The 56,998-nt window shown below is 71.0% G+C and carries 50 protein-coding genes (2 of these 50 only partly in view); 19 read left to right on the forward strand and 31 right to left on the reverse strand.

Annotated elements, in window-relative coordinates:
• A protein-coding gene (locus tag AB0B94_RS09185; RefSeq protein WP_357270522.1) for a helix-turn-helix transcriptional regulator crosses the window boundary here: on the reverse strand, positions 1-658 show its 5' portion. 185 nt of this gene lie to the left of the window's left edge; the window shows 658 of its 843 coding nt (coding positions 1-658); it begins with the start codon at positions 656-658; its stop codon lies beyond the left edge, outside the window.
• A gap of 102 nt (positions 659-760) precedes the next feature.
• On the opposite strand from AB0B94_RS09185, the gene AB0B94_RS09190 reads away from it, so the two are divergent.
• Both AB0B94_RS09190 and AB0B94_RS09195 read left to right on the forward strand, forming a co-directional pair.
• A complete protein-coding gene (locus tag AB0B94_RS09190) occupies positions 761-1,513 on the forward strand; it encodes an SDR family oxidoreductase (RefSeq protein ID WP_357270525.1) in 753 nt (250 codons plus the stop codon).
• A gap of 81 nt (positions 1,514-1,594) precedes the next feature.
• Complete coding sequence (locus AB0B94_RS09195; RefSeq protein ID WP_357270528.1) at positions 1,595-2,581, forward strand: aldo/keto reductase; 987 nt, start codon at positions 1,595-1,597, stop codon at positions 2,579-2,581.
• 24 nt (positions 2,582-2,605) lie between these two features.
• Here the strand turns inward: AB0B94_RS09195 and AB0B94_RS09200 are convergent, their stop codons facing one another.
• Positions 2,606-3,121, reverse strand: coding sequence for a GNAT family N-acetyltransferase (locus tag AB0B94_RS09200; RefSeq protein WP_357270531.1), 516 nt, complete (start codon positions 3,119-3,121; stop codon positions 2,606-2,608).
• A 131-nt stretch (positions 3,122-3,252) separates the two neighbouring features.
• Here AB0B94_RS09200 and AB0B94_RS09205 point away from each other — a divergent pair, with 131 nt between their 5' ends.
• The 3 genes from AB0B94_RS09205 to AB0B94_RS09215 are packed head-to-tail and all read left to right on the forward strand — an operon-like array spanning position 3,253 to position 5,702.
• Positions 3,253-3,807: an NAD(P)H-dependent oxidoreductase gene (locus tag AB0B94_RS09205; protein ID WP_357270535.1), complete on the forward strand. Its 555-nt coding sequence runs from the start codon at positions 3,253-3,255 to the stop codon at positions 3,805-3,807.
• A 27-nt stretch (positions 3,808-3,834) separates the two neighbouring features.
• A complete protein-coding gene (locus AB0B94_RS09210; RefSeq protein ID WP_357270538.1) occupies positions 3,835-4,848 on the forward strand; it encodes an ATP-binding cassette domain-containing protein in 1,014 nt (337 codons plus the stop codon).
• The gene (locus AB0B94_RS09215) at positions 4,845-5,702 is read left to right on the forward strand and encodes an ABC transporter permease (protein WP_357270541.1); all 858 of its coding nucleotides are present in this window, start codon (positions 4,845-4,847) and stop codon (positions 5,700-5,702) included. Before AB0B94_RS09210 ends, AB0B94_RS09215 begins: the two co-directional genes overlap by 4 nt.
• A gap of 138 nt (positions 5,703-5,840) precedes the next feature.
• Here the strand turns inward: AB0B94_RS09215 and AB0B94_RS09220 are convergent, their stop codons facing one another.
• Positions 5,841-9,152 (reverse strand): AAA family ATPase, encoded by a 3,312-nt coding sequence (locus AB0B94_RS09220; protein WP_357270544.1) that lies wholly within the window; start codon positions 9,150-9,152, stop codon positions 5,841-5,843.
• A 171-nt stretch (positions 9,153-9,323) separates the two neighbouring features.
• Here AB0B94_RS09220 and AB0B94_RS09225 point away from each other — a divergent pair, with 171 nt between their 5' ends.
• Together AB0B94_RS09225 and AB0B94_RS09230 are read left to right on the forward strand one after the other, a co-directional pair.
• A complete protein-coding gene (locus tag AB0B94_RS09225) occupies positions 9,324-9,776 on the forward strand; it encodes a helix-turn-helix domain-containing protein (RefSeq protein ID WP_357270547.1) in 453 nt (150 codons plus the stop codon).
• Positions 9,769-10,137, forward strand: a complete 369-nt coding sequence (locus AB0B94_RS09230; RefSeq protein ID WP_357270550.1) for a DUF4180 domain-containing protein — start codon at positions 9,769-9,771, stop codon at positions 10,135-10,137. Before AB0B94_RS09225 ends, AB0B94_RS09230 begins: the two co-directional genes overlap by 8 nt.
• Before the next feature lie 39 nt (positions 10,138-10,176).
• Here the strand turns inward: AB0B94_RS09230 and AB0B94_RS09235 are convergent, their stop codons facing one another.
• Both AB0B94_RS09235 and AB0B94_RS09240 read right to left on the reverse strand, forming a co-directional pair.
• Positions 10,177-14,160 (reverse strand): SdrD B-like domain-containing protein, encoded by a 3,984-nt coding sequence (locus AB0B94_RS09235; protein ID WP_357270553.1) that lies wholly within the window; start codon positions 14,158-14,160, stop codon positions 10,177-10,179.
• 202 nt (positions 14,161-14,362) lie between these two features.
• The gene (locus AB0B94_RS09240; protein ID WP_357270556.1) at positions 14,363-15,268 is read right to left on the reverse strand and encodes a hypothetical protein; all 906 of its coding nucleotides are present in this window, start codon (positions 15,266-15,268) and stop codon (positions 14,363-14,365) included.
• A 206-nt stretch (positions 15,269-15,474) separates the two neighbouring features.
• Between AB0B94_RS09240 and AB0B94_RS09245 the strand changes: the two genes are divergently transcribed.
• Positions 15,475-16,380: a cellulose binding domain-containing protein gene (locus AB0B94_RS09245; RefSeq protein WP_357270559.1), complete on the forward strand. Its 906-nt coding sequence runs from the start codon at positions 15,475-15,477 to the stop codon at positions 16,378-16,380.
• 162 nt (positions 16,381-16,542) lie between these two features.
• Here the strand turns inward: AB0B94_RS09245 and AB0B94_RS09250 are convergent, their stop codons facing one another.
• The 3 genes from AB0B94_RS09250 to AB0B94_RS09260 all read right to left on the reverse strand — a co-directional run bounded on the left by AB0B94_RS09250 (position 16,543) and on the right by AB0B94_RS09260 (position 19,778).
• On the reverse strand, positions 16,543-17,586 hold the full coding sequence (locus AB0B94_RS09250) for an HNH endonuclease (RefSeq protein WP_357270562.1): 1,044 nt from the start codon (positions 17,584-17,586) through the stop codon (positions 16,543-16,545).
• Between the two features lie 369 nt (positions 17,587-17,955).
• Positions 17,956-18,630 carry a hypothetical protein gene (locus tag AB0B94_RS09255; RefSeq protein WP_357270565.1) on the reverse strand — a complete coding sequence of 225 codons (675 nt, stop codon included), beginning with the start codon at positions 18,628-18,630 and terminating at the stop codon, positions 17,956-17,958.
• Between the two features lie 38 nt (positions 18,631-18,668).
• Positions 18,669-19,778: an FAD-binding oxidoreductase gene (locus AB0B94_RS09260; protein ID WP_357270568.1), complete on the reverse strand. Its 1,110-nt coding sequence runs from the start codon at positions 19,776-19,778 to the stop codon at positions 18,669-18,671.
• A gap of 219 nt (positions 19,779-19,997) precedes the next feature.
• Here AB0B94_RS09260 and AB0B94_RS09265 point away from each other — a divergent pair, with 219 nt between their 5' ends.
• The 4 genes from AB0B94_RS09265 to AB0B94_RS09280 all read left to right on the forward strand — a co-directional run bounded on the left by AB0B94_RS09265 (position 19,998) and on the right by AB0B94_RS09280 (position 25,901).
• Positions 19,998-20,516, forward strand: a complete 519-nt coding sequence (locus AB0B94_RS09265) for a flavoprotein (RefSeq protein WP_357270571.1) — start codon at positions 19,998-20,000, stop codon at positions 20,514-20,516.
• 345 nt (positions 20,517-20,861) lie between these two features.
• Positions 20,862-22,154, forward strand: coding sequence for a hypothetical protein (locus AB0B94_RS09270; RefSeq protein WP_357270574.1), 1,293 nt, complete (start codon positions 20,862-20,864; stop codon positions 22,152-22,154).
• Positions 22,151-22,711 (forward strand): GNAT family N-acetyltransferase, encoded by a 561-nt coding sequence (locus AB0B94_RS09275; protein WP_357270578.1) that lies wholly within the window; start codon positions 22,151-22,153, stop codon positions 22,709-22,711. Before AB0B94_RS09270 ends, AB0B94_RS09275 begins: the two co-directional genes overlap by 4 nt.
• 106 nt (positions 22,712-22,817) lie before the next feature.
• A complete protein-coding gene (locus tag AB0B94_RS09280) occupies positions 22,818-25,901 on the forward strand; it encodes a DUF3427 domain-containing protein (RefSeq protein WP_357270581.1) in 3,084 nt (1,027 codons plus the stop codon).
• Positions 25,902-25,960: 59 nt separating this feature from the next.
• Here AB0B94_RS09280 and AB0B94_RS09285 read toward each other — a convergent pair whose 3' ends face one another.
• Entirely contained in the window at positions 25,961-26,725 is a 765-nt protein-coding gene (locus AB0B94_RS09285; RefSeq protein WP_357270584.1) for an alpha/beta hydrolase, read from the reverse strand.
• Between the two features lie 232 nt (positions 26,726-26,957).
• Between AB0B94_RS09285 and AB0B94_RS09290 the strand changes: the two genes are divergently transcribed.
• A complete protein-coding gene (locus AB0B94_RS09290; protein WP_357270587.1) occupies positions 26,958-27,395 on the forward strand; it encodes a VOC family protein in 438 nt (145 codons plus the stop codon).
• A gap of 32 nt (positions 27,396-27,427) precedes the next feature.
• Here AB0B94_RS09290 and AB0B94_RS09295 read toward each other — a convergent pair whose 3' ends face one another.
• From AB0B94_RS09295 to AB0B94_RS09310, 4 genes are all read right to left on the reverse strand, one after another.
• Positions 27,428-28,633 (reverse strand): hypothetical protein, encoded by a 1,206-nt coding sequence (locus AB0B94_RS09295; RefSeq protein ID WP_357270590.1) that lies wholly within the window; start codon positions 28,631-28,633, stop codon positions 27,428-27,430.
• 150 nt (positions 28,634-28,783) lie between these two features.
• On the reverse strand, positions 28,784-29,908 hold the full coding sequence (locus tag AB0B94_RS09300; protein ID WP_357270593.1) for an epoxide hydrolase family protein: 1,125 nt from the start codon (positions 29,906-29,908) through the stop codon (positions 28,784-28,786).
• A gap of 143 nt (positions 29,909-30,051) precedes the next feature.
• Positions 30,052-30,585, reverse strand: coding sequence for a hypothetical protein (locus AB0B94_RS09305; RefSeq protein ID WP_357270596.1), 534 nt, complete (start codon positions 30,583-30,585; stop codon positions 30,052-30,054).
• A gap of 45 nt (positions 30,586-30,630) precedes the next feature.
• On the reverse strand, positions 30,631-31,782 hold the full coding sequence (locus AB0B94_RS09310; RefSeq protein ID WP_357270599.1) for a hypothetical protein: 1,152 nt from the start codon (positions 31,780-31,782) through the stop codon (positions 30,631-30,633).
• Positions 31,783-31,950: 168 nt separating this feature from the next.
• Here AB0B94_RS09310 and AB0B94_RS09315 point away from each other — a divergent pair, with 168 nt between their 5' ends.
• Positions 31,951-33,492: a gluconokinase gene (locus AB0B94_RS09315; RefSeq protein ID WP_357270604.1), complete on the forward strand. Its 1,542-nt coding sequence runs from the start codon at positions 31,951-31,953 to the stop codon at positions 33,490-33,492.
• Positions 33,493-33,511: 19 nt separating this feature from the next.
• Here the strand turns inward: AB0B94_RS09315 and AB0B94_RS09320 are convergent, their stop codons facing one another.
• Positions 33,512-33,796, reverse strand: a complete 285-nt coding sequence (locus AB0B94_RS09320; protein ID WP_357271026.1) for an antibiotic biosynthesis monooxygenase — start codon at positions 33,794-33,796, stop codon at positions 33,512-33,514.
• A 155-nt stretch (positions 33,797-33,951) separates the two neighbouring features.
• Here AB0B94_RS09320 and AB0B94_RS09325 point away from each other — a divergent pair, with 155 nt between their 5' ends.
• Positions 33,952-35,319 (forward strand): serine hydrolase, encoded by a 1,368-nt coding sequence (locus AB0B94_RS09325; RefSeq protein WP_357270608.1) that lies wholly within the window; start codon positions 33,952-33,954, stop codon positions 35,317-35,319.
• Positions 35,320-35,326: 7 nt separating this feature from the next.
• On the opposite strand, the gene AB0B94_RS09330 is transcribed toward AB0B94_RS09325, so the two are convergent.
• From AB0B94_RS09330 to AB0B94_RS09365, 8 genes are all read right to left on the reverse strand, one after another.
• The gene (locus AB0B94_RS09330) at positions 35,327-36,100 is read right to left on the reverse strand and encodes a hypothetical protein (protein ID WP_357270611.1); all 774 of its coding nucleotides are present in this window, start codon (positions 36,098-36,100) and stop codon (positions 35,327-35,329) included.
• A gap of 53 nt (positions 36,101-36,153) precedes the next feature.
• Positions 36,154-36,912: a MerR family transcriptional regulator gene (locus AB0B94_RS09335; RefSeq protein ID WP_357270614.1), complete on the reverse strand. Its 759-nt coding sequence runs from the start codon at positions 36,910-36,912 to the stop codon at positions 36,154-36,156.
• Between the two features lie 50 nt (positions 36,913-36,962).
• The gene (locus tag AB0B94_RS09340; protein ID WP_357270617.1) at positions 36,963-39,218 is read right to left on the reverse strand and encodes an EAL domain-containing protein; all 2,256 of its coding nucleotides are present in this window, start codon (positions 39,216-39,218) and stop codon (positions 36,963-36,965) included.
• Between the two features lie 316 nt (positions 39,219-39,534).
• The gene (locus AB0B94_RS09345) at positions 39,535-39,897 is read right to left on the reverse strand and encodes a zinc-ribbon domain-containing protein (protein ID WP_357270619.1); all 363 of its coding nucleotides are present in this window, start codon (positions 39,895-39,897) and stop codon (positions 39,535-39,537) included.
• A 43-nt stretch (positions 39,898-39,940) separates the two neighbouring features.
• The gene (locus AB0B94_RS09350; RefSeq protein ID WP_357270622.1) at positions 39,941-40,810 is read right to left on the reverse strand and encodes an SRPBCC family protein; all 870 of its coding nucleotides are present in this window, start codon (positions 40,808-40,810) and stop codon (positions 39,941-39,943) included.
• On the reverse strand, positions 40,803-41,360 hold the full coding sequence (locus AB0B94_RS09355) for a helix-turn-helix domain-containing protein (protein ID WP_357270626.1): 558 nt from the start codon (positions 41,358-41,360) through the stop codon (positions 40,803-40,805). The genes AB0B94_RS09350 and AB0B94_RS09355 overlap by 8 nt, the downstream gene beginning before the upstream one ends.
• Positions 41,361-41,461: 101 nt before the next feature.
• Complete coding sequence (locus AB0B94_RS09360; RefSeq protein WP_238666557.1) at positions 41,462-42,805, reverse strand: class I SAM-dependent methyltransferase; 1,344 nt, start codon at positions 42,803-42,805, stop codon at positions 41,462-41,464.
• The gene (locus AB0B94_RS09365; RefSeq protein ID WP_238666558.1) at positions 42,802-44,199 is read right to left on the reverse strand and encodes an FAD-binding oxidoreductase; all 1,398 of its coding nucleotides are present in this window, start codon (positions 44,197-44,199) and stop codon (positions 42,802-42,804) included. Before AB0B94_RS09365 ends, AB0B94_RS09360 begins: the two co-directional genes overlap by 4 nt.
• A 93-nt stretch (positions 44,200-44,292) precedes the next feature.
• Here AB0B94_RS09365 and AB0B94_RS09370 point away from each other — a divergent pair, with 93 nt between their 5' ends.
• Genes AB0B94_RS09370 through AB0B94_RS09380 form a run of 3 tightly spaced genes read left to right on the forward strand, consistent with a single transcriptional unit; the run spans position 44,293 to position 45,837 of the window.
• Entirely contained in the window at positions 44,293-44,763 is a 471-nt protein-coding gene (locus tag AB0B94_RS09370) for a YbaK/EbsC family protein (protein WP_357270631.1), read from the forward strand.
• Between the two features lie 37 nt (positions 44,764-44,800).
• Positions 44,801-45,085: a DUF427 domain-containing protein gene (locus AB0B94_RS09375; RefSeq protein ID WP_357270634.1), complete on the forward strand. Its 285-nt coding sequence runs from the start codon at positions 44,801-44,803 to the stop codon at positions 45,083-45,085.
• Positions 45,086-45,132: 47 nt separating this feature from the next.
• Positions 45,133-45,837: an RICIN domain-containing protein gene (locus AB0B94_RS09380; protein WP_357270637.1), complete on the forward strand. Its 705-nt coding sequence runs from the start codon at positions 45,133-45,135 to the stop codon at positions 45,835-45,837.
• A 13-nt stretch (positions 45,838-45,850) separates the two neighbouring features.
• On the opposite strand, the gene AB0B94_RS09385 is transcribed toward AB0B94_RS09380, so the two are convergent.
• Positions 45,851-47,155 (reverse strand): MFS transporter, encoded by a 1,305-nt coding sequence (locus AB0B94_RS09385; protein ID WP_357270640.1) that lies wholly within the window; start codon positions 47,153-47,155, stop codon positions 45,851-45,853.
• A gap of 52 nt (positions 47,156-47,207) precedes the next feature.
• Between AB0B94_RS09385 and AB0B94_RS09390 the strand changes: the two genes are divergently transcribed.
• Positions 47,208-48,215: a helix-turn-helix domain-containing protein gene (locus AB0B94_RS09390; RefSeq protein WP_357270643.1), complete on the forward strand. Its 1,008-nt coding sequence runs from the start codon at positions 47,208-47,210 to the stop codon at positions 48,213-48,215.
• A 295-nt stretch (positions 48,216-48,510) separates the two neighbouring features.
• On the opposite strand, the gene AB0B94_RS09395 is transcribed toward AB0B94_RS09390, so the two are convergent.
• The 8 genes from AB0B94_RS09395 to AB0B94_RS09430 form a co-directional block, all read right to left on the reverse strand.
• The gene (locus AB0B94_RS09395) at positions 48,511-48,975 is read right to left on the reverse strand and encodes a hypothetical protein (RefSeq protein WP_238666564.1); all 465 of its coding nucleotides are present in this window, start codon (positions 48,973-48,975) and stop codon (positions 48,511-48,513) included.
• Positions 48,976-49,003: 28 nt separating this feature from the next.
• The gene (locus tag AB0B94_RS09400) at positions 49,004-50,956 is read right to left on the reverse strand and encodes a VWA domain-containing protein (protein WP_357270646.1); all 1,953 of its coding nucleotides are present in this window, start codon (positions 50,954-50,956) and stop codon (positions 49,004-49,006) included.
• Positions 50,957-50,958: 2 nt separating this feature from the next.
• Positions 50,959-52,419, reverse strand: coding sequence for a sigma 54-interacting transcriptional regulator (locus tag AB0B94_RS09405; RefSeq protein WP_357270649.1), 1,461 nt, complete (start codon positions 52,417-52,419; stop codon positions 50,959-50,961).
• Positions 52,420-52,475: 56 nt separating this feature from the next.
• Positions 52,476-53,552, reverse strand: coding sequence for a hypothetical protein (locus tag AB0B94_RS09410; protein ID WP_357270652.1), 1,077 nt, complete (start codon positions 53,550-53,552; stop codon positions 52,476-52,478).
• A gap of 76 nt (positions 53,553-53,628) precedes the next feature.
• Positions 53,629-54,279, reverse strand: coding sequence for a response regulator transcription factor (locus AB0B94_RS09415; protein WP_357270655.1), 651 nt, complete (start codon positions 54,277-54,279; stop codon positions 53,629-53,631).
• Positions 54,276-55,523 carry a histidine kinase gene (locus AB0B94_RS09420; RefSeq protein WP_357270658.1) on the reverse strand — a complete coding sequence of 416 codons (1,248 nt, stop codon included), beginning with the start codon at positions 55,521-55,523 and terminating at the stop codon, positions 54,276-54,278. The genes AB0B94_RS09415 and AB0B94_RS09420 overlap by 4 nt, the downstream gene beginning before the upstream one ends.
• Before the next feature lie 55 nt (positions 55,524-55,578).
• Positions 55,579-56,085, reverse strand: a complete 507-nt coding sequence (locus AB0B94_RS09425; RefSeq protein WP_112582361.1) for a hemerythrin domain-containing protein — start codon at positions 56,083-56,085, stop codon at positions 55,579-55,581.
• Positions 56,082-56,998, reverse strand: the 3' portion of a protein-coding gene (locus AB0B94_RS09430) for an aldo/keto reductase (RefSeq protein ID WP_357270661.1). It continues 64 nt past the right edge of the window; the window shows 917 of its 981 coding nt (coding positions 65-981); its start codon lies off the right edge, out of view — the gene reads right to left on this strand; its stop codon occupies positions 56,082-56,084. The genes AB0B94_RS09425 and AB0B94_RS09430 overlap by 4 nt, the downstream gene beginning before the upstream one ends.

Consider the following 56,998-nt stretch of genomic DNA (forward strand, 5'->3'; position numbering starts at 1 on the left):
GTTCGGCCCACAGCTGGGCGAACCGGGGCGAGGTGCCGAGCAGTTCGGTGACCAGCTCACGGATCGCCGGGTCGGCGGGGTAGCGACCGTAGGCGGCGCGCAGGTCCGCCACAGTGCTCTGCACGAAGCAGCGTGCGTCCGCGTCGGTCCAGTGGGCGTCGGTCACCGGCTGCCGGAACGTCCAACGGATCATGTTGCGGTCTGCGTCCGGCACGGCCGCGAGATCACCCACGAAGTACGTGGCCAGGTGGTTCCAGGCCAGCACGTGGTACGCGGCGTCGACGAGGTACGCCGGGGTCTCGGTCATGGCATCGAGCAGGTGCCGCAGTCCGGGCGTCACCTCCCGGCTCGGGCCGACGGTACGCGGCGGGTTCTCCCCGGCGATCCGGAACAGGTACTCGCGCTCGTCCCGGCTCAACATCAGCGCCCGGGCCATCGACGCGAGCACCTGCCGGGACGGGTGCGGTCCGCGGCCCTGCTCCAACCGGATGTAGTAGTCGATCGACATCCCGGCGAGCTGGGCCACCTCCTGCCGGCGCAGCCCGGGGGTCCGTCGGCGTTCACCCTCGGGGAGCCCGACCTCGGCGGGCCGCAACCGGGCGCGGCGGGTGCGCAGAAACGCCGCCAGTTCGTCACGCTGCAGCCCGCTGCTCGTCATGCCCCCAGCATGCCCCGGGCCGGGCCGGCGAGGGTGGTACCACCGGTCCCAGCCTCGGCCCGGCTCTCCCCGGGCGCGGCCGGCCCGGCGAGGCTCGACGGCATGACGAACATGATCGCCCTGATCACCGGGGCCAACAAGGGAATCGGCTTCGCCACCGCCCGGCAGCTCGGCGCCCTCGGGATGACCGTGCTGGTGGGGGCGCGCGACACCGAGCGGGGTAGGGCCGCGGAGCGGGAGCTGCGCGACGGCGGCGCGGACGCGGTGTTCATGCCACTCGACGTCACCGACGCCGAGTCGGTGAAGGCCGCCGCGAAGCGGGTGGAGGCGGAGTACGGCCGGCTGGACGTGCTGGTCAACAATGCCGGCATCGTCCTCGCCGACGGCGCACGGGGGCTGCCCAGCGAGACGGCCGTGGCGACGCTGCGCCGGCTGTACGAGACGAACGTCTTCGGGGTGGTGGCGGTGACCAACGCGCTGCTGCCGCTGCTGCGCCGGTCACCGGCCGCCCGGATCGTCAACGTGTCGAGCGAGGTTGGCTCGATCGCCGTGATGACCGACCCGAACGGTGCGCTGTTCGAGCTGACCTCCGTGCCGTACCCGTCGTCGAAGGCGGCACTGAACATGCTCACCGCGATGTACGCCAAGGAGCTGCGGGACACCCCGATCACTGTGAACGCGGCGAACCCGGGCTACTGCGCCACCGACCTCAACGGCAACAGCGGCTTCCGCACCGCCGAACAGGGCGCCGAGGTCAGCGTGCACCTGGCGACCCTGCCGGCCGACGGGCCGAGCGGGCTGCTCTGGGGCTTCCAGATGGACGCCGGCGGCGGGTACGGCGTGCTGCCCTGGTGACTGAGCGCTTGACCTGGAGCGCGCTCCAGCCGGCACTGTGACCCGTGCGCCCACCGGTAGGGCGCACGAGAGGAGATCCCCATGCGGTACCGCACGATAGGCACCGACCCGGCGACCCGGCGCGAGGTCAGCGTGCTCAGCCTCGGCGCGATGCTCTTCGGCAGCGCCACCGACGAGGCCACCTCGTACGCGATCCTCGACAGGTACGTCGAGGCCGGCGGCACGTTCATCGACACGTCGGACAACTACGCGTTCTGGGTGGACGGCGGGCAGGGCGGGCAGAGCGAGGAGCTGCTCGGCCGGTGGCGGCGCAGCCGCGGCGTCGGCGCCGAGATCGTCATCGCCACGAAGCTGGGCGCCCGACCACTGGCCCCGGGGACCAGCTACCTGGACAACGCCGAGGGCCTCTCCGCCAAGGTGATCCGCGAGTCCGCGGAGCGCAGCCGGGAACGGCTCGGGGTGCAGCGGCTAGACCTGCTCTACGCGCACATCGAGGACCGGACCGTGCCGCTGCGGGAAACCGTGGAGGGCTTCGCCGAGCTGGTCGCCGAGGGCACCGTGGGTCTGCTGGGCGCCAGCAACCACCGGGCCTGGCGGGTGGAGCGGGCCCGCGCGTTGGCCGCCGCCGCCGGCCTGCCGGGGTACGAGGTGCTCCAGTACCACCGCAGTTACCTGCCGAACCGCACCGACCTGGTCAGCGAACTGGACCCGGACGGCGAGCCGGGCGGCGTCAGCGGTGACCTGCTCAGCTACCTGCGTGCCGAACCCGAGCTGACCCTGGTGGCGTACTCGCCGCTGCTCAAGGGCGCGTTCACCCGGGCGGACAAGCCGCTCGGCTCGGCGTACGACCTGCCGAGCGCGCCCCGGCGACTGGCCGCGCTGCGGGAGGTGGCCGGGCAGAGCGGCGCGACCGTCAACCAGGTGGTGCTGGCCTGGCTGCTGGGCGGTGAGCTGCCGTCCATCCCGCTGGTGGGCGCCTCGTCGGTGGCGCAACTGGAGGAGAGCCTGGCAGCAGTCGACCTGGAACTGACCGCCGAGCAGCGGCACCGCCTCGACACCACCTGGTGACAGTCACCGGCCGCCCCGCCGACCTCAGCTCACCGTCGGTGGGGCGGTCAGGTCGAGCTGCCAGTCGTTGGCCCGCATCATCTGCCCCGGCGGGTATTCGAAACCGGTCTCCCCGAGCAGCGTGAAGCCGGCCTTGCGGCACACCGCGTTCGAGGCGGGATTGTCCACCGAGGGGTAGGCGTGGGCGTAGCGCCGGTCCCGCCGGGTGCGCGCCACGTCCACCACCGCGCGCACCGCCGCTGTCGCCAGCCCCTGCCCCCGGTACGCGGGCAGCACCGCCCAGCCCAGCTCGTACACCGGCTGGTCGCGCCACTCGCGGGCCCAGTAGCCGACGCTGCCCGCCCGTGCCCCGTCCGGCAGCACCAGCGTGAACATGCAGCCCTGCCCGGTGCCCGAGAAGTGCACGTACCGGTCGTGGCGGGCGAGCACCTGCTCGTCGGTCTCCGGGCCGCCGGTGTGCTTGCGGGTGTCCGGTGAGTTGAGCTGCCGCAGCAGGTCGAGGTCGTCCTCGTGCCACTGCTCGATGCGTACCTGTGCCATTCCGCTCCTTCATTTGTCGACCCCCAGTCAAACCGATCGCACCGACATTTCGCCCCGAACCGCGCCCGCTAGATCGGATCTAGCGGGCGCCTGTCGTCACCTCGCGCCTTCAGTGTGGAAGGGGGTGGGCCATGACCCAGTTGAGGATCGCGGTGATCGTCGGCAGCACCCGGGAGGGGCGGGTCGGCGACCGGGTCGCCCACTGGTTCGTCGAGCAGGTCGCGCGGCACGACGACCTGGCGGTGACGGTCGTTGACCTGACCGGGTACGACTTCCCGGCCACCTACCCCGCCGAGCCGACCGCGTCCATCCGGGCGTTCGTCAGCGAGGTGGGCCGGGCGGACGCGTTCGTCGTGGTCACCCCCGAGTACAACCACAGCTTCCCGGCACCCTTGAAACAAGCCATCGACTACGCGTACGACGAGTGGCAGGCCAAAGCGGTCGGCTTCGTGTCGTACGGCTGTCGGTCCACCGGACTGCACGCTGTCGACCAGCTACGTACCGTCTTCACCGCACTGCACGCGATGACTGTGCGCGATGTCGTCGGGATCGACCTGCTCGCCGGCGAGCCGACCACCCAGTGCACCGACGAGCTGCGACGCGACGTCGGCGTCCTGCTCGACCAGCTGCGCTGGTGGGGTCTGGCCCTGCGCGACGGCCGGGCGGCTCGACCGTACGTCTCCTGAACACGTCCACCACGAAAGGCAAGGATCATGAGTAGACGCACCACCGGCCTGGCCATCGAAGCCGAGGGGCTCACCCGCTCATTCGGGGACACCCGGGCGCTGGCCGGCATCGACCTCCAGGTGCCCGCCGGCACCGTCTACGGTCTGCTCGGCCCCAACGGCGCTGGCAAGACCACAGCGGTCCGGGTGCTCGCCACGTTGCTGCGACCCGACGGCGGCTCGGCCCGGGTCTTCGGGCACGACGTGGTCACCGAGGCCGACAAGGTCCGTTCCCGGGTCAGCCTCACCGGCCAGTACGCCTCCGTCGACGAGGACCTGACCGGTACGGAGAACCTGGTGCTCCTCGCCCGCCTGCTCGGCCTTCGCAAGCCGGCAGCTCGGGAGCGCGCGGCAGCCCTGCTCGCCGCGTTCGGGCTGACCGAGGCGAGTGACCGCCAGGTGAAGAAGTACTCGGGCGGGATGCGGCGGCGCATCGACATCGCCGCCAGCATCCTGAACACCCCCGATCTGCTCTTCCTCGACGAGCCGACGACGGGCCTCGACCCACGTAGCCGCAACCAGGTGTGGGAGATCGTCCGCGCGGTGGTGTCGCACGGCACGACGGTGCTGCTGACCACCCAGTACCTCGACGAGGCCGACCAGCTCGCCGGGCGGATCGCTGTCGTCGACCACGGGCGGGTGATAGCGGAGGGCACCCCTGGTGAGTTGAAGTCGTCGATCGGCTCCGGCACCGTCCACCTGCGACTGCGCGACCCCGCTCAGCGCCCCGAGGCGGAGCGGGTGCTCCGGGAGGCGCTCGACGTGCCGGTGCAGCTCGCCGCCGATCCGGTGGCGTTGACAGCCCGCGTCGGCGAGGCCGGCACCGACCTCGACGCCAGCGCCCAGGCCGCTCGGGTGCTCAGCGACCTGGCCCACGCCGGCATCGTGGTCGACAACTTCTCCCTCGGCCAGCCGAGCCTGGACGAGGTCTTCCTGGCCCTGACCGACCACCCCGCCGTGCCGGCCGGCGAGCGCGACGACGAGCTGGAGGCAGCCCGATGAGCGACACCACGACCACCACTACCGAACGGGCGCCGGCCGTCTACGTTCCGTCCGCCGAGGCGCTGGCTACCGTGCTCGCGCCGGGTGCCCGACCGCCCCGGCCGAGCGCGCTGGGCGCGTCGCTCACCTTCGGCTGGCGGGCCATGCTGAAGATCAAGCACGTGCCGGAGCAGCTCTTCGACGTGACCGCGTTCCCGATCATCATGGTGCTGATGTTCACGTACCTGTTCGGTGGCGCCCTCGCCGGCAGCCCGCGCGACTACCTTCAGTTCTTCCTGCCCGGCATCATGGTGACCAGCGTCGTCATGATCACCATGTACACCGGCATCGGCCTCAACACCGACATCGAGAAGGGCATCTTCGACCGGTTCCGGACGCTGCCCGTCTGGCGCCCGGCCGCCCTGGTCGGCATGATCTTCGGCGACGTGCTGCGCTACATCCTCGCCGCCGTGGTGATCCTGGGTCTCGGGCTGGTGCTCGGATTCCGTCCCGAAGGCGGTGTGGTCGGGGTTGTCGTCGGGATCGGTCTGCTGGTGGTGTTCTCGTTCGCGTTCTCCTGGGTGTGGACGTTCTTCGGGCTGATCCTGCGCAGCGAGAAGTCGGTGATGGGGGTCAGCATGATGGTGCTGTTCCCGCTGACGTTCCTGAGCAACGTCTTCGTCGAGCCGAGCACCATGCCCGGCTGGCTCCAGGCGTTCGTGAAGGTCAACCCGGTGACGCAACTGGTGGCCGCGATCCGCGGCGCGATGAGCGGCGAGTCGGACCCGTCGGCCACCATGTGGCTGCTGCTCTGGAGCGCCGGCTTCGTCCTGGTCTTCGGCACCCTGACCATGTACAAGTACAACCGCCGCTAACCCCCACGCCCTCGCTCGACCCCCGCGATCTTGCACTTCCTGTCCCGACAAGGGTGGCAAATACCCCTGAATCGACCACCGGAAGTGCAAGATCGCGGGGCTGGGGAGCGGGGGCTGGGGCGGGGCTGGGGGCGGGGGTTAGAGCTGCCAGGGCAGCGGAGCCGGGGGTAGGTAGCGGCAGGTGGTGCCGGTGGAGACGGCGTCGCGTAGGTGGGCTGCCAGTGCGGGGTGTCGGTCGTCGAGCTTGCGGAGCGTGTCGCGGATCCGCGCGGTCACCGTCTTGCGGGCCCGTTCGGCCTCGTCGCCCAGGCGACGGCTCCGGCCGGCGAGGCCCGCCGCGGCACGCAGCTCGTCGAGCAACGCACCCCGCTCGACGTCCAGTTTGGACACCTTCTGGTCGTCGTCGCGGGCGGCTGCCCGGTCGATCTCCTCGTCGAGGCGGGCCAGGTGCCGCCGGTAGCGGGCCTTCGCCTCGTCGTCGAGGACCGGGTCGGCGCCCATCCGTCGGGCGGCGACCAGCTCCGGGCCGGCCGCCGGGTCGAGCAACTCCACGGCGGGCACGTCGCTGCCCGGCCGGCTCAGCAGCAGGTGCAGGTCGTGCAGGCCCTTGGCGTCGGGCAGGTGCACGACGACGCCGTCGTACGCGAGCTGCCAGACCGGCCCGTCGCGTCGAAACTCGTACCCCTCGATCGTGGCCGCGACCGGCGCGGCCTGGCCGGACGCGACAACATGACCCGACCCAGCAGCCTGGCCCGACCCGACGGCCTGGCCTGCCCCGACGGCCTGGCCTGCCCCGACGGCCAGGGCCGGAAGGTCGGCGTCGAGGGCTGTCGGGGCGGCGAGACGGTGGAGCACCTGCGTCATGCCGAGGGCGGTCGCCTCCTGGATCGCGGCGGCGCGCAGCGCTGTCGACGTCGCGGTGTCGCCCGGGTGACCTCGGCCGGCGAGGGCGTTCGCGAGGCCGGTGCGGGCGAGCAGCGACCAGGGTCGCGAGCCCAGCCGGTCGGCGGAGTCCCGAGCGGCGGTGAAACCGGCGATGGCGTCGTCCCAGCGTTCCTGCGCGGCGTCGATCAGCGCCAGCCAGTGGTCGACAGGGCCACTGATGTCGCAGCCGAAGAGCCCTACCGTCCACTCTCCACGGTGCGGGGCGAGGTCGGCCCGCGCGTCGTCGCAGCGCTGCGGGTCGGCGGACGCGGCGGCGGCCTGAGCGCGTAACCGTAGCCAGAGCGGTGACACCGGGCGCGGGTACCGGATGGCGGCGGCCTCGATGCCGGCGGTCAGTCGGACCGCCGTCTCGCCGTCGCCCCGCTCGGCAGCCGTGATCGCCCGCAGCAGCTCCCGGTAGGGGTAGTCGATCGGGGCCAGCCCGTCCACCAGCACTGTGGCCTCGGCGACCCGACCCTGTAGCAGCAGTCGGGACCAGCGCAGGTGGTGGCCCATGAACCCGAACTCGGTGTGGCCCGGGTCGGTCTGGTCGGTGAGGATGGCGAACCGCTCGTCGGCCGTGGCGAAGTCACCCTGGAACGCCGCGATGATCCCGCTGTCGACGGCCGCTGCCATCCGGTGCCGGGCGAAGTCGCCCTGCCCTTCGCCGGCGACGAAGGTGGTCAGCTCCTCGGCGAAGCGGGGGTCACCCAGCTCCAGCAGCGCCACCCAGCGCAGCGAGGTGGCCCACAGCTCGGTCTCCCGGTCGCCCGTCCGGCGGGCCACGTCCCGGATCTCGGCGGTGAGCGCGGCCCGGGTCGCGGCGGTGCCGAGCCCCCAGGTCGTGTCGTGGCGGGCCCAGAGGCTGAAGGTGAGCGCCTCATCGTCCTGCCCGCGCCGGGCGATCGTCTCGCTGGCGGTGATCAGGTCGGCGACCAGGGCGCCGACAGCGGCGGTGGCGTCCGGCTCGCCGATCAACCGGCGGTACGCCTCGCGCACCAGATCGGCCGCCTCGACCGACTGGGCGGTATCGACCTGGCGGGAGCGGTTCACTGTGAGCGCGACCCGGGCCAGCATCACCGGGTCGTCGAGCGAACGGGCCAGCCTGGCGGCCTCGGCCAGCAGTCGCATGACCTCTTCCCGGCGGGCGTGGTGATAGTGCGACTCGGCGAACTCGACGAGGATCCGCACTCGTTGTGCCGGGTCTTCGACGACCTCAAGGGCTCGGCGGAAGTGCACCGCCGCCTCGTCGCCGGCCAGCCGGGCGAACGCGTCCCGCCCGGCGGCGACCAGCAGCGTGGCTACCCGGGCCCGGTCGAGCGCGGGGCCGGCCAGGTAGGCGTGGCGGGCGAGGTCGGCCGGGATCAGCCGGTCGGTGAGCTCCCGCAGGTCGTCGACCGCCCGGACGACAGCGCCGTGGCGGAACCGCCTGTCGTCGTCGGTCAGCCCGTCATAGAGGGTTTCGCGGACCAGGTCGTGGGCGAAGGCGAAGCGGCCACCGCCCCGGGCGACCACCAGTCGGGCGGTCACCGCCCGGTCGAGCAGCCGGTCGACCTGCGCCGCCGGTGCGGCCGCGCAGGCCGCGAGGACCTGACGGTGGAACTCGCGACCCAGGACGGCGGCGACGGTCAGCGCCTCCACAACGGCGGCGGGCAGTTGGGCCAGGCGGCGGCGCACCGCCTCCCGTACGCCGGGGGCGATCGCGCCGACCGCGTCCTCGGCGTGCCACAGCCGCGCGGTCTGCTCGACGAAGAACGGGTTGCCGCCGGTGCGCCGGTGCACCTCGTCGACCAGGCTGGCCTCGGGCTCCCGGCCAGCGGTCCGGGTCATCAGTGCGGCGACCTCGTCGCGGGTGAAACCGGTGAGGGTGATCGTGGTGGCCTTCGCGACCAGCGGCATCAGCAGCGGACGCAGTGGGTGCTCACCCGACTCGACCTCGGCGTCGCGGTAGGTGCCGATCAGCAGGAGCCGCTCGAACCAGGTGTGCTGGGCGGCGAAGCTCAGCAACCGCAGCGAGGCCGGGTCGGCCCAGTGCAGGTCGTCGAGGACTACCACTACCGGCCGGTGCTGGGAGACGGCGACCAGGGCGGCGGTCACCGCGTCGTACAGCGCGAACGCCTCCTGGTCGGCGGCGTCCGGGCCGGGGTCGACGCCGGCCCAACTGACGAGACGGCCGGCCTGCTCGCCGCCGACGCCGGACTGGCCGAGCAGGGCCGCGAGGGCCGGCTCGGCGGACTGCCGCGCCACCTCCCAGTCGTCTGCGGAGCGCCGCAGGGACCGCAGCACCTGCACCCACGGCCAGTAGCCGGGGGCGCTGTCGGAATCCCAGCAGGCGGCACCGAGCACCAGCGCGCCCCGCTGCCGGGCCTCCCGGGCGGCAGACGTGACGAGGGTGGTCTTGCCGATGCCCGGCTCGCCGGTGACCAGGGCGAGACCGCCGTGGCTGGTGGTGGCGCGATCCAACTCGGCCCGCAGCAGACCCGCGGGGTGATCCCGCCCGATGATGGCGTCGCCGAGCCCGTCCATGGTTTCCAGACGGTACTGGACCAGTCCGACAGCGCGGGCGGGTTAACCGGACCGACGCTTCGCCCGGCCTCGCTGTGGAAGCGGGTCCTTTGGAGCTGATGTCGTAAACGAGTCGCCCCCGGCACTCCCTATCCTTCCTCATTCTTCCCTATTAAGGTAGCATCGGGACCGATGACGGAAGACATGTACTCGGTTGAGCAGGTGGCCGACCGGCTCAACCTGCACGTGCGGACGGTGCGCGGCTACATCCGCTCGGGTCGGCTGCGGGCGGTGCGGATCGGTAAGCAGTACCGGATCGCCGCGAGCGACCTCGACGCCCTCACCGGGCAGACCCCGGTCGCCGCCCGCGTCGGCGGGCAGGTCGAGGTGTCGAGCATCGTGCAGATCGACGGCGTCGACCGGGTTGCCGCCGAACGGCTCGGCACGCTCGTGCTCACCAGCGCCAACACGGGCCACGACCAGGCCAACCCGTTGCGGGTGCAGACGGTGCACGACGAGGTACGCCACCGCATGAAGATCATCATCCTGGGTGACCCGGCCGCCACCGCCGAGTTGCTGCACCTGCTCGACGCCGTCCTCAACGCCGACAACGGCCTGCTCGACCGGGAGGTCCACGATGTCTGACGAGATCCAGGAACGGGTCGGAGTGCCGGTGCTGGTCTGCGACCCGGCGGGGCCGCCAGTGGCCACCGAGCAGGACGCGCTGGACCTCATCGGGGCGGCGTTCATCGGCGCCCAGGTGGTCGCCGTGCCGGCCACCCGACTCGACGATCGCTTCTTCTCGCTGGGCACCCGCTTCGCCGGCGAGGTGATGCAGAAGTTCGTCAACTACCGGGTGCAGCTGGCCGTCGTCGGCGACATCTCGACACAGCTCGCGGAGAGTTCCGCGTTGCGCGCGCTGGTGCACGAGTCGAACCAGGGTGGGCAGATCTGGTTCGTCCCCGACCTCGACGCGCTCGACGCACGCCTGAGCGCCGCCCGATAGCCACCGGCCGTACCCGATGGGTTGGTAACCCGCGGGCCGCTAGGCGACCGAGTGGGTCACCACCGCCGAGTACGTGCCGGCCACCCGCTCGAACGGTACGACGACGCGCAGCGACGGATTCCACGACACCGCGTTCGGGCCGCTGCCGGACCAGCCGGCGGCGTCTTGCGGGGTGGACAGCCCGACCCCCGGTTGCGGGGTGAAGACGCCGTTACCGGTGCTGGTGGTGGCCGGCCCGGACGAGTAACTGACAAGCGCCCTACCGATGGTCGCGGCGCCGGAGCCGGTGGTGAAGTCGGTGATGGTCACCGTCGCCCGCCAGGAGCCGGCGGCTGGTCCACGGTCGTCGGTCACCGTGACGGTGCCCAGTTGGCCGGAGATGGCACTCTCCGCTGCCGTGACCGTGCCCAGCGCGGTCTGTCCCGGCACGCTGATGCTGAGCCCACCGAGCGCCGCGATCTGCACGGTGACGGCCTGGGTCGCCGAGAGCCCGCTGGCGTCGGTGACCCGTACCGTGAACGGGTAGCTGCCGGGGGTGGTCGGGGTGCCGGCGAGCAGGCCGGTGTCCGGGGCGAGGGTAAACCCCGGTGGAAGCGTCCCGGTGCTCACCGTCCAGACGTAGGGGGCGGTGCCATTGGTCACCACCAACTGCACGCTGTACGGAACTGACACCTGCCCGTCGGGCGGGGCCGGGGACGACAGGCTCGGTGGGGCGTTCACGGTGACCGGCGTCGAGGCCGCCGAGGCGGGGCCGGCGCCGACCACGTTCGTCGCCACCACGGTGAAGGTGTACGTGGTGCCGGGGGTGAGCCCGGTGAGTGTCCTGGTGGTGGCGGTGCCGTCGAAGGTGCGGGCAGCCTGCGCCTGGCCGTTGACGTACGGCGTGATCGTGTAGGACACGATCGGGCTGCCGAGGTAGTCGGGTGCGGTCCAGCTCAGCGTGGCCGAGCCCGACCCGGCGTTGGCGGCGGTGATGGTGACAGCGGGCGGGAGCAGCCGGATGCCCTGGTCGATGTCGGTCAGGTTGGCTCCGGTGCCGAGGGCCAACGGCCCGGTGCTGCCGGTGCTGGGGTCACCGTCGGAGTCGACGGCGCTGTTGGTGCCCTGCGCCCGCGGCGAGAAGCGTTGGTCGGCCCGCAGTGCGGCCGGGGGGAACGTCACCGTGTAGCTGCCGGCGCGCAGCCCGGTGAAGGCGTACGTGCCGTCGGTGGCTGTCGTCGTCGAGCGGCTGACCGAGGCGCCCTGGTCGTTGGTGCCGGACAGGGTGACCGGGAAGCCCGACACCGCCGGTTCGCCCGGCTGGCGGATGCCGTCCGCGCTCACGTCGTTCCAGGTCCGACCGCTGATGCCGGACGAGACGACGCTGACCTGGGTGACCTCGGTGGTCGGCAGCGCCACCGGCGTCGTCGTACCGCTGGGGGTGTAGCTGCCGGTGCTGGTGTTCACGTACCGGTCGCCGCTCGCATTGCCGGTCGGTGTGAGGGCGATCCGTACCGAGTCGACTGCCGCGTTCGCCAGGTTGGTGACCACGATGCGCAGGGCCGTGGTGTCCGGCCCACAGGCCGAGGAGTAGTCACCGGGGTTGGGGGTGATGGTGCCGTGCGCCCGGTTGGTGCACTGGACCTGCACGCCCGCCGGCGCGGTGCTGCTCGTGTAGGCAAGTGTCCCGGTGAACGCGGATCGGCTGTCCCCGTTGTACGGCAACTCGGTCAGCAGCACCAGCGAGGGCACGGTCAGCCCGCTGACGTTGCGGTACGCCAGCGTGAAGTTGATCGGGTCACCGGCGGTTACCTGCGGGGTGGCTGTCGACTCCGACAGGGCGAACTGGGTCTGGTTGCGTACCGCGATGGTGTTGCTGCTGGTGCGGCGGGCCAGGTCGATGGCGACGGCGGCGTCCGAGCTGATCACCGCGACGTTTGTCGCCGTGGTGTTGTCCAACGCGATGCGCAGCGCGACGGCCTGGAAGGTGATCGCCGGGATGGTCGCTCCCGGGGTGATCGCACCGAGCTTGAGCAGGAGCCTCGGCCCGGTTTCGCCGCTGTCGCCGGTGCACGGGATGCCGTCGGCGCCGTGCTGCGCCGCGGTCAGCTCCACGGCGAGGGCGGCGGTGCCGGAGACGTATCGGGCGCTGCCGGCTACGTAGCCCATGCAGGCGGGGAGGGTGTCGGTGATGGTCACCCCGCCGACCGGGGAGGTGGACGACGTCGACCGGGTGACGGTGGGCGTCAGCGTGTAGGTGACGGTGCTGCCAGCGGCCACGAACTGCTGGCTGACCGGCAGGCCGTTCGACTGGGTCACCCGCAGCACGCCGTCGGTCACTGTCAGCCGGTTCCCGGTGTACGAGGGGTTGTTGGTCACCCGGTTGTAGTACGAGGGCCCCCAGGCTTCGGCCCCGCCGAGGCGTCCGCTGTCGAAGTTGGCGATGATCGTGCCGGTCGGGTTGGGCTGGACCTGGAACTGCGGGTGGAAGTAGTCCACCTCGCCGTTGGCGATGGTCCAGGTGACGGTGAAGCGGACGGCGTTGACCACTGCGGCACCGCCGGCGGCGTCGATCGAGCTGTACCAGCTGCCGGTGGCGCAGGAGGTGTTGCGGCGGGCGTTGTCGTCGGGCAGGTTCAGCACCCCGTACTCGACCTGGTATTCGTTGGGGGCGACGACGGTGTTGTTGCGGTACACCCGTCCGACCCCGACGATCCGGGTTTCGGCCGGGTTCCACTTGTCGCAGATCGCGGCACCGACCAGGGCCGGTCCACTTGTGGAGTAGAGCTGAAGCCGGTCGTAGTACGTCTGCCCGGGCGAGGCGATCCCGTCGCCCGCCGTCCCGTTGGTAGCGTTGCCGGCCGGTAGACCGCTGGCGGTGTCCGTGGTCCAGAAGAACCCGTTGTATCCGGCCGATCGGGGGCCGAAGGTCGTCGAGAAGCAGTTGTCGTTCGCCCGGGTCGCGTTCGCCGCGACGTAGGTGCAGGTTGCGGCGGCCGGTTCACCGCCCGGCTCGTACCCGGTGCCGAAGTTGGACTGACTGGTGACGCTTGTCGGGTCGAAGCCCCGGTACTGGATGGTGGACTGGATCGTCGAGGTGCTGTCGCCGCTGGGTACGAAGACAGTGAAGGTGCCGGAGACCAGGTAGTTCAGCGTGTCCGGAAGGGTGTTGCCCTGGGCGCCGAAGGTGGGGCTGGTCGCCCCGGCGAGGTCGGCGCCGGTGATCGTGATCGACACGGTGCGCGCGTTCTGGGTGCACCCGACGGTGCCGGAGTTGACCACCGAGTTCGACGCGGTGGCGTTGGGGACGATCCCGATCCGGCCGTACGGCACGCCGTATCCGCCGTTGCTGACCGGGGCGCAGGAGCCGGCGACAAGTACCGCGTTGGCGGAGATCGTGCTCAGGTCGGCGGTGAACGTCAGCGGCCCGGTCACCAGCTCGGTGCCCTTGGCGGTTTTCGGGACGGTCACCACGAAGCTGAACGCGTACCCGCTGCCGGTCGCCCCGCCGACGGAGGCCGGCGTCGGGGTGCCGAAGAGGTTGGCCTGCAGGTTGAGCTGCGGCAGGGCGACCACGGTGGTGCTCTGGGTGCCGCCATTGAGGGTGCCACCGTTGGCGGTGAGCGTAGCCCCGATGGTCGTCGAGTTCGGCACGCTGCCTTGAATGGTGACGCTGATCGGCACGGTGCCCGCGCCCGTCGCGTCCACGGCGACGGCGCAGGTCAGCGTCTGCCCGTCGACGCTGAGGCTGCCGCCGCCAGGGCCGGTGCACTGGGCCAGGTTCGACGCGTCGAAGCGGACCAGTGACGGGGCGGTCAGCGTCTGCACGAAGGTGACCACCCCCGCGGCAGCGGTGTTGGAGGAGTACACCCAGCCGTAGGTCAGCACGTCCTTGGTGCGGACCCGTCCGTTGGTCGCGCCGTTGTCCAGGCTGTCGAACGGGGCGGCCCCGTCGGAGATGACCGTGAGCGCCACCTGGTTGACGGCGGCGTCGGCCGGCGCGGGCGCGACGACGGTGACGGCGACCAGGCAGGCGACCACCATGGAGGCTGCGGAGCCGAACCACCACGACCGTGACCTGCGAATCGGGAACATGAAAGTGAGCAGCCCATTGTTCGAGCGACCGTTGTTGGTCGGCGGTTACCGCCCCACTAAACCATCCTGATGCGACATTTAGCCCAGTATCGGAACAAACGGTGTGGTCGCCCCGGGCGCTGCCGGGGCGACCACACCGGAGGAACGTCGGCTATGGCGTGGCGCAGATGGCGTACGCCGTGTCGGACCAGTTGCCGGCGAACGCATCCTCCTCGTACGCGCCGGACGCCGCCGACGTCGGGGCGGTCGCGGGGCCGCCGTTGGGGCGGAAGTCGTCCACGATGCCCTCGCCGGTCACCCCGTTCAGCTCGTAGCCGGCGCCGGTCAGCACCTTCCCGACCGGGCAGGTCGCGGTGACGCTACGGAAGTCGAGGGAGGTGCTGGCCCCGACGGCGGAGGCGCGCACCAGGCCCGCGAGGGGGTTGGCGCAGATCGCGTACGCGGTGGCGGACCAGTTCAGGGCCGTGGCGTCCGACTCGTACGCGCCGACGGTGACCGCTGTCGGCGCGGTGGCGACGCCACCGTTGGGGCGGAAGTCGTCGACGACACCTTCGCCTGTCACGCCGTTCAGCTCGTAGCCGGTGCCGGTGAGCACCTTCCCGACCGGGCAGGTCGCCGTGACGCTGCGGAAGTCGGTCGAGTTGCTGACGCTGGCCGTGGAGATCCGGACCAGGCCGGGCAGCGGGTTGGCGCAGATCGCGTACGCCGTGACCGACCAGTTGCCCGCGAACGCCTCGGTCTCGTAGGCGCCGACGGTGACGGCCGTCGGGGCGGTGGCGACGCCGCCGTTGGGGCGCAGGTCGTCGACGATGCCCTCGCCGGTGACGCCGTTGAGTTCGTAGCCGGTGCCGGTGAGCACCTTCCCGACCGGGCAGGTTGCCGTGACGCTGTGGTAGTCGGCCGAGTCGCTGACGCTGGTCGCGGCGACCCGCACCAGGCCGGGGACCGCGGCGGACGCCGGGCTCGCCGGGACGAGCACCGCTCCGGTCGCGACAAGACCGAGCACGAGCACTGACGCTCGGCCGCCGAACCGCCGGGTTTCGTTTCGAGTACGCATGTGTTTCTCCCGTCTGAGGCCGGACGGGGCGGCAGGTGCGACGCCGACGTCGAGGCCGTTCGTGATGACGGGTTCACGCTAGGTAGCCACCTGACCAGGCATTATCTCCAAGCCGACTACGTCGCGTAACAGACTGGATCCGTCGTCGGCGTCACTGGCCTGATGGACGATGCGCACACATCGATGTCCGTGCATAACATTCGGCTATGCCTGCTCGCCGCGTCACCGCCACCATCGCCCTCGCCGCGCTGGCGAGCCTGCTCGCCGTCAACGCCGCCCGCGCCGACGGCCCAGCGATCAGCACCCCGGGCACCCCCACCGTGGTGGTCAACGAACCCCACCAGCTCACGCTCAGCTGGACGCCCTCCGCCTGGGTCGAGCCCGGCACGGAGCAGCCGATCAACTACGAGGTGCAGGTGCCGCTGGGGCCGAACACGTACCGCTTTCTCGGCTCCACCACCGACACCACGATCACCCTGACCGACCTGGCACCCGGCACGACGTACCGGATCGGGGTCGCCGCCCGCGCGCTCGGCGGCTACTCCGACACCTCGCCCACCACCACGGTGCGCACCGCGGCCGGCCGCGCGACTGTCAGCTACCTCAACCTGGACTGGTCACCGACGAACAACCAGATCCAGCACCTCCTGAAGGTGACAAACACCGGCACCGCGCCACTCGACCTGAGCACCGTCCAGGTCCGCTACCACCTGCGCTTCGAGGGCGGCAACACCTCGCTCGTGCCGCACTGCGACTGGGCCGCGCTGGGCTGCGACCGAATCCGGCAGGCCGTGCAGTTCTTCGTCCCGCCAGGCGGGCCGCCCGGAGGGCCGTCCGGAGGGCCGCCCGGCGCGATGACGACGCCAGCGCCGCCGTACCCGGCCCCGGGAACGCCGGTCCCCGGCTGGGTGGAGCTGACCTTCACCGACGGCACGCTCGCGCCGGGCCAGTCGACCGGGCCGATCCAACTGCGGCACCACCGGCACAGCTGGAGTGACATCGACGAACGCGACGACCCGAGCTGGCTCGCCAGCACCGGCCAGTGGATCTCGAACGACCGGATCACGCTTGACGTCGACGGGGTACGCGAGTTCGGCGACACCTACTCCTGACCACTCCCGGGCACGCGCCGGGCGACCGGCGTGCGCCGGGTCCGGGTGGCCTTGTCCTGACGGACGTGATGCCTGTGAGTCATCATGATGACTCACAGGCATCACGCTTCTCGGCGAACTACTCCCGACCGCCCCGCATCCTGGCTCTGGCGTTCCAACGGATCAACGAATGCCTGCCACGGCCCGTCGGTGCCGAAGCAGCGCTTCAGGGTCCGGCAGGTCTTCGACACTCTCCGGTAGGCGGATCCGCCGACCGTGGTAGCTGGAGTAATGCGCGATGCCTGCCTTCACGTGCAAGACGTACGACTCGTCAATCCAGATCAACCCTCGGTCCAGCAGGTTGTGCAGGTCAGCGCGGAGCAGGAGGCCGTTGTTGACCTGGTTGGTGGCCGGCCCGTCGTACGGGTCGATATGTGCGGCCTGAAGCGCGGCCTCGGCATCACAGCCGGTGATCGCGCAGCGGTTGTCGTACGCCTCCATGAGCCGGCGGCGGAAGTCCGCCTGCCCCTGCCGCGCGGTGACCTCGGCCAGCCTCCTGCGCCGCCCCTCGGCGGCGGCCTCCGACTCGACGGCCCCGCCTTCGTCCGGGGAATCCGCCAGGTTGCCGACCTTCAACACCTGCTCGGCGAGTTGGTCGTTGTGTCCGGCGGTTTGTAGCGTTCGGACTTTCAGCAGCGGCTCGGTGAGATCACGTACGGCCGCGGCGAAGCGGTCGTCGCGGAAAGCGGCCATCAGGTCGTGGTGCCAGCCATCGACCCGGACCTGGTCCGGCCCCGGATCCGCATAGTCGGAGTGGCCGATGGTCAGATTGGGGAAGGCGTCCGTGAACGCCTGGAACGTCGGCCAGTGCTGACGCAGGGCAGACCATCTGACAATGACAAAGCCGGTGATCAGCGAGTGTTCGTTCGGCTCGGCGGGCTCGGCCAGAACGAACGTCTCCATCCGCTTTATCTTGACCGCGGCGAGCCTCCCGGCGAACGTCGACGGCAGGCAGGACAGCGTCCAGTATTCCCGCTCCTTGTCAGCGGCATCGGGCACAGCGACGTGCAAGTACGCGCGGACCGCGTCGAGCACCCCACCGTAGTATCGGCCGGACTTCAGACGATCGAACTGGCGCTGCTTTGCGGAGACCTCGGACAACGCCGACTCCTTCAGCATGTGCCTGTTGAATCGAGGTTCAAGGGTCGCGACCAACGCCTCCTTCATCCCCTGCGCATCGTCGGTCCGCAGCCACCGGAGGTCGCAGTGAGCCAACCAGGCGGCGATGTCGGCAGCCGCCGCCGGAGCGCCGGGCTGGTCGAGCAGCCGGCCGACCTGGTCGTGCAGGACCGATGAGCCCCGATTGCCGGTCAGGTGCTGGCGGAGACGTCGACGTAGATCCCCAGTCGAACCGACGTAAACGACAACGCCGTTTTCGACAACGACGTGCACGCCGGGCGTTCGAGGAGCGTCACCGGCGGCGTCCCGTGTGTAGGGCCGCGCAGGACTGAAGCCGGACAGCGGGTCACCGGAGGAAGTGTCGGGCACGCCCAGACGCTACTGACCTGAATCATTTTTCGCGGTCCCGCGAAGCTGTCATCGCGCTCTTGCCACTGGCAGGTCTTCGACGTGGCCCCACTTGAGTTCGGCGCCTCCGAGCAGAGCCGCCTCACCCCAGGAAACCCGGAGCAGACCTTCGTCGGAGTTGCAGGCGAACCCGACGAGCAGCACCCTCGGCTCGTCGGTCAACTGCTCCACGGCCTCCCGAAGGGGTGAACGGTCGCGGGCTTCCTCTGGCGTAAGTGGCATCAGCGGCAGAGTGACCTCCTCATGGCTCGGTTCAGGCCCAAAGAGGATCAACAGGTCCCGGATCAGCCGGTTGAGGTCCCGCCCGGGACGGGCGTCGCGCATGTCCAGGTCGCTCCGCGTGGCGTACCGCCAGGGCAGCAGAAGATGGCCCCTGCAGATGGTGACCCGCACCTGCGCACCCGGTGGATGCACGCCCACCACTTCGGGGAGGTCGTGCAGATACTCGTGCAACACCTCGTACTGCTGCTTCCACCGAACCGGGCCGAACGCATGATCGGTGTCCAACTCCGATGCCTCACGGGCATCCTGGGCAAGCTCGACAGCGCGGCGCAGCGCCGCCGGGACCGCAGTGCGCAAAGTGGTTGCAAGAGGCAGTCCGAACCTCTCGATCGACCACCGGGACGGACTGTCAGCATCCTCCACGTACTCACCCCCCGCACTGAGACGAACACGCTCAGGCATGAAGCGTCTCATGTTGATCGATGGATGAGAAGGTGCGGCTATCGGTGGGTGAAGCCTTCGGGCAGGTGGATGCTCGCGGCGGGGATGCCGAGGGCGAGCAGCCGTGGCCGCGCGCCGGCCAGCATCGCGGGTGGGCCGCAGAGGTAGACGTCCTGGCCGGGCTGGTGGTGGTCGAAGGCGATGGTCAGGGCGTCGCCCCGCTCGGCGGGTTCGGCGCAGGGGTCGTCGGAGAGGGCCGGCACGATGGTCAGCCAGTCGTGGGCGCACTGGAGCTTGTCGAGGGCGATCGCGTCGTACAGGTCGGTGAAGGTGCGCGCGCCGACGACGAGCGTCACCCGCCGGCCGTCCGGTGCGGCGGCGACCTGCTCGACCAGGGCGCGCAGCGGCGCCAGGCCGGTGCCACCTGCGACGAGGAGCAGGTCGTTGGTGCTGGCCGGGTCGAGGCTCAGACCGGTGTCGACCGGCGGGCCGAGCCAGAGCAGCTCGCCGGGGCGTACCTCATGGACCAGGCGGTGGGAGACGGTGCCGGCGGGTACGGCGCGGACGTGCAGCTCGACGGTGCCGTCCGCGCGTGGGGCGTTTGCCGGTGAGAGCCAGCGCCAGTGCCCCGGCAGGCGCGGCGTGCAGACCGGCACGGCCTGACCTGGCTGGAAGGGCAGGCGCCGCCAGGGACGTACCGTCAGGATGGCGATGTCGGACGACGGCCGATTGTGGCCGATCACCTCGACGTGCCACCAGGCCCGGCCGTCGCCGGCCCGGGCGGCGTCGCGGCGGATCGCGTGCGTGGCGCGGCACAGGGCGCGCTCGGCGGCGATGGTGAGCTGCGGCGTCCACAGCGGGCGTGCGTGGCGGGCAACCGTGGCGAGCAGCGCGTCGCCGATGGTGGCGGCGTGCGGGAGCAGGTCGAAATGACGGTACGCGCGGCCGAGCACCCGGAGCAGCGCCGCCCTGTTCGCCGCGTCGTCGCCGCCGACCAGGAGGCGGCCCAGCGCGGTGAAGAAGAGCGGCGCGTCGCGGTGTGGGAGCAGGCCGGTTCGGCGGTCTTCGACTGTGCACCAGAAGTCGGCGGCGGCCCGCACGTCGACCGACTCCCAGGCGGCGGCCAGGCTCACGCGGGCCGGGTGGTCGTCGTCGATCGCGGTGGGCATGCCGGCTCCAAGACGTTGATTCGTGGGCTGGCACCGGGGCGGGCGGGAGGAGCTGCGCCGTTGAGGGCCGGCGCAACCCCGGGACAAGACACCCGCCCCGGGCCATGCGTCGACTGTCGCGGCTGACCAGGCACAACGGCATGTCACGGTGATCATCGGTGGCATGTGCAATCGGTATGCGCTCGACGTCGCGACTGTCGAATCGGGCAGACTACGGGCATGACGGAACGCCCGGTGCTGTATCTGGTCGTCTGCGCCGCGGGCCCGGCGGAACACATCGACGAGCTGGTCGACCTCCTGATCGCCGACGGGTGGCGGGTCTGCATGATCGTCAGCCCGACCGCCGCGCCGTGGCTCGACCGGGCCGCGCTGCAAGACAAGACCGGTTATCTGGTACGCGTGGAGTGGCGGATGCCCGGCGACCCGGAGCCGCACCCGCCGGCCGATGTGGTGTTGGCCGCGCCGGTCACGTTCAACACGGTGACGAAATGGGCGTTGGGCATCAACGACACGCTGGCGCTCGGCGTCCTCAACGAATCGCTGGGTGCGGGACTGCCGATCCTTGCCTTCCCGCACGTCAAGGCGGAGTTGGCCGCGCATCCGGCGTACGCCGCTCACCTGGCGGTGCTGCGCGGTGCCGGCGTTGTCGTCACCAAGGGGAAGGTGCTGAACCCGACGGACGAGATGGATCGTTGGGCCATGGTGGTCGAGGCGCTGCGGTTGCTTCGTCCGGCCTGAGCAGTTGCCGTCTGCTCCCTTGGCGGCGGTCCTTCGACGATATGCGTCGTGCGTATACCAGCGCTCCACGCAGCGCGTTCAATGGATAGGCTCGATAAGGCGAGACGGACGGAGCCGCCGGTGACCCACGCGAACTGCCCTCGGTGCGGCGGACGGCTGGCCCGGGACAACGACAGCGGACGGTGTACACCGTGCCAGGCCGCCGAGCGGGACCGGTTGAGCGCGCCGCCGGTGGTCCCGGCGAGCTTCTGGGAGCACGAGCCGGTGCGAGGGGCTCTCGCGGAGCGGCATCTCGGGCGGGTGATCAGGGCGTATCGGTGCCATCCGTACCACGGGCGGGTCGCCTTGCCGCAGACCGTGGTGGCGGGATGGTTGGGGATTACGCAGGCGCAGTTGAGTCGCGTGGAGAACGGGCCACCGCTGGTGCATCTGGACCGACTGGCGCACTGGGCGCAGCTTCTCGGGATACCGGCTTCCCGTCTCTGGTTCGGTCTTCCTGGACAGCCCTACCGAGTCGACGATCGCGCCGCAGAGGGCACAGCAGACGATCCTTATGCGCATGACGCGATAACTGAGCAGGGCAAACCGCCGGCCATGGCGGTTACCGTGGAGAGGGCATCAACCGGAGGGGGTGGCGCTACGGACCGGCGACGCTTCAACGCAATGGCCGTGCTCGCGGGAATCGCCGCAGCCGGTCACCCATACCTGATGACGGACCCCGCCGAAGTACCCCGGAACATTGGCATGGAACAGGTACGACTGGCCAGTTCACTGGTTCAAGACTTCCGGCGAGCCGATGCGGCAGCCGGCGCCGACCAGCTCTGCGACGTTGCCGTCCAGGCACACGCCCGGCTGTCCACGTGGGCGGCGAAGGCGAACTACAGCCGAGAGGTCGGCGATGCCCTTCAAAGCGCCCTGGCTGACCTCAGCATTCAGGCCGCGTGGCTCGCAACCGATGCCGAACGTAGGCCCGAAGCCAGGCCTTACCTGAACGAAGCCATTACCCGTGCCCGCATCGCCGACGACCCTCGTATGGAAGTGCAGGCGCTGACCCAGCTATCCATGCTGCTCCGCGAGAGTCAGCCCGGCGAGTCGCTGCACTGCGCCGAAGCCGCGCTGCGCGTCTCCGCCAGATGGGCAACGCCTCGGCTCTCCACCCTGCTTCATTTGCGGCGAGCGCACACGTACGCCGTGCTAACGGATGCCGGCGGCTTCAGCCGGGAGATGACCAAGGCTCGCCGCGAGTTGGAGCGCGGACCGCACGAGGATGACCTGGGTTTTGTCGACTTCGTGAACGAGCAGGAAGTGAACGGCATCCAGGGGCTTTCCTACCTCGCGCTGGACAGGCCCGAGCGTGCCGCACAGTCGTTCCGCGCAATCATCGCCAACCCGTCGCCCGGCCATCGCCGCAATCAGGTCTACTACACGGTGCACCTCTCGGAGGCCGAGTATCAGCAGGGCAACGTCAACGAGGCAGCACGCATCGCGCTGGACGTCCTGCCCGCGGTTAGCCAGATGAACTCCGGGCGGATCAGCCGGCACCTTGCGCAGGTGCGCTCGAATCTGGCGGCACCACGGCAGGCGACCACGGCAACGCGCCAGTTCGTCACCGCCTACGACCGAGCGGTGAGTGCATGATCGAGGGCTTGCAGCTTCGCCATCACAATGCCGACGAGGCTGAGGGGATCCTCGATCAGCTCGTGGACCTCTACCTAAAGGTCTACGTGGGCGGCGGCGAGTTCTACAGCGAGGACCGCTACCGGCGTCAGCTCGACCTCCACATGCAGCGAGTTGGCTGGGAGTTGATTACCGCAACGGTCGACGGGAGCCTAATCGGCTACGTATATGGTTTTCCGCTACCTGCACAGACACGGTGGTGGGAAGGCATCCATGAGCCGGTGCCACCCGGGTTTACCGAGGAGAACGGAACCCGCACCTTCGCGCTCAGCGAATTGCTCGTACACCCCTACTGGCGACGTAAGGGCGTGGCGGCGGCACTGCATAACGAGTTGGTCGTGGGTCGGGCTGAACCGCGGATCACGCTCTTGGTCCGGCCTGACAATGATGCCGCCCAGATGGCGTACCGGTCCTGGGGCTGGAACAAGGTCACTAAGCTGCGCCCCAACTGGGAGACTGCGCCGACTTTCGATGTCATGGTACGCATCACCCAAATTTGCCCTCGTCCCTTCAGCTAGCTGTGGTGGCTAACGACCGACTTACTCTTCTGTCGGCGCCCCGACAGACGGAATTCGACGCGTAGTCAGGGCATCGCCTCAGCTCGGGACGGATTAGATTGCGTGGATGACGGATCTTGAGCGGGGTGTTTACGAGCACCTCATCACCCGTGAGCTGGCCGATCGCCTCCAGCACGTCGACCCCGCCCTGGTCCAGCAGCACAAGCTCGACCCTGCCGACGCACACACCGCCCTCGCCCGGCACATCGCCACCCTGGCCGCCCGCGCCCTCCAGGCTGTCCCCAGCGGTGATGACAAGCTCCACCGCCAAGTGGAGATGGCGAACCAGATCGCCGACGCCATCGCCGCCCTGAGCCCAAAGGCTGCGACCGATCAGGATCAGGTAACCGACGCCAAGCACCTGCTCCACGCCATCGCCGCCCCACCAACCCCACCGGCGCTGCCAGCCTTCCCGCAGCGCCCCACCACCCCCCTCTCCACCGGCGCGCTGCTGGTCAACGGCCGTCACCAGCCCCGCATCGGTCACGAGGTCAACCACGAGATGGCGTCGGCCGAGAGCGTCGATCTGCTCTGCGCGTTCATCAAGTGGTACGGCCTGCGCATCGTCGAGCACGCCATCCGCGACCTCATCGACCGAGGCGGCAAGGCCCGCGTCATCACCACCACCTACCTCGGCGCGACGGATCAGCGAGCGCTGGACCGGCTCGCCGAGCTGGGCGCTGAGGTCAAGGTGTCCTACGAGACGAGGACCACCCGCCTGCACGCCAAGGCATGGCTGTTCCGCAGGGCCAACGGCACCACCACCGCGTACGTCGGCTCGTCGAACCTGTCGAAGACCGCGCTGGTAGACGGCGTGGAGTGGAACGTGCGCATCTCGAACCTGGAGCAGCCGCACGTCATCGACACCTTCACGGCGACGTTCGAGGACTACTGGAACGATCCGGCGTTCGAGGCGTACGACGCAACCAGGGACGCCGAACGGCTACGGCACGCGTTGAGCGGCGAGCGCCGCGACGAGGCACCGACCGAGATCTCGAACCTGGATGTTCGCCCGTACCCCTATCAGGCAGAAATCCTTGCCGACCTGGACGCCGAGCGCCTGGTGCACGGCCGCTGGCGCAACCTGGTGGTGATGGCCACCGGCACCGGTAAGACCGTGGTCGCCGCCCTCGACTACCGCCGGCTGCACAAGGCGGGCAGGGCCGACTCGTTGCTCTTCGTCGCTCATCAGGAGCAGATCCTGCGACAGAGCCTGTCGACCTTCCGGCAGATCATGGGGGACGGCAGCTTCGGCGAGACGCTGGTCGCGGGCGAGAAGCCGAACGGCTGGAAGCACGTCTTCGCCTCCATCCAGTCGCTGCACCGCCGGGAGGTCGACCCTGAGGCGTACGACATGGTGATCGTCGACGAGTTCCACCACGCCGAGGCACCGACGTACGCGCGACTGTTGGAGCGGTTGCGTCCCCGCGTACTCCTGGGGCTGACGGCGACCCCCGACCGGGCCGACGGCGGCGACGTGCGTCGGTGGTTCGACGGCCGGGCGGCCGTTGAGCTGCACCTGTGGGAAGCGTTGGAGCGGCAGTTGTTGTCGCCGTTCCAGTACTTCGGACTACACGACAACGAGGACCTCTCGCACCTCACCTGGAAACGCGGCCAGGGCTACGACCCGACGCAGCTGAGCACGATCTACACCGGCAACGATGCGCGGGCGCGGACGGTGCTGCGGGCGGTCCGCGAGAAGGTGGACGTCGGGCGGATGCGCGCGCTCGGGTTCTGCGTCAGCATCGGGCACGCCGAGTTCATGGCCAACTCGTTCAGGGAGCACGGTGTCGAGGCGGCGGCGGTGACCTCGCGAGCGGGCACCGATCGGGCGGGGCTGTTGCGGGACTTCAAGACCGGCAAGCTGCGGGTGCTCTTCACAGTGGATCTGTTCAACGAGGGCGTCGACCTGCCGATGGTCGACACGATCCTGATGCTGCGACCCACCGAGAGCGCCACGATCTTCCTGCAACAGCTCGGCCGTGGCCTGCGCCTCGACGATGACAAGCCCTGCCTCACGGTGCTCGACTTCATCGGCGGTCAACACGCCAACTTCCGCTTTGACCTGCGCTGGCGCGCCCTGACCGGGGTGAGCCGGCGGGCGATCACCGAAGCCGTCCGCGACGACTTCCCGAGCTTGCCGAGCGGCTGCCATGTCGAGCTGGACCGGGTGGCGAAGGAGGTCGTGCTCGCCAACCTGAAATCGGCGCTGCCCACCTCGAAGGCCGGACTCGTGTCCGAGCTGCGGCAGCTCGGCGACGTCAGCCTCGCCACGTTCCTGCGCGAGACCGGCTTGGAGGTCGAGGACGTGTACCGGTCGGCCAGCATCGGCGGCTGGACCGGGCTGCGGCGGCTCGCCGGTATCGAGACGTCCGCGCCCGGCCCCGATGACCGGGACCTGGGCCGGGCCATTGGCCGCATGTTGCACACCGACGACGCCGACCGGCTGGAACTGCTGACCCGGGTCGCGGCCGGAGCGCCCGCGCCAGGTCAGCAGGTGTACGCGGGCAACAGCCGACTGCTGGACATGCTGCACTTCAGCCTCTGGGGGCCGAACGCACCACTCACGACGCGAGACGAACGGCTGGCACGACTGTGGAAGGAACCGGCGCGCTGCGCAGAGTTGCGGCAGGTCGCCGAGGTGCTGCGGGACCGTATCCACCGGGTGACGCCGACCGCCGCTCCGGGTGCCGTGCCGCTGCGGGTGCACGCCCGGTACAGCCGCAACGAGGCATGCGCCGCCTTCGGGATGACGAACCCGGGGTCGCTGCGCGAGGGGGTGAAGTGGCTGCCCGACGCCCGAGCCGACCTGTTCTTCGTCACCCTGGTCAAGTCGGAGGCGCACTACTCCCCCACCACCATGTACGCCGACCGCGCCATCACCGACACCCTGTTCCAGTGGGAGTCGCAGAGCACGACTTCGGCAGCGTCGACGACCGGGCAGCGCTACACGTCGGGCGGCTCGACAGTGCACCTCTTCGTGCGGGAAACCCGCATCGCGGACCGCGACCTGGGCGCACCGCCGTACCTGTACGCCGGCACCATGGCGTACGAGAGGCACACCGGCGACCGACCCATGCGCGTCCTGTGGCAGCTCCACCACGCCCTACCCGCCGACGTGTACGCCACCGCCCGAACGATCGCGGCTTGATGCTCCTCGCGAGCTCGACCCACCTTCCTGCTCACGGGCAGGGCTGAAACTCGCCCGGCTCAATGGAGCTCGGACAGGAAGGCTGCGACCGCAGCCGCGAACTGCGCTTGCGCATCGTGATGTACGACGTGACCCGCTGGCAGCTCAGCGAGCCGGGCCTGGCCGGGGCAACTGGCGATCATCTCGCGAGCGTGATCGGCCGTCAGCTCGTCGCTGCGCGTCCCGCGGATCAGAAGGGTCGGGCAGGTCACCGCTACCCAGTCCTTCCAGTGGTCGCCGTTGAGCGCTTTCTGGGACGCCACAGTGTCATCGATATCAAACGAGAAGCCCCAGCCGTCCTTCGACTGGCGGAAGGAGCACTCCAGGTAGGGAGCCGCCGCGCCCAGGGCCGAGGCCAGCGCATGGCGGGATGCCGCCTGGCGAGGGAGGCTTGTGGTGAACGACCAGTCGCAGTCCACGACCGCGCCGATGTCCTCGACGATCAGCGCGGTGACCCGATCGGCGTGCCGGCTGGCGTACTGGTAGGCGTTCACTCCGCCGAGTGAGTGACCCAGCACCGCAGCGGGGCCGACCTTCAGATGCTGGTGGAGCGCCGCGACGTCAGCAACGTAGTCGTCCCGCTCATAGCTCTCGGCAGGGTCGGACTCTCCATGCCCACGCTGATCGAGCGCGATCACCCGCCATCGCGGTGCCAACGCCTCCGCCAGCGGCGCGAAAGCCGACGCTTCGTTGTAGTGCCCGTGCAAAGCCAGGAGCGGGTCACCGGGACCGCCGAAGTCCAGATACGAAAGCCTCCGACCACCAACCGTGAAGAACTCCCGCATGACCTGGAATCCTAGATCAACGACCGTCGCTTCCGTTACGCGAACACGTCTGCCGTTGATCGCGGTAGGCGTCGAAGTCGATCAGGCCGCGTCCGCGATCGGCCTGAAACTGACGTCCAGTCGCCTGTCCAGGGCCCGGGTCAGACGCTCCAGCACCGGCATAGGTTGACACAGTCCCGCCAGCCTCAAAGCAGACCACTGCGGGCTGAGTTATGCCGTTAGGTTGAAGACCATGGAGCAGCGGATCAGCCTGATCACCTTGGGAGTCGCGGACGTAGCCCGCGCGAAGGCGTTCTACGAGCAGCTCGGCTGGCAGGGCCAGGAGGTCGAGGAGACGGTCTTCATCCAGGCCGGCGGCCTGGCTCTCGTCCTGTGGGGCCGCGACAAGCTGGCCGAAGACGCGGGCATCGACGACCCGGGCGCCGCCGGCTTCGGTGGGATGACCCTCGCCCAGAACGTCCGCTCCCGGGCCGAGGTAGACGAGGTGATCGCCACGGCGACCAAGGCCGGCGCGACGGTGACCAAGCCGGCCGCTGAGACCTTCTACGGTGGTTACGCCGGCTACTTCGCCGACCCGGACGGCCACCTGTGGGAGATCGCCTGGAACCCCGGCTTCACCCTCGCGGAGGACGGCACCCTCACCGTCCCCGACTTCAGCGCCATGAGCTGAGCAAACGCCAGACCGTCAGGCACGATCGCTGATCAGGGTGCCGGAGACGGGCAGAGCAGCGGGTCCAGCAACGGCAGTTGAAGAGGGTCCAGGCAGATCGCCAGTAGCCCCGGATCCGGCGAAGGCGTTGCCGTAACAGCCGGGGTCGGCGTCGGCGAGGCTGACACGACAGGCGGCGTCGGCAGGGCCGACGGGGGCGGGTCGGTAGTGGGGACCGGACCAGGCGTCGGCACCGAACTGGCCAACGGGGTCGGCACGACGGACGGCGCAACTGTCGGCGGCAGGGCCACCACGACAGCAGCTTCCGCCACTGTGGAGACAGTCGACGGCCGGATAGCCGGGACATGCGGCGGGCTCCATACCGCACTGTCGGCCGAGCCAACCCGTGACCTGGGTGCCGCCGGCCCGACGGGACCGATCGGAACGAGCGCCGCCCCGGCCCTTGGCAGGTCCAAGGCGACGATCTCCGCCGACGGCACCGGCCCGCGAGCCCCCCACGCGCCAGGTCCCAGAGCGCCCGGGCCGAGCGTCACGAACACCACGGCCGCGACGGCGGCAGCGCCGAGCGCCCGCCGGTCGGGGCGGACCGCCGTCAGCGGCGCGTCGTCGGGGTCCACCAACACAACTGGCGCAGGCGGGGCGGCCCGGTGTGCTGCCCGCAGCGCGTCGACCTGCGCGACGACGGTGGCGCGATCGTCGGCAGCCGCGAGGGTGAGGTAGAAGCGGAAGTTCACCACGGCACCCGCCGGGACCAGCAGCCCATCAAGTCGACTGCGGTCGGGCAGCAGGGTGACCGGGACGTCGGGGTGGTGGGCGGGGCCGACCAGGTCGGCGTACCGCCATTCGCGCCGGTGCTCCCGACCGCCGAAGGCCACCCGTCGGCTGGTCACGACGGCCATGCCCGTCTCGACGGCGCGCAAGCCCGCCGGTAGGGACTCGGAAGAAGCCTCGGCGAAGGAACAGAAGCCGTCCGGCCTGGGTAGGCCGGGGATGTGTCGCGCCTCGGCCTCGACGAGCGTGGCGACGGGGAGGACGCGGAAGACGAGTTCGTCGTCGTCGAGGTCCACCGGCAGGCCGGTGCGGGGCTGCGTACACCCGAGGAAGCTGGCGGCTTCGATGCGGAGCCGGGCCAGGTGGTCGCCGCGGTGCCGCCAGGCGTCGGTGGCGTCGCGGTACGCGCGCTGCCGGCGCTCGTTCTCGCGCTCGGCCCAGGCGATCCGCCAGGGGGGACAGGACACAGACGTCACGGTCACACGCGGTACAACCGCTCACGTACGTGACAGGCAACGCCAGCCGGATCGATGCATCCCGTTGCGCCCGAAAGGAGAGAATTTCCGGCAGCGGCGGAGCCGACCACGCTGGGCTCGGCTCCGCCGCCGCGCATCGCCCTACAGCGAGGTGAAGAACTGCCTCATCTCAGTGGCCAGCAGATCCGGCTCCTCCAGCGGCATGAAGTGCCCACCCCGGCCCGGCTCGCTCCAGTGCCGGATGTCGGTGCAGGCCCGCTCCGCGATCGAGCGAGGGAAGTTGGCCTGCGCGGGTTCGGTGCTCACCGTGAACGCGGCCGGCACCGTGATGTCGGGTCGTGGTGTGTTGTGGTCGAAGTCGGCGTACTGCCGGAACGACGAGCCGATGGTGCCCGACACCCAGTACAGCGTGATGATGGTGAGCAGGGTGTCCCGGTCGACGCTGTTCGCCAGGTCACCGTGGTTGTCGCTCCAGTCGCGGTATTTGTCGACGAGCCAGGCGGCCAGCCCGGCGGGTGAGTCGGCGAGCGCCGCCGCGAGAGTGTCCGGGCGCGTGCCCATGATGGCGCTGTAGCCGCCGTCGGTCTCGTCGTACGCGGCTTCGGCGTCCAGGTACGCCTGCTCGGCCGCCGACAGTGGGCGGGCGTCGAAGCTGGCCGGAAACGGTGGATGGATCATCTGGATGCCGGCCACCCGCTCCGGATAGAGAGCGCCCAGCCAGCCCGTGACCACTCCCCCGACGTCGCCGCCGAAGGCGCCGTACCGCTCGTAGCCGAGCACGTCGGTCATCAGTTCGTGCAGGGTCCGAGCCAGCAGCGCCCGGGTCACCGGCTCGTTCGGGACCTCCGAGAAGCCGAAGCCGGGCAGTGACGGCACCACCACGTCGAAGCCGCCGCCGGCAGGGCTGGTCAACCGGTCGACCAGGGGCAGCATCTCGATGAAGCTGCTGGGCCAGCCGTGGCCGAGGATCAACGGCAACGGCGCGGGCGTACCCGCCGGGCGCGCGGCCCGGACGTGCAGGAAGTGCAACTTCCGGCCGCCGACGACGGCCAGGTGCTGGGGGTACGCGTTGAGCTCGGCTTCGCGAGCGCGCCAGTCGTACCCGTCGTGCCAGTAGGACACCAGGTCCCGCAGGTAGTCGGGGTCGACGCCGCCCTGCCACGGCTGGTTGCCGCTGCGGTCGGTGAATCGGGTACGGGCCAGTCGGGCCCGTAGGTCGTCGAGAACCGCATCGGGCACGTCGATGCGGAAGGAAGAGAAAGACATTGGTCCTCCGGAAAGGAGGGCACTCCCCGACGCGAGAGGTCAGCTGAGGGGGACGGCGGAGAGGAGCGCCCAGGAATGACGGTGGATGGTCACCGGGCTCACCTCCTCTCGTGGCTGACGAAGATCACCGTACCTGACGGTGATCAGCCGGCTCGCCGGCGGTACGGCTGCGGGCCGTGGGTGGGGAAGCGCGACTGGGTACGCGGCGGGTACGCCTCGCAGTGCTCGGCCCAGTGTTCGGCGGCGGTGGCCAGGGCGTCAGCGGAGACGGTGAGGATCAGCGGGTAGATCGCCGTGGACGGCCGGCGCATCCACGGTGGCAGTGACTCGGCGGAGAACTCCACGATCAGCTCCAGCCGGCGGCGGCGCAGCACCCGGCTGCGCAGGGCCAGGTTGGGTTCGGTGAAGCGGACCATCGCCGGTGGCGCGCTCAGCCCGAGTGCGGCGGTGGCCTGCCCGTGCAGCCAGCCGCCGAGCGCGCGGGCCTCCTCCACCATGAGGCTCGGGTAGTGGTGCGACCAGGTCTGGCCGTCGGCGGTGCGGGCGTCCACCTCGATGAGCAGCCAGTCGTGCCAGCCGGACGTGGCCCCGTCGAGGTCGTCGGGCGGGTCGATGCCGGGCTGGTAGCCGACGGGGCGTACCCGCACCCGAGCGCCATCGTCAGACCGGATCTCCACTCGATCATTCTGGCCGAGCGAAGCGGACTTCAGACCCTGAATCGGTCACTTTGTGATGGTTCGCCGCACGCCCTGGTGCTCGGCGCAGGCGTTGGCCCGGCCGCCGGCCAGGCTGACCGAACCGTCGCGGCACTGCACGAGGTAACCACGACCGGCCCAGAACTGCGGTACGCAGTCGAACCAGTCGCACACCTCGGCGGCCGGTTTGCGGATCCGCGTGCCGCCGCAGAAGCCGTACCCCAGTGGGTTCTCCGGTCCACCGCAGCGCGGGCGCTGGGTGGCGCTGGGCGACGGGCGTGGTGACTGTGTCGGCTTCGCCGGCGGGGTCTTCAGCGCGAGCGCCGGGCCGGCCTGGCGGATCAGCGCGGGCGTCGCGCTGGTGGTGGGTGCCGGGGTGGCGGCGACGGCGACCTCCGCGCCACCGGTCGGGTCGGACGGGTCCGACTCGATCAGCGCCGCCGGCACCAGTAGGGCGATGGCCGCCGCCACCGCGATGGTCCGGCGGCCACCGGGCACCAACGACGACAGCCGGGCCTGCCCGGGAGTGGCCGCGGCCGGCCGGAACGGCTTGAGCTGGGCGTGCTCGGCGATCAGCTCGTCGAGTTGGGCGATCACCGCGGCGCGCTGTTCGATCGCGTCGGCGAAGGCCAGTGTGAGCTTGAACCGGAAGTCCGTTGTCGCGTCGGCGGGCAGCAACAACCCGGAGGTGCTCCGTCGGTCCAGCACCTGGATCAGGGTGACGGGCGCCGCCGGGTCGTGGGCCAGGCCGGTTATCCGGCCGTACGCCCAGTCGCGCCGGCCCCGCCCGCCGAGCAGCACGAGCCGACGGCTGGTGATCACGGCCATGCCGGCGTCGGTGACGCGTACGCCGTCCGGGCGGCGCGGGCGCAGTTGCCCGGTTCGCGGGGCGACAGTGAGGTCCGGCGCGGGCAGCACCGTGCTGTGCCGCACCTCGACCAGTTGCGCGGCGGGTAGCGCCCAGAGCACCACCTCGTCGGCGGCCAGCTCCAGTGCCAGCCCCACGCCGGCGGCTGCCGAGCCCTGGAAGTCGGCGGCGAGGGCGCGTAGCCGCCGTAACTCGTCGTCGCGTCGCCGCCACGCCGCCTCAGCGCCGCGGTACGTGCTGACCCGCCGCACGTTCTGCCGGTGCGCCCACCGGTACCGCCAGGTGGAACCCGTCGAATCAGTCTTCGCCACGCCGACTCCTTCGCCGCGCTGGCCACCAATCTGGGGTGTCACGAGGTTTAACAGGTCCGGCGCGCCGCACGGACACGCCGAAACGGGCGAAGTACCCGATCGGCGGAGCAACCAGCACGATAGGGGGATACTGATGCGGACATTCATGTTTCCGAGGGGGTGACGGTCGTGCCGCAGGTCACGCTGCCCGGGGTCGTGATCGGGGTCGACATCGGCACCACGAGCACCAAGGCCGTCGCGTACGACACCGACGGGCGGCAGCTCGGCAGTCACCTGGCCGACTACCCGCTGAACAACCCGCAACCCGGCTACGCCGAGCAGGACGCGCAGCTCATCCTCGACGCGGTGCTCAAGTCGATCAGCATGGTCGTGGCCGAGCTGGTCCAGCCGGTGGCCGGGCTGTCGTTCGGCTCCGCCATGCACAGCCTGATCGGGTTGGACCGGGACGGCAATCCGCTCACCCCGTCGGTGACCTGGGCCGACTCGCGGTCCACCCGTCAGGCCGAGCGGTTGCGGGCGGTGCCGTCGGGGCTGGCCCTGCACCGGCGTACCGGCACGCCGATGCATCCGATGTCGCCGCTGCCCAAGCTGCTCTGGTTCGCCGAGCAGGAGCCGAAGCTCTTCGAGCGGGTGTCGCACTGGGTGGGCATCAAGGACTGGGTGCTGCTGCGGCTCTGCGGCGTGCTGGTCACCGACCACTCGATCGCCTCGGCCACCGGCCTGCTCGACATCCACGAGCTGGAGTGGGACCGCGAGGCGCTGACCATCGCCGGCATCACCAGGGAACAGCTCCCACAGCTTGTCGCCACCACTGCCGTGCTGCCCGCGCTGACCCCGCAGGCCGCGGCCGAGACCGGCCTGCCGGAACGCACGCCGGTGGTGGTCGGCGCGGGCGACGGGCCGCTCGCGAACCTGGGCCTGGGCGCGGTGCACCCCGGCATGGTGGCCTGCTCGATCGGCACCAGCGGGGCGATGCGGGTGATGGTTGAGCGGCCCGGCGTGGACCCGCTCGGCGGGGTGTTCTGCTACGCGCTGACCGAGCATCGCTGGGCGGTGGGTGGCGCGATAAACAACGGCGGCATCGTCCTCAAGTGGGCCGGCGCGGCGCTCGCACCGGACCTGGGCGAGCACTCCGAGGAGGAACTGGTGGCTGTGGCGGCCCGCGCGCCGGTCGGTTCGGGTGGGCTCATCATGCTGCCGTACCTGCACAGCGAACGGGCACCACACTGGAGCGCCCTGCCGCGCGGCGCGTACGTGGGGTTGACCCACGCACACCGCCGCGAGCATCTGGTGCGGGCTGCGTTGGAGGGCGTCTGCCAGCAGCTCGCGCTGGTGCTCAGCTCGGTGCGCGCGGCAGGCAACGAGGTCCGGGAGGTTCGGGCCGGTGGCGGCTTCGCCCGCAGCGGCCTGTGGCGGCAGATGCTGGCCGATGCCCTCGGCCTGCCGGTGAGCTTCCCGGCCGCGCACGAGGGGTCGAGCTTCGGTGCGGCGCTGCTCGGCATGGAGGCGCTCGGGCTGATCCCCAGCATCGACGTCGCCGCGGACCTGGTGCGAATCGAGGAGACGGTCCGCCCCGACCCGGCCGCCGCCGCCACCTACGCGGCGCTGCTGCCGCTCTTCGCCGAGCTGTACGAGGCCCTCACGCCCACCTTCACCTCGATCCGCCGGATGGCGCCCGGCCTGCCCACCGACCCCGAACCGCAGGCGTGAGCGGTGCCGGCCCGCCGGATCAGGGCGCTTCGACGGCGGCGATCAGGTAGCGCCGCACGTCGGCGTCGAGGATTGCCACTTCCTGCGCGTCGTCCGGCCCGGAGCCGCGGAACGCGGCCAACTGTTCTGGTGACTCCCAGCGTTCGTAGACGTGGATCCGGCCGGGCTCCAACGGGTCGGCCGCCAGCAGGAAGTCAAGGCAGCCGGCGGTGGCGCGCGCCCGCGCGATGACCTGTTCGCAGTCGGACAGGTACGCCTCGCGGGTGCCCGGTTCGACCTGCAGACTGCCGGCGATGATCAACATCATGGACCTCCAGAGATGGGGTTGCTGATGAGCATGATGCCTGTGAGTCATCGTGATGTCTCTGTGTCATCACGCTCGTCAGGACATCGCCGCCCGGACGGGTGACGCCGGTCCCGCCGGTCTCACCAGCCTCCGGCGCTTCATATCGTGCAAACGTGAGGAAAAGCGACAAGAGGCGTTCATCTTCCCCGCTGGGGAACTCTGCCCGCGTACCCCTGAAGGTGCTGACGGCGGCGGTCGCGCTCGCGGTGCTCGCGACGACCGGGCCGGCCACCGCCGACGGCCCGGGCCGCGCGCCAGTCGCGGACCCGGCGCAGACCACCCAGCCGGGGTACGGGGTGGAGCCCGGCGACGGTCAGAGCCACGAGCCCGGGGTGGACCCCACGCCGGAGCGCCCGCCGACCAGCGAGGTGTCCTGGCTGTCGTTCCCCGGCGGGGTGTTCGCTGTGGACTCACTCGGGCACACGGTGCGCTACCGCGCCTGCGACGGCGACACCGGCCGGGTCGCCGACCCGACAATGCGGGTCGCCGCCGGGGTGGCCAGCGGGACTGTCGTGGTCGGAGGGACGGCCTACCGCTACCGGGTGCCGCTGGTGGGGCGCAGTGAGGGCACGCTGGAGGTGATCCAACGGCACCGCCCGCCGACGACGCTGACCGGCGTGGTGGTCACCAGCCCGCAGCCGCCCACCGATCCGGCCGCCGGGGCCCGACTGTTCCCGCTCAGCGGGCAGCTCGCCCGGGTGGTCGCCGACGCGAGCCTCAACCCGGCCGGGGTCACCGTCCGCGACCTGTCCGGCCGTTACGGCGACCAGCAGATCGCCGTCAACGGATCGCTGCGCCCCAAGGCGGCCAGCGTCATCAAGCTGTGGATCCTCGTCGAGCTGCTGCGTCGGGTCGACTGTGGACAGGTCCTCCTCGACGACGGTGTGCTGGTCACCCCGGAGGACGTGGTCGGCGGCACCGGCCAGTTGCAGTTCGAGACGTTCCCGCAGGTGGTCACAGTGCACCGGCTCGCCCAGTATCTGATCAAGTACAGCGACAACGTGGCCGCGAACGTGCTGATCACCTACCTGGGTGGGTTCGCCCCGGTCAACGCGCTGATCGACTCGATGAACCAACGGTCCACCATCCTGGCCCGCCGGATGCTCGACAGCGCGGCGGCCCAGCGCGGCGAGGAGAACTACACCAGCCCCGACGACGTGGTGTCACTGCTCGGCGCGATCTGGGACGGCGAGATCCTCACCCCCGCCTCCCGCGACCTGATGATCGGGTTCATGCGGGAGCAGACCCTGAACACGAAGATCCCGGCGGCGTTGCCACCCGGGGTGCCGGTGGCCCACAAGACCGGTGACCTGCCGGACGCCTCACACGACGTCGGCTACTACCTGATCCCCGGCACCGAGACCGCCGTCGCGTTCCTCACCGCCGGTCCCATGGCCACCGGCGACGAGACGGTCCGGCGGATGGCCCGCACCGTCTACGACTTCCTGGTCACCCCGGTCGCCGGGGCGGTCGAGGAGTGAGCCGACCTCAGGCGCCGGGGATGTTCGCCGGCGGGTCCTCGCCGACCAGGTCGGCCGCCGGCGGGTCCGCCGACACCGGCAGCCCGAAATCCGAGTACGTCAGGTCGAGCTGGGCGACCTCCGACTGCTGGCTGGCCAACTCGATGCGGTAGCGGACCAGCCGACCCTGCTCGTCGACGGCAGCGGTGAACGGCACTGCGGCGGCCCGGTCACCGAGCACACCGCCGACCCCGTCGCCCAGCACCGCGCCGCTGCGGCGCAGGTCCAGCGTGCCCGCGTACTCCCGCGCACCGGTCTGCCGGACGGCGGTCGCCGTGCTGAGCGTGCTGGCCAGTCTGGTGTTGTCCAGGCCCTGCTGGGCGGGGGGTGAACCCGGAGCGCCGACATGCCACCACGTCTTGCCGTCCCAGACCGGAACGCGCCGGTCCGGGGCGCTGATCCGCACGTAGACGTCCGGTCCGGTGGTCAGCCGTTCGATCTTCACCTCGCCGGTGGGCACCTTCAGGGAGGTGGTCTCCAGACCACGCTTCGCCTTCGGATCCCAGAGGACCAGCGTGGCGTCCCCGCCCGTCGTCCCGCCGCTGCTCAACGCCAGCCTGTAGGTCTGCTGGTCGACCTTTCCGGCTGCGGCACTGAGCACGCCGATCGCCTCGGTCGGGCCCGCCGACGCCGCCGGGCGACCCTCATCGGGTTCGTCCCCGGTGGTCACGAACGCCCACACCCCGGCGGCGACGGCCACGGCGAGGATGACACCAGCGGCGATCAGCTTCGGTTTCTGCACTGTCATCTCCCCCGGGCGGTGCGGTCCGGCCAGACTAGCCGGACCGCCCCTCGTCACGCCCGGCTGATCGCGTTGGCGTGGATCGCCTCGTGCAGATACGCGGCCAGCCCCGGCGCGATGTTCTCGTAGTGCGCGGTGAACCGCTCGTCGGCCAGGTACATGTCGGCCAACCCGGTCTGCATCTCGTACGAGCACTCGTAGAACCAGCGGCTGATGAGCTGCCGGTGCTCCTCGGCCAGCTCCATCGCCTCCGGGCTGTCCGCCGGCGCGCCCGAGGCCATCAGCGCGACGATCCGCCGACCCCAGTCCTCGTTCTCCGCCTTGTTCCGCAGCCAGTCGTCCTTGCTGTAACCGGCGACCCGCCGGTTCGACTCCCGGTACGCGTCGGTGTCGCCCCAGCGCTGCTCCGCCTCGGCCTGGTGCTCCTCCGGGTCGAAGTCACCGAAGACCTCGAACCGCTCCTCCGGCGTGAGTTGGATGTTCATCTTGCTCGCCTCCATCGCGAACTCGATCGCCGTGACCATCTCCTGCAACCGCTTGAGCCGTACCGTCAGCAACTCGTGCTGCCGGCGCAGGTGCGCGGCCGGATCGGCCGCCGGGTCGTCGATGATCGCGGTGATCTCCTCAAGCGGGAAACCCAGCTCCCGGTAGTACAGGACGAGTTGCAGCCGTTGCAGGTCCGCGTCGTCGTAGCGGCGGTAACCGGCCGAGGTGCGCCCGCTGGGCGAGAGCAACCCGATCTCGTCGTAGTGGTGCAGCGTCCGCACCGTCACGCCGGCCACCTTCGCGACCTGACCCACCGTGTACGCCATGGTCCCCCTCCCTTCCGGGAACCAGGCTCCTGCCTGCCGCTACGTGAGAGTCAACTCCGATTCTGGCCCACCATCGCGGGGCCGTCCGGCCGCCCGTACAGATAGCCCTGGCCTCGTGGGCAGCCGATCGCGGTGACCGCCTCGTGCTGACGCTCGGTCTCCACCCCCTCGGCGACCACCGCCAGATCGAACGCGCCGGCCAGACGGGTGACCATCTCGACAGTGGCGTACGCCCGGTCGTCGGTGCCCAGCCGGGCCACGAACGACCTGTCGATCTTCAGCTCGGTGGCCGGGATGCGGTGCAGGTAGCTCAGCGACGAGTAGCCGGTGCCGAAGTCGTCGATCGCGATCCGGATGCCCAACTCCCGGAGCTGGTGCAGCCGCTCCAGCACCGCCTCGGTGCCCTCGATCAGCGCCGACTCGGTCAGCTCCAGGGTCAACGCCCGTGGTGCCAGCCCGGCGGCGCTGGTCGCCGCGGTGACAGTGGCGATCAGGTCCGGGCGGCGCAGGTGCGCGGCGGCGATGTTCACAGCGACTGTCGCGTCCGGCGCTCGCCCCCGCCAGGTCGCGGCGGCCCGGCACGCCTCGTGGATCACCCACCGGTCGATCGGCAGGATCAGCCCGGTCTCCTCGGCCAGCGGCAGGAACTTCGCCGGTGGCAACATCCCCAGCCGGGGGTGCCGCCAGCGCACCAACGCCTCGGCGCTGCGTACCGCGCCGGTGGTCAGGTCGACGATGGGTTGGAACTCCAGGTGCAGCTGGTCCTCGTCGACAGCGCGACGCAGGTCGGCGATCAACTCGGCGCGGGAGACCGCCGACTCGCGCAACGTCGCCGTGCACGTGCGGTACGCGGACTTCCCGGCCGCCTTGGCCGCGTACATGGCGATGTCGGCGTCGCGCAGCAGGTCGCTGTGCGAGGCGTGCTGGGGGCCGTACTCGGCGATGCCGATGCTCGCCGACGGGTGCACCCCGACGTCCTCCTCGTCGTCGGAGGGCCGCAACGCGTCCAGCAGCCGCTCGGCGAGCCGTTCGGGTGACACCGGCCGGTCCCCGTCGACCAGCACGGCGAACTCGTCACCGCCGAGCCGGGCGATGGTGCCGTCGCCGTTCACGGCGGTGTGCATCCGGGCCGCGAGCCCGGTCAGCAGAGTGTCACCGGTGGCGTGCCCGAACCTGTCGTTCACCTGCTTGAACCCGTCCAGGTCGAGCAGCAGCACCGCCACCGGCCGCCCGTGGCGCAGGGCCAGGCGCAGCCGCCGGTTGAACAACAGCCGGTTGGGCAGCCCGGTGAGCTGGTCGCCGTACGCGAGCCGGCGCAGCCGGGCCACCAACCGGAGGTTCTCGTTGGCCGCCAGCCCCTGCCGGACGGCGAGGGCGGCCAGCAACACCATCATGGTCACGAACACCAGCTGCGGGGTCTGCCCGGTGGGCCGGCGGGCCAGCACCACAGCGATGATCGCCCCACCCACCGGCAGGTACGGCAACGCCACCCGCCACCAGGGCGGCAGCGGCGACTCGGCGGTGTCGTCGGTGCCGTCGCAGTCCGGTGGCGGCGGGTTCCGGGTGGCCAGGCCGATCAGCAGGTAGCTCAACGGCCAGCACAGGTCGATCGGGTGCCCGGCGGTGTAGTCGGCGCGGGCGACGAGCGACACGTAGACGACGTCGGCGACGACCCGCAGGGTGAGGCTCGCCGCCAGGACTGTCATCGGCCGCCACATCGGCCGGGCCGGCCCGGAGACCGCGACCAGGATGGTGAGCTGCATCAGGTCGAACATCGGGAAGAGCAACCCCAGCGTGCGCGCCGGGTCGGCCAGCTCGGCGGCGGCCACCCCACGGAAGACCAGCACCCAACCGATCGGCACCAGGGCCAGGGCGACGATCACCCCGTCCAGCAACGTACGCGCCCGCCCGACAGTGGTCCTCGGTGCGGACGGCGAGCTGAGCAGCGCGGCAGTGCCGGTGAGAATGCCGGCGGTGAAGACCACCCCGACCACCGGCGTGTGCGGCAGGTCGCCGCCGACGAGCCGCTGCACGGTCCAGATCGCCCGGCCGGTCGCGGCGAGCGCCATGGTGAGGGCGAGCAGCATCCAGAACCGGCGCAGCGGCGCCGGATGTCGACGGGCCACCCCGACGCACGCGAGCGTCGCCCAACCGGCGACCAGCATCGCGCCGATGTCGCTGACCAGCGCCGCGCCGGGCAACGCGGCGACCAGCCAGCCCGCCTCCAGCAGGATGACAGCAGCCGCGACGAACACGCCGGCGGGGTTGAGCGTCCCCGCAGCCTGCTTTCCGTCCTGTCGGGACACGGTCGCTCCGGCTCTTTCGTCGTGCGTGCACCCTCGGCGGCGCCGGTCCACGGCAAACCCCGAAAGCCTAACCAGCGCTCAGAAACGCCGCCAGGGCCGAACGTGCACCCCCGCTGCGGCTCGCGCCTCTGGTCAGCGGCCCGCGGATCGGTTCCAGGGTGAACGGGGCAGTGCGGTGCCGGCCAACGGGCGGCGTGCGCGGCGGCGTCTGCGTCGGCCAGGGGTGCAGGGCGGGCGGGCGACGGTGTGCACTGCTACGTCGGCGGAGGGCGTCGGCCGGCCGATCAGCCAGCAGAGGAAGCGTTCCATCGTCGGATCAGCCGACCGGGAGGCGCTCGACGTCGGACTTGGCAATCTCGTACTCCGCCCCGCAGAACGTGCACTGCTGCGCGTACCGGGTGCGGATCGGAATGAGGGGGATGAAGAAGAGCGTGAATTTCGTCGAGCGGCGGGTGATCACCTGCGCGGCCTGGTTGCCGCAGTGGCGGCAGACCTGCTGCACGACACCGGACCGGTCGACCTTGGTACGCAGACCAAAGATGAAGAACATCGCCCGCCAGTACCCACTCGACAGCGAAAAGTCACCAGATGCCGCCACCGGATCTCCGAAGATCGGACCCAGATACACAAGATCGTGCTCGATCCAGGATGTGGTGGCCTCCTGGGTGAACGAGGCCACTACATCCCTGATCGAGCACGATCAAGGCGAGGTGATCAAGGCGTCAGCTGGACGCCGCGGGCTCCAGGCCGGGAATCTCCTCAGAGATCCAGATCGGCTGCCAGTTCGGCACCTCGTGGAAGCGACGCAGCTCGAACAGCCCGGCAACCGACCCGCTCCACGCCCCGTACGGGGGGTTGGCCTCGTCGAAGCCGCTCTGCACGAAGGTCAGCGTGGTCCGGCCACCGGACTCGGCCAGCTCCCAGCTCGTCACGCCGGTCGGCCCCCAGTCGACGGACATCCGGCGGCCGGGCTCCAGGTCGACGACCTTGGCCGCGTAACCGGTCTCGAAGCCGCCCATGGCGTACCGGCCGCCGACCCAGGGCTCGATGCCGATCGGGTAGCCGAACCAGGCGCTGGCCTGCTCGGAGTCGGTCAGCGACTCCCACACCTTGTCGGCGGGGGCGGCGATGACCAGCTCACCGCGCAGATCGGCGGAGGTGAAGTCGGTGCGGGGCAGCAGTGGCTTGCCCTCCACGTGGGCGGCCAGGTTGGCGATGGACAGCGCCCAGTAGGTCTGGAGCACGCCACGGATGGTGGAGCCGCTCATCGCCTCGGCGAAGTCGAAGTGGCTCTGGATCAGCGTCAGCACCGTGCTGTCGGTGCCCTCGGCGGTCAACTGGAACTCGGTGGTGGTTTCCACGCCGTCGAGCAGCCAGCCGAAGCGCAGCGTGTCGTCGTCGACGTGCAGCAGCCGCTGGTGCGGGGCGTCGCCCTCGGGCGTGTAGCGACCCCAGAACTCGTAGCGCTGGGGCAGCTCGACCTCGGCGTGCTCGGCCAGCCAGAGACGCAGCTCGGCCGGGTCGGTCAGTGCCTGGCGCACGCGCCCGACGGGCGCGGAGAGACGGGCCTGGACCTTCATCGGCTCACTCATTGTCGTTCCCTTTCGGATAGCAGGCGACGGCCAGCTTGAAGGCATCTCCTTCGCTGCCGCCGTAGCGGGTGAACAGGTCCTGAAGTGCGGTTTGCAGGTCGTGCAGGAACTGCTGTCGAAGCTCTGCCGGCACCCGGATCTCGCCGGAGACCCCGATCGAGGGCAGCTCGGGCGCCGCCCGGTCCAGGCCGGCGATGTCGGCCTGGACCTCCTCCATCAGGTCGAGCAGGTAGCCCAGGCTCAGTTCGTCGCGGGCCCGGCGCAGGCCGATCCGGCCGACGAGCCGTGGGGAGAGCCAGTAGGACCGGGCGGCGGCCTGGTAGATGCCTTCGGTGATGCCGCGGACCTTGCGTTCGCTCACCAGCTCGACGAGGCCGGCCGCGACGAGCTGCTTGACGTGGTAGTAGACGCGCTGTGGCGTCTGGTCGAGTCGGGCCGCGACCTCGGTGCAGGTGCGCGGCTCGGCCAGTTGCCGCAGCACTTCGACGCGCTGCGGCTTGAGCAGGACTTCGGCCTGCTCGATCTGCTCCAGGTACAGGACATCTCTCATGGCAAAATCAGTTTGTACGTACAAAACTTCTTTGTCAATCGCTTCGCGAGAAGCCGCGCCGACTTTTTTCGACGCGGCCTCAGGCGACGGTCAGCAGGTGATCAGGGCAACCAGTCCGGTCGCAACGGGTAGCCGCTCACGCCGTTCGGGCCGTTGTGGGTGGCCAACACCTGGTGCAGTTGGATGCCGTTGCGCTCGAACGCCATCCGCGACCCGGCCATGTAGAGCCCCCACACCCGAGCGGTGCCCGCGCCCACCTCCGAGACGCAGTAGTCCCAGTGCTCAACCAGGTTGCGGCACCAGGCGGCCAGCGTCAGCGCGTAGTGCTGACGCAGGTTCTCCTCGTGGTGCACCTCGAACCCGGCGTCGTGCACCTCACTGATCAACCGGCCCGGACCGGCCAGCTCACCGTCCGGGAAGACATACCGGTCGATGAACGCGCCCGAGCGGTGCGGCGCGCGATTGTCCGCCCGGGTGATGCAGTGGTTGAGCAGGCGCCCGCCCTGCCGCAGCCGGCTACGCAGCGCCCCGAAGTAGGCAGGGTAGTTGCGCACCCCGATGTGCTCGGTCAACCCGATCGAGGAGATGGCGTCAAACTGCTCGGCCGGCGCGTCCCGGTAGTCCAGGTATCGCACCTCCGCCAGCTCGGTCAACCCCTCCCGCTCGATCGCGGCCTGCGCCCACTGCGCCTGCGCCTTCGACAGGGTCACCCCGAGGGCCTTGACGCCGTACTCGCGGGCGGCGTGGCGCACCATGCCACCCCAGCCGCACCCGACATCCAGCAGCCGCATCCCCTTCTTCAGCGCCAGCTTGCCGGCGACCAGGTCGTACTTCGCCGCCTGGGCCTGCTCCAGCGTGTCGTCAGGAGATCGGAAAACCGCGCAGGTGTACGTCATCGACGGGCCGAGCACCTTCTCGTAGAAGGCGTTGGAGACGTCGTAGTGGTGCGAGATGGCGGTGCTGTCACGCACCCGCGAGTGCCGCAGCCCGTTCATCACCCGCTTCCAGCGGGGCTGCGCCTCCTGCGGCGGTGCCGGTGGCGGCATCAGCCGCTCCCAGCCCAGCCCACGAACCAGCGCCAGCCCCTCGGCCAGCGACGGTGGGCGTAACCGCAGCTCGTCCTTGAGCACCCGCAACGCCTCGTACGGATCACCCGGGTGCACGCCCTGCAACGCCAGGTCACCACTGACGTACGCCCGGGCCATGCCCAGGTCGCCGGGTGCGGTGAGCAGGTACGACAGCCCACGCTCGGATTGGATCGCCAGGGTGATGCCGGCGTCGGACGGGCCGACGGCGCTGCCGTCGTACCCGGTGATCCGCACCGGCAACGGCCCAGTGGTGACAGCGCGGACGACATCCGCGACCGTCGGACCCGTGTGCCGGCCCCCCGCCGGTGGGGTGGCGGGGACGCTCGCCGCCCCCTGATCTCTGTCGGTCAGGCTCATGCTCGTGCTACCGCCTTTTCGTACAGTCCCGTCAGCCGGTGGTCCGGGTCGTAGCGGTCTTTCACCGCGCGCCACGTGTCGCCGCCGTAGAGGCGATCGAAGGCGTCCCGGTCGTAGTACGCGTCGGAGTAGAGCGACTTGTGCCCGCCCGACTCCGACACCCTGCGTTCGATCGTGCGGTTGACGTCGCCGTCGGCGGCGCCCGGCGCGATCGGCACGCTCCCCCAGAACCCGATGTTGACGTAGTCCTGCCCGGGCCGCAGCGGATACAGCGGCCAGGACCGCGCCGAACCGGGCCCCGCCGGCTCACGCAGTCGCAACGGACACAGCCACACCGGGTTCATTCCCACTGCGCCGGCGAACCAGCGCAGGAAGTCGGCAGTACGGTCCAGCGGGATCTCCACGTCCTGCACGACCCGTTCCCGGGCCGGTTGCCCGCGCAGCCGGTCGATCCGGGCCGCTACCTGATGGCGATGCTCCAGCCGGACCAGTCGGTGGTAGAAGTCGCTGCGCCGGTAACGCGCCGGCCAGAGCCTGCGCACGACAGGGTGCTGCGCACCGAACGCCGACGAGCACCAGAACCAGTCGGTGTCCCAGCGCCACAGATAGTCGTACGCGGTGAGCACGTCGCGGGTGCGCTGGCGCAGCGACCTGTAGTAGATCGCCTGACCGGTGTAGTCGCTGGGCGGGTCGGCCACGTCGGTGAACGTGGCGAAGACCAGGTACGCCTCGCCGGGGCTGAACATCACTCCGTCCATGGCGTCCACCGGTTCGCCGGCCCAGGACCGGGTGGCTGTCACCTCCGCTATCGCGTCGGTCAGCGCCTCCAGTTGGGTGAACCGGACGTTGCGCAACGCCACGTACCGGCCGACCGGTTGCAGCTCGATGCGCAGCCGGGTGGCGTAACCGAGGCTGCCCAGCGAGTTGGGGAACGCGGTGAACAGGTCGGCGTGCTCGCCGTCGGGCCGGGCGGTGATGATCTCGCCGGAGCCGGTGAGCACGTCCAACTCCTGGACGGACTCGTGCGGCAGGCCGTTGCGGAACGAGGTCGACTCGATCCCGAGGCCGGTCACCGCGCCACCGAGCGTGATGGTGCGCAACTGCGGCACCACGAGCGGCATCAGGCCGTGCGGCAGCGTCGCGTCGACCAGGTCCTCGTAGGTGCACATGCCCTGCACATCGGCGGTACGGCCAGCCGGGTCGACCGACAGCACGCCGTTCAGGCCACTCACGTCGAGCCCCGGAGTCCGGGGAGCGGACCGGGGACGGAACAGGTTGGAGGTGCGTTTGGCCAGCCGGACAGGCTCGCCCGTGGGCACCGCGGCGTACGACCGCCGCAGCGTGTCCACCGCTTGATCATGGTCAATCGGTTGATCCACACGCTCAGCGCGCATGTGATCACCTTACGCTCGCCGTTTGGAAACCGTGGGATGTCGGCGGTGGCAGTTTCCCGTCCGGTGGCAGGTCCGACGGCTACCGTGGCGGGCATGCCATCGCCAGCGATCACCGCCCTGGACGCCGCCCAACTGCCGTATCGGCTGGTCAGCCACGGTGCGGTCGGCAGTCTCGCGGAGGCTGCCGCCGCCCGGGGCGTGGCCGTTCCCGACGTGGTCAAGACGATCGTGGTCCGGCGCGGTGAAAACGATCACCTGTTCGTGCTCACCCCCGGCGACCGGGTCATCTCCTGGCCCAAGCTGCGCGCTCTGCTCGGTGTGCACCGGCTCTCCATGCCGGACGCGGCCGGCGCCCTGGCCGCCACCGGCTACGAACGCGGCACCATCACCCCGTTCGGCGCGAGCACCGCCTGGCCGGTGGTCGCCGACGAGCGACTGCGCGGCCGGGAGATCACCCTTGGTGCCGGCGAGCGCGGTCTCGCCATCGCGCTCGACGCCGACGCCGCGATAGCCGCCCTCGACGCCACAGTGGCCGACGTCACCGACGCGCAGCCCACCCGCTGAGCGCTGCCGGAGCGGCGGCGCGGCCTACTGTTGGGACATGCCAAAAGCTTTGTGGAACGACCTGGTCGTCGCCGAGAGCGACGACACCGTGCTGGTGGAGGGCAACCACTACTTTCCCCGCTCCGCCCTGCGCCAGGACCTGATCCGCGAGTCCGCCACGCACACCGTCTGCCCGTGGAAGGGCACCGCCTCCTACTACTCCCTCGAACACGAGGGCAGCACCAGCGAGGACGCGGTCTGGTACTACCCGGAGCCCAAGCCGGACGCCGAGATGGTGCGTGACCGGGTGGCGTTCTGGAAGGACGTCCGGGTCGTCGACTGACGACGCCGACTGGCCGCGGCCGACGGTAGTGGGTGAGGATGGCCCGTATGTCCGCGCCCGAGGAACGCCCCGACCCCGCCGGCACCGTCTACGGCGGCCGTCGACGGGCCGCCCGTTCCGGCCCGCTCACCGACCCGCTGCTGCGGGTGGCGCTCGGGGTCGGGCTGGTGGGGATACTCCTCGGGGTGGTCTTCGCGACCGGGCTGCTCGGTGGCGACGGCGAGCCGGTGGTACCGGCCACTGTCGGCGCGACGTCCAGCACGGCGCAGGCCACCACCCCGGCGGCCGAGCCGAGCCCGACCCCGTCGGTCGAGTCGTCGCCGACGCCCTCGGCGGCACCGACCAACGGGCCCCGGGTGCTGCGGGTCGCGTCCGGGCTCTGCCTGGGGCTCGACGGCGACGACAAGGAGGCGGGGGCCGAGTTGGCCGTCTGCACCGGCGGGCCGGAGCAGAAGTGGGTCGTCAACCCGGCCGGCACGGACCTGGTGACGCTGACCAACGCCGCCCATGGGCAGTGCCTCGACGTCGAGGGCGGCAGCACCGACGACGGCGCGCGGTTGCTCCAGTTCCCCTGCCACGGTGGGGCCAACCAGCAGTGGCGGCTGGCCCCCACCGGCACCGGACCGGTGCTGCTGGTGGCCGCGCACAGCGCCAAATGTGGGCAGGCCGACGACGACGGCGACGAGCCCGACGACGAGATCCGGCAGCGCGCCTGCGACGGCCGCCCCGCCCAGCAGTGGACCCTCGGCTGACAGTCCGAGCCGCTCAGCCCCGGAAGCTCCAGGCCCGCGGCGCGGTCGCGGCGACCAGCACAGCCTCCGATACTCCTCGGCCCGGTCGGCGGCGCAGCAGCAACGACAGCCCGGCGGCGCCGATCGACAGCGCACCCGCCACGTACCAGGCCATCGCGTAGTCGCCCAGCCGGTCCCGGACCAGGCCCGCGCCGGTCGCGGCGACCGCAGCGCCGAGCTGGTGCGCGGCGAACACCCAGCCGAACACCACAGCCCCGGCGCTACCGAAGTACTCCCGGCACAGCGCCACAGTCGGCGGCACGGTGGCCACCCAGTCCAGGCCGTAGAAGACGATGAACACCAGCATGCTCGGCTCGGCGGTGCCGGAGAAGAGGCTCGGCAGCACCAGCAGCGACAACCCGCGCAGCGCGTAGTACGCGCCGAGCAGCAACCGGCTGTCCACCCGGTCGGTGAGCCAGCCGGAGGCAATCGTGCCGACGATGTCGAAGAGCCCCACCAGGGCGAGCAACCCGGCCGCTGTGGTCTGCGCCATGCCGTGGTCGTGCGCGGCCGGCACGAAGTGCGTACCGACCAGGCCGTTGGTGGTCGCGCCGCAGATCGCGAAGCCGCCGGCCAGTAGCCAGAACGGTCGGGTCCGGGCCGCGGTGGCCAGCGCGCCGAGCGCCCGGGTCGCCGCGCCGCCGGTCGGCGGCGAGGCCGCGACAACAGCGGTCGCCCCGTAGGCGGGCAGGCCGAGATCCGCCGGGTGCTCGCGCAGCAGCCACACCACAAGGGGTACGACAGCCAGCGCCGCCCCTGCCACAACGAGCGCGGCGGTACGCCAGCCGTGGTCGCGTACCAGGATGGCGATCAGTGGCAGGAACACCAGTTGCCCGGCCGCGCCGCCCGCGGTCAGCACCCCGGTGACCAGGCCCCGTCGGTGGACGAACCAACGGCCGGTGACGGTGGCCACGAACGCCAGCGCCATCGAGCCGGTGCCCAGCCCCACCAGCACACCCCAGCAGAGCAGGAGCTGCCAGCTGGCGGTCATGAAGACCGTCAACCCGCTGCCCGCGGCGACCAGCAGCAGCGCGACCGAGACCACTCGGCGAATGCCGAACCGGTCCATCAGGGCGGCGGCGAACGGCGCGGTGAGCCCGTAGAGCAGCAGGTTGACCGAGACGGCCGCGGAGATCGTGGCCAGGGGCCAGCCGAACTCCTCGTGCAGCGGGTGCAGCAGCACCGATGGGGTGGCGCGGAAACCGGCCGCGCCGACCAACGCCACGAAGGCGACGGCGGCGACCAGCCAGGCGGGATGCAGACGGCGGTTCTTGGTCACCTGACAAGTCTGAGCCGGGCCACTCACCTCGACGAGTGGCCGGAAAGCCATCATGCGCAATAATCGGGCCATGAGCGCTCGCCCGCACCGGATCGCCGTACTCGCGCTGCACCAGGTCGTCGGCCTGGACCTCGGCACCCCGTCCCAGGTCTTCAGCACGGCCCGGGCCGCCGACGGGACACCCTTCTACGACGTCCGGGTGTGCACCCCGGGTGGGCAGCCGGTACGCAGCACCGCCGGCTTCCAGGTGGTCCCCGACCACGGTCTGGAGCTGCTCGACACAGCCGAAACGGTGATCGTCCCGGGCATCCACGACGGGACCCCGTTGACAACGGGCATCGCCGACGCGGAGGTGACCGGGGCGCTGCGCGCGGCACACGAGCGGGGCGCCCGGATCATGTCGATCTGCACCGGAGCGTTCGTGCTCGCCGCCGCCGGCCTCCTCGACGGGCGACGGGCGACCACCCACTGGGCGTACGCCGAGCGGTTCCGCCGCCTGCACGACCGGGTGGACCTCGATCCGGGCGTACTCTTCATCGCCGACGACCGGGTGCTCACCTCGGCCGGAGTCGCCGCCGGCATCGACCTCTGCCTGCACGTCATCCGCCTCGATCACGGCAGCGAGGTGGCCAACAGAGCGGCCCGTCGCTGTGTGGTGCCACCGTGGCGCGACGGCGGTCAGGCGCAGTACATCGAGCAGCCGGTGCCGAGGGCGACCGACACCAGCACGGCGGGAGCCAGGGAGTGGGCCCGGCAACGGCTGCACGAGCCGATCGCGCTGCGCGATCTGGCCGAGCAGGCGCGGATGAGCGTGCGCACCTTCACCCGACGCTTCCGGTCGGAGACCGGCCTGAGCCCGGCGCAGTGGCTGCTGCAACAGCGCACCGACCACGCGAGGCTGCTGCTGGAGACGACCGACCTCACAGTCGACCAGATCGCCCACCGCTGCGGGTTCGGCACCACCGCCGCCCTACGCCAGCAACTCCACCAACGCATCGGCGTAGCCCCGTCCACCTACCGCCGCGCCTTCCACCGACGCCCGGCCCTAACCAAACCCTGACCCACCCACCCGCACACCCGCACACCCGCGCCCCCGCGCCCCCGCGCCCCCGCGATCTTGCATTTACTGTCGCCCAAACATCCACTTATGCCGCTTTTGCCGGGACAGTATGTGCAAGATCGACGGAAAGCTTGGGGTGAGGTCGGGTAGGTCAACGAGCGTGATGTCTGTGAGTCATCGTGATGACTCACAGACATCACGCTCAACGTGGCAACAGCTCGGCACTCTGTGCCACGCCGCCACGCCGGCCGGCCGACGGCTTCTCGGGGCCATTTGGGCCGAGTGTCTTTGGCGCTCAGGACCGGAGCCGGTGCAGTTGGGACTGGTGTTTGGGCAGGTGCACCCTCGTGTGCAGGTCCAGGGTGCGGGACCAGGGCAGCGGCTCGTCGACGATGAGGTCGAAGCCCTCGCGTAGGTGCGTCTCGACCGGGGTCTCCGCGGCCAGGCCGAGCTGGTCGACCAGCCCGCACAACCGGTCGCTGGTGCCGTGCAGCAGCGCGGTCAGGCCACGCAGGCCACAGTGCTCGGCGGCGAGCGCGTCGAGCTGCGGGCGGTGCATGTCCTCCGCCAACTCGTAGTAGGCGAACGGCGACCCGGCCAGCAACGCCTCGGTGGCCTGGATCATCAGCTCGTCGTTGGCGACCAGATGCGCGACGATCTGCTCGGCACTGAGCTGCCCCTCCGGAGCCGGACCGAACCCGCCAGCGTCGACCTCCGCGAACAGGGCACCGTAAGCCCGCCGCAATCCCCCGCTCTCCATCCCCCCAGTCAACCCGCAGCGGCGGGAGTTAGCGGCGGGATTGGCGGGAGCGGAGGTAGTCGCTGACCACGTACTCGCCCAGGTCGTCGGTGTCCGGCGTGAACATGCGACCCCGGCTGCGGCGGGCCACCGCGTCGACGAAGCGCCGCAGACCCGGGTCGTCGCCGAGCATGAACAGATTGAGCGTGGCACCGTAACGGCTCAGCCGGTCCACCTCGCGGACCGTCGCCTCGATCGTCTCCGGCAGCGGCGGCCAGTGGAACAGCGCCTCCCCGTCGTCCGGATCCAGGTGCGCGGTCGGCTCGCCGTCGGTGACCACCAGCACGATCGGTTCGGCGTCCGGGTGTCGCCGCAGGTGCCGGCCCGCCAACCGCAGCGCGTGCTGGAGGTTGGTGCCCTGCTCCATGTCCGGCTCCACGGCCGCCAACTCCTGCTGGGTGAGCGTCATCGCCTCCCGGCCGAAGCCCACTATCTGCAGGGCGTCCTGTGGGAAGCGCGTCTCCATCAGGTGTGCCAACGCCAGCGCCGTCTGCTTCATCGGCCCCCAACGACCCTGAGAGATCATCGAGTACGACAGGTCGACGCAGAGCACCACAGCGGCCGAGGCACGCCTCTCGGTCTCCACCACCTCGAAGTCGTCCACCGCGAGCTGCACCGGGACCGTCGGCCCGGCCCGACTGACCGCCCGGGTCAACGTCCGGACCACGTCCAACGGTTGTTCATCGCCGTACTGCCAGGGCCTGGACGCGCCGCTGACCTCGCCCGCCGCACCGGCCGAGCGCAGGTCGTGCTGGCCGCGCGGCCCGGCGGTCAGCTCCGCGAAGACCTGCCGCAGCGCGGTCCCGCCGAGCCGGCGCAGCGCCTTCGGGCTCAGTGTGAGCCCCTCCGCGTCCCGGCTGACCCAACCCTGGCGGCGCAGCTCCCGCTCCAGATCGCGCAGCCGGCGAACGTCGTCGGCCGCGTCCCGGCCCAGCGTGCGCGCCACCGCGTCGACGTCCACGTCGTCGAGGGTCGCCCCCGGGTGTTCCTGGTCGAGCTGGTCCAGCAGGTCGTCCAGGTCGCCGATCTCACCCAGCGCGCCGGCCGCGTCGGCGTAGTCCAGCGGCTGGTCGCCACGAACCCGCTCGCCGCGCCCCCAGCGCAGATCGGGCCGCAGCGCGCGCAGGTTCGCGTCGAGCGCCGACAACTCCCCCGCAAGGCGGTCGCCGAGCGACTGCTGCATGAGGCCGGCCAACTCGGCGCGCTGCCGCTCGGAGAGCGAGTTCATCAGCCGCTCACCGGCCGCCGCCCGACGGGCCAGCACGTCGATCAACTCGTCGACGTTCTCCGGCTTCTCCGGAAAGAAGTCGCCATGTCGGCGCATGAACTCGGCGAAGGCGTCGGTGGTGTCCTCCGCGCGACCGTGCCGGGCGAGCAGGTCGTTCAGGTCGCCCATCATCTCGGCGAGCCGCTGCTGGGCGGCCGGGTCGGCGGAGGCGCGCACCGCGTCGCTCAGCCCGGCGAAGCGCTGGCCGAGCACGTCGTCGCGGAGCTGGTCGAGGATCTGCTGGTACGAGCGGCGGGCGTCGTCGCTGGCCCACTGGTAGCCGGACAGCTCCTCCACCGCCCGCGCTGTCGAGCGCGGCAGATTGTCCAGCACTGCCTCGGCGAACCGCGCGTCGTCGTCGTCGCGACCGCGCAGCTCGTCCCGCTCGGCGGCGAGTGCCTGGTCGAGCAGGGCCTGGGCCCGGGTCACCGCCCCGTCCAGGTCGCCCCTGCGCAGCGCCTCCCGGCGCAGCCGCCGAGCCCGGGCGGCCAGGTCGTCCAGGCCACCCCGTCCCTGCGGGCCACGGCGCAGCAGGTCACGCAGCGCCTCCCGCAGGCTGCCGCCGGCCAGCACCTCGGCGCCGACCGCGTCCACCGCCTCACGCACGTCGTACGGAGGTGCCAGCGGATCGGGCCCGCCGTTCCACTGCCCGTAACGGAACCGGTTGCCGGCCACCGTCAGCCCCGGCCGCCGTAGACGGTGCGCCCCGAGTCGGTGACGTCCTTGCCGAGCCGGCGGGTCAGGTGCAGCCCTTCCAGCACGAACTCGACGGCGGCGGCGGCCTCCTCGGAGGTGGGCGCGTCGCCCAGGTCGAGCCGGTCCAGGACCTTTGCCAACCCGGGTACGGTGCCGACCTGGCGCAGCAGCTCGGCGGCGCTGACCAACTCGCCGGTCTCGATCGCGGCGCCGTCCTCGACCAGGGCGGTGAACCCGGACAGGTCAAGCCCGGCCAGGTGGGCCCGGAACGTCTCGGCGGTCGCGGTACGCAGCAGGTGCGCGAGGATCTCGGTCTCCCGGCCCTCCTCGCCGCTCTCGAACTCGACCTTGCCCCGCAGCGTGCTGGTCACCGACACCGCGTCGCCGACGCGGGCAACGGCGGCCTCGGGGCGTCCCTGCGGGGTGTCGGAGGCGGCGAGCAGACCGGCGCGACGCAGCGCGGCACCGGCGACCGTCTCGGCGGCGGCGATGGCGAATCGGGCGGAGACGCCAGAGCGCGGGTCCACCGACGGCGACTCCCGGACGGCGCGGGCGAAGCGGGCCAGCACCTCCAGCACGTGCTCAGGCACCTCGGCGACCAGGGCGGCCTCCTGGCGGATCAGCGCCAGCTCCAGCTCCAGGTCGACCGGGTAGTGGGTGCGGATCTCCGCGCCGAACCGGTCCTTGAGGGGGGTGATGATCCGGCCCCGGTTGGTGTAGTCCTCCGGGTTGGCGCTGGCCACCAGGAGCAGATCCAGCGGCAGGCGCAGCTGGTAGCCGCGAACCTGGATGTCCCGCTCCTCGAGCACGTTGAGCAGTGCCACCTGGATGCGCTCGGCCAGGTCGGGCAGTTCGTTCACGGCGAAGATGCCCCGGTTGGTGCGCGGCACCAACCCGAAGTGGATGGTCTCCGGGTCGCCGAGGGTACGACCCTGGGCGATCCGGATCGGGTCGACGTCACCGATCAGGTCGCCGACGCTGGTGTCCGGGGTGGCCAACTTCTCGCCGTACCGCATCGAGCGGTGCAGCCAGCCGATCGGCAGGTCGTCGCCCGCCTCGGCGACCTGGGCGCGGGACGTCGGGGTGAGCGGGTGCATCGGGTGCTCGTTGAGCACCGAGCCGGGCAGTACGGGGGTCCACTCGTCGAGCAACGCGCCCAGGGAGCGGATCAGCCGGGTCTTGCCCTGGCCGCGCTCGCCGAGCAGCACCATGTCGTGCCCGGCGAGCAGGGCCCGCTCGACCTCGGGCAGCACCGTGTCGTCGTAGCCGACGATGCCGGGAAAGCGGGTCTCGCCGGAGCGCATCCGGGCGAGGAGGTTGTCGCGGAGTTCCTGCTTGACGGTGCGGTACTGGTGACCGGCCGCCCGTAGCGCGCCGAGCGTGCCGGGCAGGTCGGCCGGTGGAACCGGGATTACCGGGGTAGGCGCAGTCACCCGACCCACGCTAGCTCACATTCGCAGGGGCGCCCCGGGCATCAGGGGCACCCCCACCCCCACCCTCAACCCCGGCCGCAGCGCCGGCAGGTGCCGCGACGGCGCAGGTGGTACGCGTAGGTGGCCGCGCCGAGCGCCACACCCCACACCGGCCAAAGCAGCATTGGCGACCCGGTAATGCTGAGCCCGCCGGTGAGTTCCCAGAACTTCGGGTTGCTGAGCAGCCCCAGCGAGGCCGCGGTAACGGAGATGGCGACCAGGCTGGCCGGCACCACGGCCAGCTTCACCGGCACCCGCCGCCCGGCGAGCCCGAGCGTCCAGTGCGGAAACCGCTCACCCCAGCGTTGCACCAGGCCCAGGGTGAGGATCGCGCCGACGGTGGCGAAGGCCGCCAGCCCGAACCCGGCCCAGACCAGCCCGGTGTCCTGCATCTCGGTGAGGAACTCGCGGGAGATGCCGAGCGGGATGCCGGCCGCCCAGGCGAACCGGGTCAACGCGTACGTGACCGGGATGCCCGCGGCGATGCCGGCGGCCCACCGACCCCAGCGGGTGGCGGCGGCCGGGGTGGTCCACCGTTGGCCGGTGTCGGCGCGGCCGCAGCCGACGCAGGCCCCGGCCGTGCGGCGCTGCCAGGCGAGCACGGCCCCGACCAGCAGCAACCCGCCGGCCAGCGCCGCGAACCGGCCGAACAGCGCCCAGTTGAAGACGTCGGAGTAGTCGATCGGCGGCCAGCCGAACGGTGCTCCGACGATCAGTATCGGCAGGTAACCGAGAACGATCAGCACTCGGACATCCGGCACGACCAGGACGAGCACCAACGCGACCGCCCAGCCGTAGCCGGCGAGCAGCGCCCGCAGCGGGCCGGGTGGGCGCGCCGCCGGGCGGCTCATGGCCAGGGCCGCCACCGCGGCGGTGAGCAGCACACCGGCGAAGAGCGGGGTGGCCACCTCCACCGGTACCAGGCGCAGCAGGCTGACGTCGCCGCCGTGCGGGTCGTTCGGGCCGAACGGGTAGCCGGCGCCGGTGAGCGTGCCGATCAGGGCGAGCACCCCCCACAGGCCGAGCCAACCGGCGGCCAGTGGGGCGAGCCGGTCGGGCCAGCGGGAGGCGGTACGGGACGGGGAGGCAGTGATCGTTGTCATGCTCTCAGCCTCGACTGATGACCGCCCGATTCCCTCCCGGCCAGCAGTGAACCCGCTCCCCCGCTCGAGGGAACGATCAGCCGGACGGGGTGACGAAACCGGACTCGTAGGCGGCGATGACCGCCTGCGTACGGTCGCGGACCCCCAGCTTGGCCAGCACGTTGCCCACGTGCGTCTTCACCGTCTCCACCCCCACCACCAGGTGCGCGGCGATTTCCGGGTTGGACCTGCCGGTGGTCATTAGCCGCAGCACCTCGGCCTCCCGTTCGGTGAGCCGGGCGGCACTCAACCGGTCGCCACCCGCCGGCCCGTACGCCCCGACCAGTTGGCGGATCGCGGCCGGGAAGAGCAGCGACTCGCCGGCCGCGACCACCCGGACCGCCTCCACCACCTCGGCGGGCCGGGCCCGTTTGAGCAGGAACCCTGAGGCGCCGGCGCGCAGCGCCTCGTAGACGTACTCGTCGTTGGCGAACGTGGTGACCACCAGCACCCGGGGCGGGTCGGCGGAGGTGGCCAGCAGGTGCCGGGTGGCCTGGATGCCGTCGATGCCGGGCATCCGCACGTCCATCAGCACCACGTCGGGCCGGTGCCGGGCGACCAGCGGCGGCACCTCGGCGCCGTCCGCGGCCTCGGCGAGCACGTGCAGGTCGGGTTGGGCGTCGATGATGGCCCGCAGCCCGACCCGGATCAGTTCGTCGTCGTCGACGATCAGCACCCCGGTGGTCATGTCGTCGTCTCCTCGTAGGGCAGGCGGGCGCGGATCAGCCACAGGTCACCGTCCGGGCCCACTGTGAGCCGGCCGCCGAGCAGCAGCACCCGCTCCCGCATGCCGTCCAGGCCTCGACCGCCCCGCCCCCGCTGGCCCCGGTCGGGGTGGCGCACCGCGTTGACCAACTCCAACTCCAGCGCGTCGCTGCGCAGGTCCAGGCGTACCGTCACCGGCCCGTGGCCGTGCCGGGCGGCGTTGGTCAGTCCTTCCTGGACGATGCGGTAGCCCTCCCGGGAGACCACCGCCGGCACCCGGGCCGGGTCGCCGGCGCGTTGCGCGTGCACGGCCAGGCCGGCCGCGCGGGCGTCGTTGACCAGCCGGTCCAGGTCGGCGAGGGTACGCTGCGGCGCCACCACGGGCCTGTCGCGTCCGTTCTCCCGGAGCAGCCCGAGCACGTGGTCGAGGTCGTCCATCGCGGTCCGTCCGACGTCCTCGATCGCGGTGAGTGCCCGTCGGACGAACTCCGGGTCGGTGTCGAGGACCTCGCGGGCGGCCCCGGCCTGGAGGGTGGCCACTGTCAGCGCGTGACCGATCGAGTCGTGCAGTTCCCGGGCCAGTCGGTTGCGTTCGGCGAGCCGGGTGGCCCGCGCCTCCAGGGCGGCGATCCGCTCCGCCTGGGCCGGGCCGAGCAGCACCGGTGCCATCAGACCGGCGAGCGCGCCGAGCCCGGCGACGACGTAGCCGAGGCCGACCAGCAGGAGCACCCCGGCCACTGTCAACCAGCCGCTGTCCCGCCCGTCCAACGGCCCGAACCGTTCCTGGCTGGTCAGCTCGGTGCCGACGCCGAACTGTTGGGCGATGAAGGCCAGCGCCATCGGCAGGGCGCTGAACAGCGCGATCATCACCACCGCGCCGACGATGAGGTGGGTGGCGATCCAGAGCGCGCTGCGCAGCCGGGTTTCCCGGTCGCCGCGATGCCCGAGCTCCGGCTCGGGCAGGTCGACGCCGAGCAACCTCCGCACGGCGGCGATCTCCAGGGCGCGGCTGCCGTCCAGCAGCAACGGGACCACGGCGATCAGCACCGCGATGAGCAGCAGGACGTAGACCAGTGGGCGTGGGATCTCCGAGTCGGCGAGCAGTTGGGCGAAGGTCACCGCGAGCAGCCCGTACGGCAGCGCCAGCACGCCGCCGAGCAGCAGGAACACGCCGCGTCGCCAGGTGGTGCCGGCGACCAGCGGGGCCAGCGCCGCTCGGAGGTTCACCTCGCCATTCTGCTGCCCGGACGGGTCCCGCCGACTCCCCCGCGTCGGGGAGATGTCAGCGGTGGTCGGCCACGTACTGCTGCGGGTCCTTGTCGCGGAAGGGCAGGTTGCGGCCGTTCTTGTGCTCGCCGTAGAAGGTCAGCCAGCGTTGGCCCAGCTCGGCGCGGAGTTCGGTGCTGGCGTGCCGGCGGAAGTCGGGCAGCGCCTCGTCCTCCTCCTCGGCCAGGTGTTCGCTGTTCTCCCGGCGGGCGGTGCCGACCGCCTCCCACCACTGGTCCGAGCCGACCGGGTGCAGCTTCGCCTCGGCGATGGCGTCGCGGATCTTGTTGTGGTCGCCGATCGCGTCGGCGGTCTCGTCCTCGCCGTCGTCGCCGTGCTTGACCAGGTGTGGGTAGAGGATCGCCTCTTCCGCCTCGGCGTGGATGTCCAGGTGCAGGGCGAGGGCGTCCCAGATCGCGAGCATCTCCTGCTCGTCGCGGGCGTCGTCGAGTCGGGCGAAGCCACGCCGGAAGGCGGCGTGGTCGTCCAGGATCAGTGCGGTGATGTCGTCCACTGTGCTCACTTTCTGGTTGGTGTGCCGAACCGGGCACGCAGCATCGCCGGCATCGCGGCGAGTCCGGTGATCGGGCGGAAGCGTTTCGCTGCCTCGGCCAGCGCCGTGTACTCGTCGTCGGCGAGGTCGATGTCGGCGGCGGCGGCGTTGCGTTCCATCTGCTCGACTCCGGACGCCCCGGGGATGGCGAGCACGTTCGGGTGGCGCAGCAGGTAGGCCAGCGCGATCTGGCTGGCTGTGGCGTCGTGGGCGTCGGCGACCTGGCGCACTGTGTCGATCAGCGCCGCGCCGCGCTCCAGGTTCTCCGGCAGGAAGTACGGGTTGGCGCGCCGGACCGCGCCGGTCGGCGGGTTCTTGGCGTCGTAGCGGCCGGAGAGGAAGCCCTGCGCCAGCGGGCTGTACGCGATGACCACCCGACCGGCCTGCCGCGCGTACGGCAGCAGGTCCTGCTCGGGTGCGCGGTCCAGCATGCTGTAGCGGACCTGGTTGCTGAGCACCCGCCGGCCGAGCGCCGCCTCGGCGACCTGCCAGCGGCGCAGCCCGTAGTTGCTCACGCCGACCTCGCCGACCAGCCCGACATCCTGCAGGGTCCGCATGCCGCGCATGGTGGTGTGGTCGGCGACCAGTGGGTTGGGTTGGTGCACCTGGTAGAGGTCGATGCTGGTGACGCCGAGCCGGGCCGCCGAGGCGACCGCCCGCTGCTGCACCACGGCGGCCAGCGGCAGCACCGGCAGGATCTTGCTGGCGATGACGACCTTCGGCCGGTCGTCGCCGAGGGCCGCGCCGAGGATGCGTTCGCTGCGTCCGAAGCCGTAGATCTCCGCGCTGTCGAAGACCGTCACGCCCAGCTCGATGGCCCGCCGGACGATCTGCGCCGCCCGCCGCTCGAAGTCCGGGCCGTACCCCCATTCCCGGGAGCCGA

The organism is Micromonospora sp. NPDC048986, from assembly GCF_040649335.1.
Classification (GTDB): domain Bacteria; phylum Actinomycetota; class Actinomycetes; order Mycobacteriales; family Micromonosporaceae; genus Micromonospora; species Micromonospora alfalfae.

Bases quoted from the DNA above. Each gene is read 5' to 3' on its own strand.
- AB0B94_RS09255 (WP_357270565.1), bottom strand. From the start codon at position 18,630: ATGCCTGAGCGTGTTCGTCTCAGTGCGGGGGGTGAGTACGTGGAGGAT.
- AB0B94_RS09375 (WP_357270634.1), top strand. From the start codon at position 44,801: ATGCCAAAAGCTTTGTGGAACGACCTGGTCGTCGCCGAGAGCGACGAC.
- AB0B94_RS09335 (WP_357270614.1), bottom strand. From the start codon at position 36,912: ATGGCGTACACGGTGGGTCAGGTCGCGAAGGTGGCCGGCGTGACGGTG.
- AB0B94_RS09285 (WP_357270584.1), bottom strand. From the start codon at position 26,725: ATGCGGGAGTTCTTCACGGTTGGTGGTCGGAGGCTTTCGTATCTGGAC.
- AB0B94_RS09360 (WP_238666557.1), bottom strand. From the start codon at position 42,805: ATGAGCCTGACCGACAGAGATCAGGGGGCGGCGAGCGTCCCCGCCACC.
- AB0B94_RS09355 (WP_357270626.1), bottom strand. From the start codon at position 41,360: ATGAGAGATGTCCTGTACCTGGAGCAGATCGAGCAGGCCGAAGTCCTG.
- AB0B94_RS09380 (WP_357270637.1), top strand. From the start codon at position 45,133: ATGTCCGCGCCCGAGGAACGCCCCGACCCCGCCGGCACCGTCTACGGC.
- AB0B94_RS09220 (WP_357270544.1), bottom strand. From the start codon at position 9,152: ATGGACGGGCTCGGCGACGCCATCATCGGGCGGGATCACCCCGCGGGT.
- AB0B94_RS09190 (WP_357270525.1), top strand. From the start codon at position 761: ATGACGAACATGATCGCCCTGATCACCGGGGCCAACAAGGGAATCGGC.
- AB0B94_RS09245 (WP_357270559.1), top strand. From the start codon at position 15,475: ATGCCTGCTCGCCGCGTCACCGCCACCATCGCCCTCGCCGCGCTGGCG.
- AB0B94_RS09235 (WP_357270553.1), bottom strand. From the start codon at position 14,160: ATGGTGGTCGCCTGCCTGGTCGCCGTCACCGTCGTCGCGCCCGCGCCG.
- AB0B94_RS09210 (WP_357270538.1), top strand. From the start codon at position 3,835: ATGAGTAGACGCACCACCGGCCTGGCCATCGAAGCCGAGGGGCTCACC.
- AB0B94_RS09280 (WP_357270581.1), top strand. From the start codon at position 22,818: ATGACGGATCTTGAGCGGGGTGTTTACGAGCACCTCATCACCCGTGAG.
- AB0B94_RS09265 (WP_357270571.1), top strand. From the start codon at position 19,998: ATGACGGAACGCCCGGTGCTGTATCTGGTCGTCTGCGCCGCGGGCCCG.
- AB0B94_RS09290 (WP_357270587.1), top strand. From the start codon at position 26,958: ATGGAGCAGCGGATCAGCCTGATCACCTTGGGAGTCGCGGACGTAGCC.
- AB0B94_RS09320 (WP_357271026.1), bottom strand. From the start codon at position 33,796: ATGTTGATCATCGCCGGCAGTCTGCAGGTCGAACCGGGCACCCGCGAG.
- AB0B94_RS09195 (WP_357270528.1), top strand. From the start codon at position 1,595: ATGCGGTACCGCACGATAGGCACCGACCCGGCGACCCGGCGCGAGGTC.
- AB0B94_RS09225 (WP_357270547.1), top strand. From the start codon at position 9,324: ATGACGGAAGACATGTACTCGGTTGAGCAGGTGGCCGACCGGCTCAAC.
- AB0B94_RS09215 (WP_357270541.1), top strand. From the start codon at position 4,845: ATGAGCGACACCACGACCACCACTACCGAACGGGCGCCGGCCGTCTAC.
- AB0B94_RS09365 (WP_238666558.1), bottom strand. From the start codon at position 44,199: ATGCGCGCTGAGCGTGTGGATCAACCGATTGACCATGATCAAGCGGTG.
- AB0B94_RS09410 (WP_357270652.1), bottom strand. From the start codon at position 53,552: ATGACAACGATCACTGCCTCCCCGTCCCGTACCGCCTCCCGCTGGCCC.
- AB0B94_RS09395 (WP_238666564.1), bottom strand. From the start codon at position 48,975: ATGGAGAGCGGGGGATTGCGGCGGGCTTACGGTGCCCTGTTCGCGGAG.
- AB0B94_RS09415 (WP_357270655.1), bottom strand. From the start codon at position 54,279: ATGACCACCGGGGTGCTGATCGTCGACGACGACGAACTGATCCGGGTC.
- AB0B94_RS09240 (WP_357270556.1), bottom strand. From the start codon at position 15,268: ATGCGTACTCGAAACGAAACCCGGCGGTTCGGCGGCCGAGCGTCAGTG.
- AB0B94_RS09200 (WP_357270531.1), bottom strand. From the start codon at position 3,121: ATGGCACAGGTACGCATCGAGCAGTGGCACGAGGACGACCTCGACCTG.
- AB0B94_RS09390 (WP_357270643.1), top strand. From the start codon at position 47,208: ATGCGCAATAATCGGGCCATGAGCGCTCGCCCGCACCGGATCGCCGTA.
- AB0B94_RS09205 (WP_357270535.1), top strand. From the start codon at position 3,253: ATGACCCAGTTGAGGATCGCGGTGATCGTCGGCAGCACCCGGGAGGGG.
- AB0B94_RS09230 (WP_357270550.1), top strand. From the start codon at position 9,769: ATGTCTGACGAGATCCAGGAACGGGTCGGAGTGCCGGTGCTGGTCTGC.
- AB0B94_RS09370 (WP_357270631.1), top strand. From the start codon at position 44,293: ATGCCATCGCCAGCGATCACCGCCCTGGACGCCGCCCAACTGCCGTAT.
- AB0B94_RS09300 (WP_357270593.1), bottom strand. From the start codon at position 29,908: ATGTCTTTCTCTTCCTTCCGCATCGACGTGCCCGATGCGGTTCTCGAC.
- AB0B94_RS09350 (WP_357270622.1), bottom strand. From the start codon at position 40,810: ATGAGTGAGCCGATGAAGGTCCAGGCCCGTCTCTCCGCGCCCGTCGGG.
- AB0B94_RS09260 (WP_357270568.1), bottom strand. From the start codon at position 19,778: ATGCCCACCGCGATCGACGACGACCACCCGGCCCGCGTGAGCCTGGCC.
- AB0B94_RS09275 (WP_357270578.1), top strand. From the start codon at position 22,151: ATGATCGAGGGCTTGCAGCTTCGCCATCACAATGCCGACGAGGCTGAG.
- AB0B94_RS09250 (WP_357270562.1), bottom strand. From the start codon at position 17,586: ATGAAGGAGGCGTTGGTCGCGACCCTTGAACCTCGATTCAACAGGCAC.